The 54,434-nt window shown below is 64.6% G+C and carries 60 protein-coding genes, 2 tRNA genes and 2 pseudogenes (2 of these 64 running past the window's edge); 37 read left to right on the top strand and 27 right to left on the bottom strand.

What is annotated here, in order from left to right; genetic code table 11:
* The 4 genes from N826_RS19660 to N826_RS19645 all read left to right on the top strand — a co-directional run.
* Positions 1-920, top strand: partial view of a sialidase family protein gene (locus N826_RS19660; protein WP_044431607.1) — the 3' portion only. 163 nt of this gene lie to the left of the window's left edge; the window shows 920 of its 1,083 coding nt (coding positions 164-1,083); its start codon lies beyond the left edge, outside the window; its stop codon occupies positions 918-920.
* Positions 921-925: 5 nt separating this feature from the next.
* Complete coding sequence (locus N826_RS19655; protein WP_044431605.1) at positions 926-1,219, top strand: MoaD/ThiS family protein; 294 nt, start codon at positions 926-928, stop codon at positions 1,217-1,219.
* 92 nt (positions 1,220-1,311) lie between these two features.
* Positions 1,312-2,508: an MFS transporter gene (locus N826_RS19650; RefSeq protein ID WP_044431602.1), complete on the top strand. Its 1,197-nt coding sequence runs from the start codon at positions 1,312-1,314 to the stop codon at positions 2,506-2,508.
* A gap of 35 nt (positions 2,509-2,543) precedes the next feature.
* Positions 2,544-3,446: a DMT family transporter gene (locus N826_RS19645; RefSeq protein ID WP_244619665.1), complete on the top strand. Its 903-nt coding sequence runs from the start codon at positions 2,544-2,546 to the stop codon at positions 3,444-3,446.
* Here the strand turns inward: N826_RS19645 and N826_RS19640 are convergent.
* The gene (locus N826_RS19640) at positions 3,435-5,636 is read right to left on the bottom strand and encodes a helicase-related protein (RefSeq protein ID WP_084720913.1); all 2,202 of its coding nucleotides are present in this window, start codon (positions 5,634-5,636) and stop codon (positions 3,435-3,437) included. The genes N826_RS19645 and N826_RS19640 overlap by 12 nt on opposite strands.
* 212 nt (positions 5,637-5,848) lie before the next feature.
* Between N826_RS19640 and N826_RS40290 the strand changes: the two genes are divergently transcribed.
* Together N826_RS40290 and N826_RS43175 are read left to right on the top strand one after the other, a co-directional pair.
* Positions 5,849-6,859 carry a hypothetical protein gene (locus N826_RS40290; protein ID WP_052831619.1) on the top strand — a complete coding sequence of 337 codons (1,011 nt, stop codon included), beginning with the start codon at positions 5,849-5,851 and terminating at the stop codon, positions 6,857-6,859.
* Between the two features lie 468 nt (positions 6,860-7,327).
* Positions 7,328-7,876, top strand: coding sequence for a hypothetical protein (locus tag N826_RS43175; RefSeq protein WP_147040900.1), 549 nt, complete (start codon positions 7,328-7,330; stop codon positions 7,874-7,876).
* 59 nt (positions 7,877-7,935) lie between these two features.
* Here N826_RS43175 and N826_RS19625 read toward each other — a convergent pair whose 3' ends face one another.
* The 3 genes from N826_RS19625 to cynS are packed head-to-tail and all read right to left on the bottom strand — an operon-like array spanning position 7,936 to position 9,058.
* Positions 7,936-8,193 (bottom strand): hypothetical protein, encoded by a 258-nt coding sequence (locus N826_RS19625; protein WP_044431598.1) that lies wholly within the window; start codon positions 8,191-8,193, stop codon positions 7,936-7,938.
* 48 nt (positions 8,194-8,241) lie between these two features.
* A complete protein-coding gene (locus N826_RS19620) occupies positions 8,242-8,598 on the bottom strand; it encodes an HNH endonuclease (protein ID WP_044431595.1) in 357 nt (118 codons plus the stop codon).
* Between the two features lie 4 nt (positions 8,599-8,602).
* Positions 8,603-9,058, bottom strand: a complete 456-nt coding sequence (gene cynS, locus N826_RS19615) for a cyanase (RefSeq protein ID WP_244619664.1) — start codon at positions 9,056-9,058, stop codon at positions 8,603-8,605.
* Between the two features lie 165 nt (positions 9,059-9,223).
* On the opposite strand from cynS, the gene N826_RS19610 reads away from it, so the two are divergent.
* The 3 genes from N826_RS19610 (at position 9,224) to N826_RS40285 (ending at position 13,251) form a co-directional block, all read left to right on the top strand.
* Positions 9,224-10,627, top strand: a complete 1,404-nt coding sequence (locus tag N826_RS19610) for an ethanolamine ammonia-lyase subunit EutB (protein ID WP_044431593.1) — start codon at positions 9,224-9,226, stop codon at positions 10,625-10,627.
* The gene (gene eutC, locus N826_RS19605) at positions 10,620-11,429 is read left to right on the top strand and encodes an ethanolamine ammonia-lyase subunit EutC (RefSeq protein WP_044431722.1); all 810 of its coding nucleotides are present in this window, start codon (positions 10,620-10,622) and stop codon (positions 11,427-11,429) included. Before N826_RS19610 ends, eutC begins: the two co-directional genes overlap by 8 nt.
* 106 nt (positions 11,430-11,535) lie before the next feature.
* Positions 11,536-13,251, top strand: a complete 1,716-nt coding sequence (locus tag N826_RS40285) for an ATP-binding protein (RefSeq protein WP_280178485.1) — start codon at positions 11,536-11,538, stop codon at positions 13,249-13,251.
* A 25-nt stretch (positions 13,252-13,276) separates the two neighbouring features.
* Here the strand turns inward: N826_RS40285 and N826_RS19595 are convergent, their stop codons facing one another.
* The gene (locus N826_RS19595) at positions 13,277-14,059 is read right to left on the bottom strand and encodes an alpha/beta fold hydrolase (RefSeq protein WP_044431591.1); all 783 of its coding nucleotides are present in this window, start codon (positions 14,057-14,059) and stop codon (positions 13,277-13,279) included.
* A 73-nt stretch (positions 14,060-14,132) separates the two neighbouring features.
* Here N826_RS19595 and arfB point away from each other — a divergent pair, with 73 nt between their 5' ends.
* Together arfB and N826_RS19585 are read left to right on the top strand one after the other, a co-directional pair.
* Positions 14,133-14,552, top strand: a complete 420-nt coding sequence (gene arfB, locus N826_RS19590; protein WP_044431588.1) for an alternative ribosome rescue aminoacyl-tRNA hydrolase ArfB — start codon at positions 14,133-14,135, stop codon at positions 14,550-14,552.
* A gap of 14 nt (positions 14,553-14,566) precedes the next feature.
* Positions 14,567-14,821 carry a type II toxin-antitoxin system CcdA family antitoxin gene (locus N826_RS19585; protein ID WP_147040897.1) on the top strand — a complete coding sequence of 85 codons (255 nt, stop codon included), beginning with the start codon at positions 14,567-14,569 and terminating at the stop codon, positions 14,819-14,821.
* Between the two features lie 346 nt (positions 14,822-15,167).
* On the opposite strand, the gene N826_RS19580 is transcribed toward N826_RS19585, so the two are convergent.
* Positions 15,168-16,565 (bottom strand): AmpG family muropeptide MFS transporter, encoded by a 1,398-nt coding sequence (locus N826_RS19580; protein WP_044431584.1) that lies wholly within the window; start codon positions 16,563-16,565, stop codon positions 15,168-15,170.
* Between the two features lie 84 nt (positions 16,566-16,649).
* Positions 16,650-17,351, bottom strand: a complete 702-nt coding sequence (locus tag N826_RS19575) for a hypothetical protein (RefSeq protein ID WP_044431583.1) — start codon at positions 17,349-17,351, stop codon at positions 16,650-16,652.
* 83 nt (positions 17,352-17,434) lie between these two features.
* Here N826_RS19575 and N826_RS19570 point away from each other — a divergent pair, with 83 nt between their 5' ends.
* From N826_RS19570 to N826_RS19550, 5 genes are all read left to right on the top strand, one after another.
* Positions 17,435-18,253 (top strand): beta-keto acid cleavage family enzyme, encoded by an 819-nt coding sequence (locus tag N826_RS19570; RefSeq protein ID WP_044431581.1) that lies wholly within the window; start codon positions 17,435-17,437, stop codon positions 18,251-18,253.
* 76 nt (positions 18,254-18,329) lie between these two features.
* On the top strand, positions 18,330-19,817 hold the full coding sequence (locus N826_RS19565; RefSeq protein ID WP_044431580.1) for an ABC transporter substrate-binding protein: 1,488 nt from the start codon (positions 18,330-18,332) through the stop codon (positions 19,815-19,817).
* 37 nt (positions 19,818-19,854) lie between these two features.
* Positions 19,855-20,802 carry an ABC transporter permease gene (locus N826_RS19560; RefSeq protein WP_044431579.1) on the top strand — a complete coding sequence of 316 codons (948 nt, stop codon included), beginning with the start codon at positions 19,855-19,857 and terminating at the stop codon, positions 20,800-20,802.
* On the top strand, positions 20,802-21,650 hold the full coding sequence (locus tag N826_RS19555; RefSeq protein ID WP_044431577.1) for an ABC transporter permease: 849 nt from the start codon (positions 20,802-20,804) through the stop codon (positions 21,648-21,650). The genes N826_RS19560 and N826_RS19555 overlap by 1 nt, the downstream gene beginning before the upstream one ends.
* A gap of 261 nt (positions 21,651-21,911) precedes the next feature.
* Positions 21,912-23,600: a methyl-accepting chemotaxis protein gene (locus N826_RS19550; RefSeq protein ID WP_044431574.1), complete on the top strand. Its 1,689-nt coding sequence runs from the start codon at positions 21,912-21,914 to the stop codon at positions 23,598-23,600.
* 73 nt (positions 23,601-23,673) lie between these two features.
* Here N826_RS19550 and gpt read toward each other — a convergent pair whose 3' ends face one another.
* A complete protein-coding gene (gene gpt / locus N826_RS19545; RefSeq protein WP_044431573.1) occupies positions 23,674-24,159 on the bottom strand; it encodes a xanthine phosphoribosyltransferase in 486 nt (161 codons plus the stop codon).
* Positions 24,160-24,370: 211 nt separating this feature from the next.
* Here gpt and N826_RS19540 point away from each other — a divergent pair, with 211 nt between their 5' ends.
* Together N826_RS19540 and N826_RS19535 are read left to right on the top strand one after the other, a co-directional pair.
* Positions 24,371-25,975: a gamma-glutamyltransferase family protein gene (locus tag N826_RS19540; RefSeq protein ID WP_044431571.1), complete on the top strand. Its 1,605-nt coding sequence runs from the start codon at positions 24,371-24,373 to the stop codon at positions 25,973-25,975.
* A 130-nt stretch (positions 25,976-26,105) separates the two neighbouring features.
* Positions 26,106-26,182: transfer RNA gene (locus N826_RS19535), tRNA-Arg, on the top strand.
* A 48-nt stretch (positions 26,183-26,230) separates the two neighbouring features.
* Here the strand turns inward: N826_RS19535 and N826_RS19530 are convergent.
* The 4 genes from N826_RS19530 to N826_RS19515 form a co-directional block, all read right to left on the bottom strand.
* Positions 26,231-26,905 (bottom strand): Crp/Fnr family transcriptional regulator, encoded by a 675-nt coding sequence (locus N826_RS19530; RefSeq protein WP_244619663.1) that lies wholly within the window; start codon positions 26,903-26,905, stop codon positions 26,231-26,233.
* Between the two features lie 223 nt (positions 26,906-27,128).
* The gene (locus tag N826_RS19525; protein ID WP_044431566.1) at positions 27,129-27,314 is read right to left on the bottom strand and encodes a hypothetical protein; all 186 of its coding nucleotides are present in this window, start codon (positions 27,312-27,314) and stop codon (positions 27,129-27,131) included.
* Positions 27,315-27,425: 111 nt separating this feature from the next.
* Positions 27,426-27,914, bottom strand: coding sequence for a hypothetical protein (locus tag N826_RS19520; protein WP_044431564.1), 489 nt, complete (start codon positions 27,912-27,914; stop codon positions 27,426-27,428).
* Positions 27,915-28,097: 183 nt separating this feature from the next.
* On the bottom strand, positions 28,098-28,514 hold the full coding sequence (locus N826_RS19515) for a hypothetical protein (protein WP_044431562.1): 417 nt from the start codon (positions 28,512-28,514) through the stop codon (positions 28,098-28,100).
* Positions 28,515-28,780: 266 nt separating this feature from the next.
* On the opposite strand from N826_RS19515, the gene N826_RS19510 reads away from it, so the two are divergent.
* Positions 28,781-29,095 (top strand): hypothetical protein, encoded by a 315-nt coding sequence (locus N826_RS19510; protein WP_147040895.1) that lies wholly within the window; start codon positions 28,781-28,783, stop codon positions 29,093-29,095.
* 69 nt (positions 29,096-29,164) lie between these two features.
* On the top strand, positions 29,165-30,241 hold the full coding sequence (locus tag N826_RS19505) for a sensor histidine kinase (RefSeq protein WP_084720911.1): 1,077 nt from the start codon (positions 29,165-29,167) through the stop codon (positions 30,239-30,241).
* A gap of 66 nt (positions 30,242-30,307) precedes the next feature.
* On the opposite strand, the gene N826_RS19500 is transcribed toward N826_RS19505, so the two are convergent.
* Positions 30,308-30,667 carry an ArsR/SmtB family transcription factor gene (locus tag N826_RS19500; RefSeq protein ID WP_063772279.1) on the bottom strand — a complete coding sequence of 120 codons (360 nt, stop codon included), beginning with the start codon at positions 30,665-30,667 and terminating at the stop codon, positions 30,308-30,310.
* 135 nt (positions 30,668-30,802) lie between these two features.
* Positions 30,803-31,234 (bottom strand): hypothetical protein, encoded by a 432-nt coding sequence (locus N826_RS44845; RefSeq protein WP_044431555.1) that lies wholly within the window; start codon positions 31,232-31,234, stop codon positions 30,803-30,805.
* A 404-nt stretch (positions 31,235-31,638) separates the two neighbouring features.
* Between N826_RS44845 and N826_RS19490 the strand changes: the two genes are divergently transcribed.
* On the top strand, positions 31,639-32,811 hold the full coding sequence (locus N826_RS19490) for a sensor histidine kinase (RefSeq protein WP_044431553.1): 1,173 nt from the start codon (positions 31,639-31,641) through the stop codon (positions 32,809-32,811).
* A gap of 39 nt (positions 32,812-32,850) precedes the next feature.
* On the top strand, positions 32,851-33,003 hold the full coding sequence (locus N826_RS43170) for a hypothetical protein (RefSeq protein ID WP_157599353.1): 153 nt from the start codon (positions 32,851-32,853) through the stop codon (positions 33,001-33,003).
* 51 nt (positions 33,004-33,054) lie between these two features.
* Here N826_RS43170 and N826_RS19485 read toward each other — a convergent pair whose 3' ends face one another.
* The 7 genes from N826_RS19485 to N826_RS19455 form a co-directional block, all read right to left on the bottom strand.
* A complete protein-coding gene (locus tag N826_RS19485) occupies positions 33,055-33,333 on the bottom strand; it encodes a thioredoxin family protein (RefSeq protein ID WP_044431551.1) in 279 nt (92 codons plus the stop codon).
* Positions 33,334-33,384: 51 nt separating this feature from the next.
* Positions 33,385-34,845 (bottom strand): permease, encoded by a 1,461-nt coding sequence (locus N826_RS19480; RefSeq protein WP_044431549.1) that lies wholly within the window; start codon positions 34,843-34,845, stop codon positions 33,385-33,387.
* Between the two features lie 125 nt (positions 34,846-34,970).
* The gene (locus N826_RS19475) at positions 34,971-36,095 is read right to left on the bottom strand and encodes an ArsO family NAD(P)H-dependent flavin-containing monooxygenase (RefSeq protein WP_063772278.1); all 1,125 of its coding nucleotides are present in this window, start codon (positions 36,093-36,095) and stop codon (positions 34,971-34,973) included.
* Positions 36,092-37,189, bottom strand: coding sequence for an ACR3 family arsenite efflux transporter (arsB, locus tag N826_RS19470; RefSeq protein ID WP_044431547.1), 1,098 nt, complete (start codon positions 37,187-37,189; stop codon positions 36,092-36,094). Before arsB ends, N826_RS19475 begins: the two co-directional genes overlap by 4 nt.
* 49 nt (positions 37,190-37,238) lie before the next feature.
* On the bottom strand, positions 37,239-37,664 hold the full coding sequence (gene arsC / locus N826_RS19465) for an arsenate reductase (glutaredoxin) (RefSeq protein WP_044431545.1): 426 nt from the start codon (positions 37,662-37,664) through the stop codon (positions 37,239-37,241).
* Entirely contained in the window at positions 37,661-38,188 is a 528-nt protein-coding gene (locus N826_RS19460; protein ID WP_044431543.1) for an arsenate reductase ArsC, read from the bottom strand. Before N826_RS19460 ends, arsC begins: the two co-directional genes overlap by 4 nt.
* A 79-nt stretch (positions 38,189-38,267) precedes the next feature.
* Positions 38,268-38,645 carry an ArsR/SmtB family transcription factor gene (locus N826_RS19455; RefSeq protein WP_044431540.1) on the bottom strand — a complete coding sequence of 126 codons (378 nt, stop codon included), beginning with the start codon at positions 38,643-38,645 and terminating at the stop codon, positions 38,268-38,270.
* 423 nt (positions 38,646-39,068) lie between these two features.
* Here N826_RS19455 and N826_RS19450 point away from each other — a divergent pair, with 423 nt between their 5' ends.
* The 5 genes and pseudogenes from N826_RS19450 to N826_RS40280 form a co-directional block, all read left to right on the top strand.
* On the top strand, positions 39,069-39,389 hold the full coding sequence (locus tag N826_RS19450; RefSeq protein WP_044431539.1) for a hypothetical protein: 321 nt from the start codon (positions 39,069-39,071) through the stop codon (positions 39,387-39,389).
* A complete protein-coding gene (locus tag N826_RS19445; protein WP_084720905.1) occupies positions 39,382-39,981 on the top strand; it encodes a type II TA system antitoxin MqsA family protein in 600 nt (199 codons plus the stop codon). Before N826_RS19450 ends, N826_RS19445 begins: the two co-directional genes overlap by 8 nt.
* Before the next feature lie 86 nt (positions 39,982-40,067).
* Positions 40,068-40,208, top strand: a pseudogene (locus N826_RS43165) (IS630 family transposase); the annotation flags it as partial.
* 129 nt (positions 40,209-40,337) lie between these two features.
* Positions 40,338-40,526, top strand: coding sequence for a hypothetical protein (locus N826_RS19435; protein WP_044431535.1), 189 nt, complete (start codon positions 40,338-40,340; stop codon positions 40,524-40,526).
* Between the two features lie 408 nt (positions 40,527-40,934).
* A pseudogene (locus N826_RS40280) lies at positions 40,935-41,171 on the top strand (recombinase family protein); the annotation flags it as partial.
* Positions 41,172-41,300: 129 nt separating this feature from the next.
* Here N826_RS40280 and N826_RS19425 read toward each other — a convergent pair.
* A tRNA-Ser gene (locus tag N826_RS19425) sits at positions 41,301-41,390 on the bottom strand.
* A gap of 148 nt (positions 41,391-41,538) precedes the next feature.
* Here N826_RS19425 and N826_RS19420 point away from each other — a divergent pair.
* Positions 41,539-41,862, top strand: a complete 324-nt coding sequence (locus N826_RS19420; RefSeq protein WP_244619662.1) for a hypothetical protein — start codon at positions 41,539-41,541, stop codon at positions 41,860-41,862.
* Here the strand turns inward: N826_RS19420 and N826_RS19415 are convergent.
* A complete protein-coding gene (locus N826_RS19415) occupies positions 41,849-42,634 on the bottom strand; it encodes an alpha/beta hydrolase (protein WP_044431532.1) in 786 nt (261 codons plus the stop codon). The genes N826_RS19420 and N826_RS19415 overlap by 14 nt on opposite strands.
* Before the next feature lie 13 nt (positions 42,635-42,647).
* On the opposite strand from N826_RS19415, the gene N826_RS19410 reads away from it, so the two are divergent.
* From N826_RS19410 to infC, 3 genes are all read left to right on the top strand, one after another.
* On the top strand, positions 42,648-43,874 hold the full coding sequence (locus N826_RS19410) for a glycosyltransferase family 4 protein (protein ID WP_044431531.1): 1,227 nt from the start codon (positions 42,648-42,650) through the stop codon (positions 43,872-43,874).
* Between the two features lie 107 nt (positions 43,875-43,981).
* A complete protein-coding gene (thrS, locus tag N826_RS19405; protein ID WP_044431530.1) occupies positions 43,982-45,946 on the top strand; it encodes a threonine--tRNA ligase in 1,965 nt (654 codons plus the stop codon).
* A gap of 153 nt (positions 45,947-46,099) precedes the next feature.
* Positions 46,100-46,636 carry a translation initiation factor IF-3 gene (infC, locus tag N826_RS19400; RefSeq protein WP_044431717.1) on the top strand — a complete coding sequence of 179 codons (537 nt, stop codon included), beginning with the start codon at positions 46,100-46,102 and terminating at the stop codon, positions 46,634-46,636.
* A gap of 118 nt (positions 46,637-46,754) precedes the next feature.
* Here infC and N826_RS19395 read toward each other — a convergent pair whose 3' ends face one another.
* From N826_RS19395 to N826_RS19385, 3 genes are all read right to left on the bottom strand, one after another.
* Entirely contained in the window at positions 46,755-47,003 is a 249-nt protein-coding gene (locus N826_RS19395; protein WP_044431529.1) for a hypothetical protein, read from the bottom strand.
* 139 nt (positions 47,004-47,142) lie between these two features.
* Positions 47,143-48,750 carry a phosphoenolpyruvate carboxykinase gene (locus N826_RS19390; RefSeq protein WP_044431528.1) on the bottom strand — a complete coding sequence of 536 codons (1,608 nt, stop codon included), beginning with the start codon at positions 48,748-48,750 and terminating at the stop codon, positions 47,143-47,145.
* Between the two features lie 60 nt (positions 48,751-48,810).
* Complete coding sequence (locus tag N826_RS19385) at positions 48,811-49,605, bottom strand: HugZ family pyridoxamine 5'-phosphate oxidase (protein ID WP_044431527.1); 795 nt, start codon at positions 49,603-49,605, stop codon at positions 48,811-48,813.
* Positions 49,606-49,779: 174 nt separating this feature from the next.
* On the opposite strand from N826_RS19385, the gene N826_RS19380 reads away from it, so the two are divergent.
* The 6 genes from N826_RS19380 (at position 49,780) to N826_RS19355 (ending at position 54,343) form a co-directional block, all read left to right on the top strand.
* Positions 49,780-50,478: a response regulator transcription factor gene (locus N826_RS19380; protein ID WP_044431526.1), complete on the top strand. Its 699-nt coding sequence runs from the start codon at positions 49,780-49,782 to the stop codon at positions 50,476-50,478.
* Positions 50,471-52,219: a stimulus-sensing domain-containing protein gene (locus N826_RS19375; protein ID WP_044431524.1), complete on the top strand. Its 1,749-nt coding sequence runs from the start codon at positions 50,471-50,473 to the stop codon at positions 52,217-52,219. Before N826_RS19380 ends, N826_RS19375 begins: the two co-directional genes overlap by 8 nt.
* A 54-nt stretch (positions 52,220-52,273) precedes the next feature.
* Positions 52,274-52,705 carry a flagellar basal body rod protein FlgC gene (locus N826_RS19370; RefSeq protein WP_044431523.1) on the top strand — a complete coding sequence of 144 codons (432 nt, stop codon included), beginning with the start codon at positions 52,274-52,276 and terminating at the stop codon, positions 52,703-52,705.
* A gap of 176 nt (positions 52,706-52,881) precedes the next feature.
* Positions 52,882-53,154 (top strand): type II toxin-antitoxin system ParD family antitoxin, encoded by a 273-nt coding sequence (locus N826_RS19365; RefSeq protein ID WP_044431522.1) that lies wholly within the window; start codon positions 52,882-52,884, stop codon positions 53,152-53,154.
* 2 nt (positions 53,155-53,156) lie between these two features.
* Positions 53,157-53,471, top strand: a complete 315-nt coding sequence (locus N826_RS19360; protein ID WP_044431521.1) for a type II toxin-antitoxin system RelE/ParE family toxin — start codon at positions 53,157-53,159, stop codon at positions 53,469-53,471.
* 89 nt (positions 53,472-53,560) lie between these two features.
* Positions 53,561-54,343 (top strand): gamma-glutamyl-gamma-aminobutyrate hydrolase family protein, encoded by a 783-nt coding sequence (locus N826_RS19355; protein WP_044431520.1) that lies wholly within the window; start codon positions 53,561-53,563, stop codon positions 54,341-54,343.
* Here N826_RS19355 and N826_RS19350 read toward each other — a convergent pair.
* Positions 54,336-54,434: the 3' end of a MarR family winged helix-turn-helix transcriptional regulator gene (locus N826_RS19350; protein ID WP_052831613.1), read on the bottom strand. It continues 393 nt past the right edge of the window; the window shows 99 of its 492 coding nt (coding positions 394-492); its start codon lies off the right edge, out of view; its stop codon occupies positions 54,336-54,338. The genes N826_RS19355 and N826_RS19350 overlap by 8 nt on opposite strands.

Here is a 54,434-nt window from a genome sequence, read left to right as displayed (position 1 = left end):
GCGGCAGCGAGTGGTTCGGCCCCGCCGTCTGGAAATCGGGCGACCTTGGAGCGACATGGACGCATTCGAGCGCGGGCTTGGCCTATCCGGAAGGGGAAGCGCCGATCAAGGCGGTCTGGAGCCTGGCGAAAAGCGGAGCGAGCCTTTACGCCGGTGTCGATCCGGCGGGGCTGTTCCGCAGCGACGACGGCGGCGAAACCTGGAGCCATCTTGCCGGGCTGCGGAACCACCCGTCGCGGCCCCACTGGAATCCGGGGGGAGCCGGGCTCATCCTTCACTCGCTGCTGCCGCATCCCGATGACGACAGGCGTCTATGGGTCGGGATCTCCGCCGCCGGCGTGTTCCATACGGCTGACAGCGGCGAGACCTGGGAGACCCGCAACCGGGGAACCAGGGCCGATTTCATGCCGGAGGACCAGAGGTATCCCGAGTTCGGCCAGTGCGTTCACTGCCTTGTCATGGCTGCCGGCATGCCGGACCGGCTGTATCAGCAGAACCACTGCGGCATGTACCGCAGCGACGATGGCGGACGGCATTGGACAAGCATCGAAGCGGGCCTGCCCTCGAGCTTCGGCTTTCCGGCAGCGGCCCATCCGCGCGATCCGTCGACGCTCTACCTGCTGCCGCTCAACGGCGACTCGGCGGGCCGCTATGTCCCCGACGGCAAGGCGGCGGTCTGGAGGACACGGGACGGCGGCGAAACCTGGAAAGACCTACGCACCGGCCTGCCCCAGGGCAACACCTATTTCGGCGTCCTGCGTCAAGCCATGGCGACCGACCGGCTCGAACCCGCCGGGGTCTATTTCGGGACGAGCACAGGTTCGCTATACGCCAGCGCCGACGAGGGCGACAGTTGGACCTGCGTCGCCCAGCATCTGCCGACGGTGCTTTCGGTCGAGACAATGGTGGTCGAGGCCTGAGCGCCATGCAGGAAGACCCAGCATGCCTGCCGGTCATTGTGAAGCTTCCGGCCGCCTTGGTCAGGCTATTCCCGGAAGCATCCCGACAAGTCGAGATCCCGGCTTCGGTCGCCACGGTTGGCGACGCGATCGACGCCCTGGACAGGCGCTGGCCAGGCATGCGCGACCGTATCTGCGACACGACGCCGAGTATCCGGCGCCACATGAACGTCTTCGTGTCGGGCGAGCGGGCGACGCTGGAAACTCGGCTAGCGCCCGGCGCAGAGGTGGTCGTGCTGACCGCGATCAGCGGAGGGTGACATACTTACGGCATTGCTGCTGCCCGATTTCCAGGCATATGCAGCCGCTCCATCGATGATAAGGTCTTTGAGCCTTGCTCAGGACCGGTGACATGCATCCCGATACCCTCTCCCGGCGGACCGTCGCCTTCGTCAACATCGCCCATGCGCTCGATCATTTCGTGCTGCTGATATACCCGACGGCTGTTATCGCGATCGCGGCGGAGCGGGGTCTGGACTACGGCGCGCTGATCGGGCTGGCGACGGGTGCCTTCGTCGCCTTCGGGCTGTTCTCACTGCCGATGGGCTGGCTATCCAAGCGATTGGGCCGGCGCAATCTGCTGGCGGCGTTCTTCGGCGGTTGCGGAGTCGCGTGCCTGGGTATCTCGATGACGGCGACGGAGACCGGCTTCGCGGTCTGGCTTTTCATGCTTGGGGTGTTCTCGGCGATCTACCATCCGATCGGCGGCGCGATGCTGGTAACCCATGCCCGGCAGCTTGGGCGCGACCTCGGCTGGAACGGGGTTTGGGGCAATTTGGGGGCCGCGTCGGCGTCGGGCGTTACCGCCGTCGTTGCGGCGACGCTGGGCTGGCAAGCCGCCTTCGCGGTTCCGGGATTGGTCTGCCTTGCAGTGGGAGCGGCATTCCTAGCGCTGGTTCCGGAGGATGGCGAAGGGAATGCCCAGCGGAAGGGCTCCGCCGGAGTTATCCCGGTGTCGCGGCCGATGGTGCTGATGGGCATCTTCGCTCTCGCGATCATCGCGGGCGGCATGACCTTCAACGTAACGACGATCTCGCTGCCCAAGGTCATCGACGAACGGCTCGGGCTGGCGCTGCCGCTGGCCCTGACGGGATCGCTGGCCACGGTGGTCTTCGTGTTCGGCGCGCTGATGCAGCTTGCCATGGGGCGAATGGTCGATCGCTTCAGCCTGCCGTCGATCTTCGTCGGCATCTCGATCCTTCAGCCGATGGGGCTGGGGTTGGCGGCGATGACGACGGGGGTGCCGATGCTGGCCGGGCTGGTCATGGCGATGGCCGCGATCTACGGGCAGGTGGTGGTCAACGACGCCATGGTGGCCCGGTATGTGCCGGCGGAACACCGGGCGACCGCCTTCAGCGTCCGCTACTTCCTGGGCTTCACCACCAGCGGCTTCGCGGTGCCGCTGATAGCGCTCCTGCATGGGCAGGGCGGCTTCGCGGTGGTGCTGGCCGCGACGGCGGCGTTCGGTGCCGCGATCTTTCTGTGCTCCATCAGTTTCCTGATGGTGGCACAGCCGCGCCTGAACGCCGGCAATGTGGCGGCCGAGTAGAACGAACTTCCCGATACGGTAAAGTGTCTGCGATCTTGTCTTCGAACCGTCGTTTCTTTGATCAGGTCTGGCTGCTGCTGATGCTGCCGCCGCTGTTCTGGGCCAGCAACGCCATCGTCGGACGGACGGTGGCGGGAGCGGTGCCTCCCGTCGGTCTGGCGTTCTGGCGCTGGACCCTGGGCGCGCTGCTGATACTGCCCTTCGCGTGGAAATATCTCAGGGCCGATGCGGACGTGTTGCGACGTAACTGGGCGATCATCGTCGTTCTGGCGATGCTGGGCATCGGCGTGTTCAACACCTTCGTCTATATCGGGTTGAACACGACGTCGGTCCTGAACTCGGTCATGATCCAGTCGGGCATACCGCCGCTGATCGTGCTGATGACGTTCCTGCTGTTCCGCGACAGGATCTCATGGGTGCAGGGCGGCGGAATCGCCCTGTCGCTGGTCGGGGCGATGACGCTGATCTCCAAAGGCGATCCAGGCGCGCTGGCCCGGTTCGAATTCAACCCCGGCGACCTGTGGATCTTCGCCGCGGTCGTCTGCTACGCCGGCTACACGGCGCTGATGCGGCGGCGGCCGTCCGTCCACCCCTTCAGCTTCCTGTTCGTGACCTTCGCGCTCGGCGCGTCGATGATCCTGCCGTTCTATCTGGCCGAGACGTGGAACGGCCACCCGTTCAAGCCAACCGCGATGGCGCTGGGTGCTACGGTCTATGTGGCGCTGTTCCCGTCGATTCTGGCCTATCTGTGCTTCAACCGGCTGGTCGCGGTGGCGGGGCCGAACCGGGCCGGGCTGTGCATCCACCTAGTACCGGTGTTCGGCAGCCTGGCCGCCATCCTGTTTTTGGGAGAAACGCTGCACCTGTTCCATGTCGCCGGCATCGCCCTGATCGCGACGGGGGTCTGGCTGGCGACCCGAACCGCCTCAGCGCGGTGACGGCGCCGGCTTGGCAGGCCGTGCCTTGCCTCCGCGTTTGGAGGGCGGCGGGCCGCGCCGGGCCTGATGGAAGCGGTGGGGCGGACGGCTGGGGTTGGCGCCGTTGGCGCGCTCCTCCTTCCGGACCGTGTGGCACGCGTCGCATATCTTGAAGCGGTGGTTGGCCTTCAATGTGGCGCCGCAGGACGGGCAGGCGCGCGGCAGGCTGCGGGCGGACAGCGTCCGCTCGATGAAGGCGTTCAGCTCCTGCCGGCGCTCCAGGCAGAGGTCCATCTCCGGATAGGCTTCGGGGAAGCGGTAGGCCAGCCACGCATAGGCGGTCAGGTCCTTGACCGCCTTTTCCGAGGCTTCGAGCTCCACGTCGGTACCGGTCTCGTGGGTGAAGCGCCCGGCGGTGCCGGGGCTGGGGTTGGGCAGGCCCTTGCCCTGGTTGACCGCCCACATGCGCAGTAGCCGCAACTGGTTGGGATCGCGGACGTCGATCGGGCAGCGCGAGAGCAGGTCACGGGTCTCCAGCGGCAGCTTGGCGTGATCGACCGCCAGGGCCGCCTGGATGCGGCCTTCCAGATCGGTCATGCGGAAGGTCTGGTGGGCGCGCAGCAGTTCCTGACCCGCCGTCCGCAGGACGCGGGCGAGACTGTTGGTGCCAAGCTCCTGCGCGATGGCCTTGACGTGCGAGGTCGCCGGCGAAATCCACGGACGGGGATCTTCCGGATCGACCGGCTTGGACGTCAGCGCGCGCCGGACGGGGTTGATGTTCTCCCCTTCCAGCACGGCGACCCGGCCTTCCTCGTGCATGCCGAAGCGCCCTGCCCGGCCGCCGATCTGGCGGACTTCCGGCGGCAGAAGCTCACGCTCTTCCCGGCCGTCGAACTTGCGGGTGGTGGACAGGACGATGCGGGCGATCGGCAGGTTGAGGCCCATGCCGATGGCGTCGGTCGCGACCAGCACGTCGGCCTGCCCCTCGCGGAAGCGGCGGGCTTCCGCCCGGCGCACTTCGGGCGACAGGGCGCCGTAGATCACCGCGACCGAGTGGCCCTGCTGGAGAAGCTGGGCGCGAAGCCCCAGCACGTCGCGGCGGGAGAACGCGATCAGCGCGTCGGCCCGGCGGATCTCGCTCATCGCGACGCCGCCCTCCTGGACGCGGAGCGGCGACTTGCGGGTGAACTCGACGATCTCGAGCTCCTCCCCGGTCGCGGCGGCGAGGCGCTGGACATAGGGGATCGCGTCGGCCGAGCCGGTCATGATGATCTCGGACGCGGCCATGCCGGCGACGGCGGCCGTCCAAGCCCAGCCCCGGTCGTGGTCGCCGATCATCTGGATCTCGTCGATTACGCAGGCGTCCATCACGCGGTTGGTGTTCGCCATCTCGATGGTCGAGGAAACGAAGGCGGCGCCCGGCCGCACGTCGCGCTCCTCGCCCGTGATCAGGCTGCACATCTGGCCACGGGTTTCTACCGCTTCCTGGCCTTCCAGCGCCAGCAGCCGCAGCGGGGCCAGATAGGCGCCGCTGCGGCCTTCCGCCAGACGGTCCATCGCGGCGTGGGTCTTGCCCGAATTGGTCGGGCCGACGAACAGCCGCAGCTTGCGGATCATCGCTCGGGCGGCGGCGAAGCTGTCGAGATAGACGCCGAGGCCGGACGCCGTTTCCAGCAGGTTGCGGCGAACGCGGACGCCGATGCGGGCCGCCGCCGTGCGGAACGCTTCCTCGACGGCGTCGAGCAGCGTTTCCAGGCGTGGGGTACGTCCGCCGAAGCCCAGCACGCGGGCGAGGTCGTCCGAGAAGGCCTGGGGACGCCAGCTCTGACCGAAGGCCGCCGCGCGCTCGGCAACCGACTCGACCCAGATGTCGATCCGGTCGATGGCCTCCTGAATCTGGTCTGATCCTTTGACGGCGGCCTTCACCCGCTTGGCGAAAGCCTTGATCTCGTTCCGTCCGATGCCTTCCGGAGTTTCCAGCAGGTCGGCCAGTTCCTGCTCGACATCCTCGACCGGACCGGTCGTGACGCGGAAGCGGGCCTTGAGCCGGCGTTTTGGGTCTGCGCCGGGGATGACGAATTCATGCGCGCCGGCAATCGACCAGCGGGCCGGCACGATGTCGAACTCCACCTCGATCCCATCGCCGCGCAGAGTGGCGGCAATTGCCCGCAGGGCATCACGCCGTTCCAGAGTGTCCGTTACTTCCGCCATCTCGCGACCATGTTTCCTGTAATACGCCCGTAATAATGGGCAACCCGCACGGGGGTTCCCCTCGTATTGTATGCGGCGCACCCGGTATCAACCATCGCGAATGCGCGAAGCGCCGCCGGCGGACCTGTTTATTCCATGCCGCCTGCTGGTAAAGTAGGGATGCAGGATCGCAATTGCACCGCAACACTGCCGGAAACGAAGAAGATGGCGGGATGATGAGACGTTTTGGCCTGGAGCTGGCTGCGGTTGCGGCGATTGCGGCCTGTCTAGCGCTCGCCCTCTTCGCGATCATACCGGACGATCTGCGCGATCCAACCGACGAGGAGATCTGGACCGGCATCCTGGCATCGGTCCGTCCGCTGGCTCCGCCGGAGGAGCTGGAACGCTGGATTTCCGAAAGCCTCGACGCCGACGATCCGGAAGAAGCCGGGGATCTGTTCGAACTGGCTGATCTGCTCGGCATCGCGATCGATCCGGCCCTGCGGCGTCGGTACGACGAAAAGCTGCAATGGCTGCCGACCCTGGTGCGCTCCGCCAGCGCCGGAACGCACGGCTTCGTGACCGGCGAGGGCGAAGGCACGGCGGGAGCGGTCGGTGCCGTGATTTCCGACCTGACGGTGATCGGCGATGTGCGGGACGCCACGGCTCAGGCCGGACACTACCTGAACGACGAACCGGTGGACGAAACCCTACTGACCCTTTCCACGGCCGGCATCGGCCTGAGCGGGGCGGTGCTTGCCACGGGCGGCGGGGCGATCGCGCTGAAAACCGGCGTATCGCTGGCCAAGCTGGCTCATCGGACCGGCAAGATGACCAAGGGATTTTCCCGCTCTCTCGCCGAACTCGTAAGGCTGGGAGATACCGCGAAAATTCAGGATGCCCTGAAGTCGGTCGGCGCCATCGCCAAGGCGGCGTCGCCGCGCGGCGTCCTGACCGTGATGCGGAATTTGGATCACGTGGACGAACTGCCGCGCGCCGAGAAGGTCGCGGCGATGGTGGGAAAGCCGACGGCCGGGTTGTTCAAGGTGGCGGGCCGGCGGGTTTTCGACGGATTCGCCAAGATCGCCGTTCGCTCGGCGGCGGCGGTCTGGGCGCTTGGCGCGATGATCGTTTCAGCGCTGGTTGGATTGCTGGGCCTGCTCCTGTCCGCCATCACCGCTTCGGCAGCGGCGATGGCGGTACTCCGGCGCCTGTTGCCCAGTGGCGCTTCATCCGCCGGGTAAAGGCAGGAACGTTCCGGATGCGTCTGCTTCGTCGTCGGATAGGTGTTGAGGAGGGGTGTAGTGTCAGACCGCTAATCTCATGGCGATCATGAAGGCTCCGGAGAGGGCACCGAGGCCGACGAGGAAGATGGCTGTTCGACGGACTGTCTCAGTCACGGATTCCATGCTTTTGTCTCCCCCAATTACGTTTTTGATGGCGAATTCGATGTGCGCCTGATGCGGACTGTTTAACAGTCTCGTGTGTCAATCGTCGCGGATATTTCCTACTACGTCAATAGGGATAACGTGCCTGCCGCTGTCTGGGCGGTGAGAGCAGCATCGGCGGGAAGTGAGGCCGGGAGCAACGGACAAAGCGGGGACATCGGATAGGAGGCGACGACGCCCCAACCGCATTCTCTGGCTTTAGGTGTAATGCTATCGTATTAGCCTGCAGCAGCACCACGTAAAAATTATAAGTATTTTCTTCAAATGGTAACCGAATTTCCGCCTATTATCCTGGGCGATCTCGCTGTCGATATGATTAATCGCACCATCGGCACCGAGCTTCAGCCTGGACTTGCCCGCCTCAGCAGCAAGGCGCATAGGCACGTTAAACTTGATCATCCTGAAGACTATGCACTTTGCATGCTCTTTATCGACGCCGTGGTAAAGGAACCCAGCTTTATCGGCCAAGCTCCAAAACATGGTCGCAACTTCGAACTTTTGCGACGTATACCGGGACGTAATGGAGACGCAACACCTGTCGCCGTCAAAATGGAGCCAGATGAAAAAGGAGACTACAGCATCGTATCTTTTTACAGGATTACTGCGAGCGAACTGCACTCCAAGCGCACCAGGGGCCACATTCTGCCTACAATAAAACAAAAAACGCCGCGTAAAGCGGCGTCTTTTATGTCTGAGCGGGATGCAATCCCCGATCTCTTGGCCAGAGCGAACCACGTTAGAACGCCATCCACTCCGGTTAGTTGCCTTTGCAGGCGCGTGAGTCAGCCCTTCTCACCTCAGCAGACGCAATAAGTATAAACCTTTGCAGCTTGACGGTCAACGTCTGGACGAAACATTCCACACCAATCAGTTCATGCCTTTTCAAGACGCATCGGCGTGCCCAGGAATTCCTCAGGCGCTCGCTCAGGGAAGTCAGGGAGCGGCGTCGCTTCCGGAAGCTCCTCCTTCTCCTCAATCCTCAAGATGATGGCATCCGCCAGGCAAGCAGCGGCAGCGTCTACCGGGTCTTCCTGATCCAGTAAGCCCTGATGTGTAATCTCCGGGAAATCAGGCAGTTCGATCCAGAACTGACCATCCTCACGATGCACGACTGCGCGATACTGAAGCATCGGATGACTGACCCCTTAAAAATGCCAGCGCGCTCACGCCGCCAAGGCCTACCCCTTCCACCCGCCCTCGGCAGCCACTGCCCTCGCCACCACGATCCACTCCTCGCCTTCCTCGGCATCGGCCAGCGCCAGGATCGGCGGCCAGACCGGCAGGCGGGCGTTTCGGCGGAGCGTCAGGAAGCTGTCGATCTCGTCGGGCGTCGGCAGGCGGTCGCCTTTCAGGATGTTGCAGCGGCGGTGGGACAGGACGATGTTGGCTATGTCGTCGATGCCGCCGTAGCATTGCGGTATGAAGTGGTCGTAGGTCGCTTTCGCGCCGACCGGTTCGCCGCAGTAGAAGCACCGTCCCTGCTGGCTGATCGCCAGCAGTTTCGGATCGCCGGGTTTGAGTTTGCGCTCATCCATGCGGTCAATATTGTTTGTACTTCAGGAATTTGCCACTCATCGTAATCGAGACCCGGTCGCCGTTGGGATCGGGCTTGCGCTGGATGTCCATGTCGAAGTCGATGGCGCTCATGATGCCGTCGCCGAACTCCTCCTCGATCAATGCCTTGAAGGTGGTGCCGTAGACCTGCACCAGCTCGTAGAAGCGGTACATAAGCGGATCGGTAGGGACGGCCTCGCCCAGCGAGCCCCGGTTGGGGATCTGCTGGAGAAGCTTGACCTCGTGGCTGTTGAGATCGAGCGCCGCCCCGACCTTGCGGGCGGACTCGGCGGGCAGCGCCATCTGGCCCAGGACGGCGGCGGTCGTGAATTCCTTGGAAAGTCCGGATTGCTCGGCGATCCACTTCCAGGTCAGGTCGCGGTCGATCCGGATCTGGAGGATCTTCTCGGTCAATTCGGCGCGGGTCATGGCGTGGTTCATGATGGATCGTCTCCTCCAATGGGACATGCTTTCCGGCAAGTCTAACAGGAGTACACGTTTCGGGTAATAGGCCAATCCCTGCCGAACACTCGATCCCTTGCCAGACGGGCGAATTGTTGCGACGCTTTCTTCCCGGCACCCCTGGCGCGAGGAACGACGGCCGGCATGACATTCCATCAGGACATCGGCGGCACCCGCCACACATTCGCGGATCTGAAGACGCTGCTGGCGAAGGCTTCGCCGGAGCGCTCGGGCGACCATCTCGCCGGACTGGCGGCATCCAGCGCCGAGGAACGGGTGGCGGCGCGTCTGGCGCTGGCCGATTTGCCGCTCACGACCTTCCTCCGCGAAGCGGTGGTCCCCTATGAGGAGGACGAGGTCACCCGGCTGATTGCCGATACCCATGACGCTCAAGCCTTCCAGCCCGTGGCCTCGCTGACGGTCGGGGAATTCCGCGATTGGCTGCTATCCGATGCCGCCGACTCCGCAGCACTGAAGAACCTGGCGCCCGGCGTCACGCCGGAGATGGCGGCGGCGGTATCGAAGCTGATGCGCAACCAGGACCTGATCGCGGTCGCGCGCAAGGCGCGGGTGGTCAGCGCGTTCCGGACGACGCTCGGCTTGCCGGGGCGGCTCGGCATCCGAGTCCAGCCGAACCATCCCTACGACGACGCCAAGGGCATCGCGGCGTCGCTGCTGGACGGCCTGCTCTATGGCTGCGGCGACGCGGTGATCGGCATCAATCCCGCCAGCGACAGCATCCCGACGACGATCCGGCTGCTCGACATGCTGGAGGAGTTCCGCACCCGCTACGACATCCCCGTGCAGTCCTGCATCCTGGCCCACGTCACCAACACGATGGAGGCGATCCGGCGCGGCGCTCCGGTCGATCTCACCTTCCAGTCCGTCGCCGGGACCGAGGCCGCCAACCGCAGCTTCGGCATCGACCTGGAGATGCTGGCGGAAGCGCACGCCGCCACGCTGGCGCTGAAGCGCGGTACGGTGGGTGACAACTGCATGTATTTCGAGACCGGCCAGGGGAGCGCGCTGTCGGCGGACGCCCATCACGGCGTCGATCAGCAGACGATCGAGGCGCGCGCCTATGCGGTGGCCCGGCAATTCAAGCCGCTGCTGGTCAATACCGTCGTCGGCTTCATCGGCCCGGAATACCTGTATGACGGCAAGCAGATCCTGCGCGCCGGGCTGGAGGACCATTTCTGCGGCAAGCTGCTGGGCCTGCCGATGGGCGTGGACGTCTGCTACACCAACCATGCCGAAGCCGACCAGGACGACATGGACACCCTGCTGACCCTGCTTGGAGTCGCGGGGGTGAACTTCGTGATGGGGGTGCCCGGCGCCGACGACATCATGCTGAACTACCAGAGCACGTCATACCATGACGCGCTCTATATCCGGAGCGTGCTGGGCCTGCGCCCGGCGCCGGAGTTCGAGCAGTGGCTGCACAAGATGTCGATCCTCGACGAAGCCGGAAGGGTCCGTCCGGCCCTGGAGAATGCCGGAGGGGCCGGCGCCCTCCTCACCTATGCGGAGGGCGCGCATCATGGCTGACGACCTGGAAGCCAAGGCGCCGTCCGGCCCGCCGTCCGATCCGTGGCGGAGCTTGCGCCGCCACACAGCCGCTCGGATAGCGCTGGGCCGAAGCGGCGACGCCCTGCCGACCCGGCACCTGCTGGACTTTCAACTGGCCCACGCGCGGGCGCGCGATGCCGTCCACCTGGACTTCGACTCGGCCGCCATGGCGGCCAGCCTGCCCGGCATGGCTTGCGTGACGGTCCGAAGCGCCGCCTCGGACCGGTCGACCTACTTGCAATATCCCGACCTCGGCCGGCGGCTGAACCCGGACGACCTGCCCCTGCTGCGCAAGGGCGATTACGACGCCGTGTTCGTGCTGGCCGATGGCCTGTCGGCGCGGGCGGTCCACGACCATGCGGCCGCCCTGCTGACCGCCACGGTCGAGTTGCTGCCGGGCTGGAAGATCGCTCCGGTGGTGCTGGCGCATCAGGCGCGGGTGGCGCTGGGGGACGGGATCGCATCGGCGCTGGGGGCCGCCCTGGCCGTCATGCTGATCGGCGAGCGGCCGGGCTTGAGTGCGGCAGACAGCCTGGGCGCGTACCTGACCTTTGGTCCGCGTCCGGGCCTTCAGAACGCCGACCGCAACTGCATCTCGAACATCCGGCCGGACGGGCTGGCGATCCCGCTCGCCGCGCGCAAGCTGGCTTTCCTGATGGCGGAGGCCCGGAGGCTGAAGCTGTCCGGCGTCGGCCTGAAAGACGACGTACCGGCGGAACTGCTGGGGCCGGAGCCGGTGAAAGCTATGCCGGAGAATACCGCCATGCGGAAAGAATCATGATTAACTTGGCGTAAAGCATATTGTCGCTACAGTGGCGGTTCCCGGCCCCACCGCGGCAGATGTAATAAAGCAAGTGCTGGTCAATTCGCCTCCCCTGCATGACATCATGATCGAACTGGCGCAGCATACCGGGCTATTTGCTCTGCTGGTGCTTGCCTTTTCCCATATTATCCATGCTTCCCATCTTTACCGGAGCCGGTGGCGGTCGGTACTTATGGGGACTGTTTTCGGCATCTTCTCGGTCGCCTGCATGATGATCCCCATCACCGTCGGCGGCGGCCTGATCCTTGACGGCCGCAACGTCATGATGGCGCTTTCCGGACTGCTGGGCGGCCCCGTTTCCGCCGCCGTATCGGCCGTTCCGGCACTGGCTTACAGGATCTCGATCGGGGGACCGGCGGTACTGGCGGGCTGCGGATCGATCCTGTTGAGCGCCGTGCTGGGGTCGCTGGTCTGGTGGCAGGCGTCACGATCCGGCCGGCGGTCCTGCTTTCGCGATCTGGTCCTGCTGGGCGCCTTGGCGGGAGGACTTGGCCAGTTGCCTATCTTCCTGCTGCCGACGCGGGAAATAGCCTGGCACTTCGTCACGGTCGCGGCGCTGCCGCTGGCGCTGTCCACGGCGGGCGGGATCATCCTGCTGGGCTCGCTTCTGCTGATCGAGTTGCGGCGGCTGGTCGAGGAAGACAAGCTCCGCCTGCTGGCGGGCCATACGACCGACATCATCGTGCGCTCGACCCTGTCGGGCCGGCAGCTTTACGTATCCCCCGCGTGCCGGGAGATTTTGGGCTTCGACGCGGACGAACTGGTCGGCACGTCGTTGACCGCGGTCATCCACCCGGACGACATGACTACGGTCCAGGACGTCATGCGGTCCCTGACGCCGGAACATCCGCGCCAGATGTTCACCTGCCGGTCCAGGCGGGCCGACGGCAGCTATGTCTGGCTCGAGGTGACGCTGCGGCTGGTGCCGGCGACCTCGTCCAATACCCTTTACAACGGGCCGGCGGAAATCGTCAGCGTCGCCCGCGACATCAGCAAGCGGAAGGCGGTGGAGGCGCAGCTCGCTGCGGCCAAGGCGCAGGCGGAGGCGGCGAGCCGGGCTAAGTCGGGCTTCCTGGCGAACATGAGCCACGAGTTGCGAACCCCGCTGAACGCCATCATCGGCTTCGCCGAGTTGATCCGGACCGAAACCATGGGTCCCGTCGGCAACCGGACATATTGCGACTATGCCAAGGACATCCACGACAGCGGACACCACCTGCTGAGCCTGATCAACGACGTGCTCGACCTTTCCAAGATCGAAGCCGACCGCATGGTATTGGACGAAGAGACGGTCGATCTGAACACCGTGGTCGCCACCTGCATCCGCATGTCGCGGACCCAGGCGACGCGGGGCGGCGTTTCACTGGTTGCGGATATCGATCCCAGCGCCACCCTGGTGCGCGGAGAACAGCGCCGGCTGATGCAGGTGGTCCTTAACCTGATATCAAATGCGGTCAAGTATACCAGGCAGGGCGGATCGGTGACCATCGCGACGCGGATGAACGCCGACGGCGCACTGGAACTGAGCGTCCGCGACACCGGCTGCGGCATCGCCGAACGCGACCTGGCCGTCGTCATGCAGCCGTTCGGGCAGATCGACAACCCCTATAACCGGATCAACCAGGGCACGGGGCTGGGACTGCCCCTGGCCCGCCGGCTGGTCGAGCTGCATGACGGCGTCCTGCTGCTGGAAAGCAAGGTCGGGGTCGGCACCACGGCAACCGTCAAGCTTCCGGCGGATCGGGTGATCGACACGGTCGCCCTGGGTTCGATTGCCTGAGCCTTGGCCGCCTGAGCGGCGGGTCCTAGGGCTCGCCGTTCAGGAAACCCAGCACGATATCGACGAAGCGGTCCGGCTGTTCGGCGTGGAGCCAGTGGCCGGCGCCCGCGATGGTTTCGATCCGCGCGTTCGGGAACAGGCGATGGATCTCGTCGTGATGGCTCGCCCGGACATAGTCCGACCGCTCGCCGGCCACGAACAGCGTCGGCTTGTCGAACCGCCCGGCCGCGAAGTCGGCTGTCGGAAAGCCGGTGATCTCGTCCATCCGGTCCGCCAGCGCCGCCAGATTGATCCGCCAGGAGAAGACGCCGTTCTCGGCGACGAGGTTCTGGAGAAGGAAGCTGCGGATCGGCGCTTCGGGGACGGCAGAGGCCAGTTGGGTATCGACCTCGCCGCGCCGTGTCACGGTGGACAAGTCCACCGAGCGCATCGCGTCGACATAGGAGATCATCGTGTGCCGGTACGCGACCGGTGCGATATCGGCGACGATCAGCTTTTCCACCAGTTCGGGGTGCAGCAGGGCCAGCACCATGGCGGCCTTGCCGCCCATGCTGTGCCCCAGCACGGATGCCTGCCCCAGCCCGTTGTCCTCGATGTAGCTCCTGATGTCGTCGGCCATGCCGGCATAGGACATGTCGTCGGACCAAGGCGAGGCGCCGTGGTTGCGCATGTCCAAGGCGTGGACATGATATTGGGCGCCCAGCCGCTTGGCGACCGTGTTCCAGTTGCGAGCCGATCCGAACAGCCCGTGCAGCACCACCAGATGCTTGCCTTCTCCGGCCTCGAACCCGGTCAGCTTGATACTCATCGATCAAATCCCTTGTTTATGCCGGTGCCTGCCCCCACTAAATTGGCGCGTAGCAGGGAAACCCGAAATGCCAATGATCCGTATAACCAATCGTCTCGCCATCGACGAGCGTGAGATCGAAGAAACGTTCCAGCGCGCCAGCGGTCCAGGCGGGCAGAACGTGAACAAGGTCGAAACCGCCGTCCAGATCCGCTTCGACGCCAGGAACTCTCCCTCGCTGGATGACGAGACGCGAACCCGGCTGACTACCCTTGCCGGCAACCGGATGACGAACGACGGGGTTCTGGTCATAACAGCCCAACGTTTCCGAAGCCAGGAGCGCAACCGCGAAGACGCGCTAGAACGCTTGGTCGAGCTGCTGCGCGAAGCGACGATCCGCCCCCGCACCCGCCGGCCGACCCGCCCGACGCTGGGATCGAAGAAGCGCCGCCTGGATTCGAAGTCCCAGCGCAGCCAGACCAAGCAGATGCGCGGGCGGCCGACATCGGATTGAGGGAAGGCCCGAAGGTGACGATGGGATCTCCCATATCGGTGCACTTGGACGACAGCACTCAGGAGGTGCTTGAGGCCGCTGCCAGGGAGCGGGGCATCGGCCTCTCGGCCTATCTTCGGGAAATGGCCGAGCGAGAAGCCAGGAAGATATCCAAGGAAAAGATCCGGGCCGAAAGCAGGGCGGTGGCGGAGTATGTGGCCACCTTGCCGGAGGCGCAGGCATTCTATGCCGATTGGGGCACGCCGGCGGTCGAGGACGGTAAGCGATGAGCATGACTGCCGGTGACATCGTGATCGTGGACTGGCGCGATGCGCTTCCTAAGGAAGCGAACAAGATGCGGGCCGACGCGGGAAAATAGGTGCTCCAAAGCATCGTGGGCCATTGCCCACCATGTCACCGCAACGTCGAAGCAGCGGATACAGGTTACCGACTCCAGGATTACCGGGGCTAATTGGCCGAGATACGGCGGCGCATCGCTTTGTCGATCGGGATCGATGGCGATTGACGCCAGCGGCATTGAAGCTTGTCCGGTCATGAGCGTCAGGTGTCGGGCTTGATACCACGGGCCGAAGACATTGACCTGTTTGGACAGTGTTTGTTGGGCCACAGCCCAACCTACGGGCTCCTGCTTCGTAGGTTGGGCTGTGGCCCAACACTTGCCGGCCGCCGGTCAAACTCTTCGGATTGACGGCGCATCAGCCACAGCAGCAGGAGCAGGCCCGGCAGCGCCGCCGAGGTCGAGAGCAAGTAGTAGGAAGCCCAGTCCATCCTGTCCGCCAGCCAGCCGCTCGACGCCGCGAGGAAGTCGCGTCCCACGGCGGAGAAGGACGACAGCAGGGCGTATTGGGTAGCGGTATAGGCGACGTTGCACAGGCTGGACAGATAGGCGACGAAGGCCCCCGTCCCCATGCCGCCGGTGACGTTCTCGACCGCGATGACGACCGTCAGCATGCCGATATCGTGGCCGGAGCGAGCCAGCAGGACGAACATCAGGTTCGACACCATCTGGAGCAGGCCGCAGACCAGCAGGCTACGCATCACGCCGAACCGGCTGACAACGACGCCGCCCAGCAGCCCGCCGATTATGGAGGCGCCGAGGCCGAACGCCTTGGTGACGTTGGCGATCTCGATCTTGCTGAAGCCGAGTTCCAGGTAGAACGGCGTCGCCATGGCCCCGGCATAGACGTCGCCCAGCTTGTAGATCGCGATGAACAGCAGGATCGCGACCCAGGCGCGCCGGGTCATGAAATCGGCGAAGGGAGCGACGACGGCGCCGAACAGCCACGCCAGCAGTTCCGCCCGCCAGCCGGCCAGACCGGGCCGACGCTCCAGGAAGGCCGCCACGTCGGCCTCCCGCCGCGCCGATTCGGGCGAGACGCGGATCTCCGGCTCCCGGTTCAGAAGCATGGTGACCAGACCGACGCCGACCAGCGCCGCCATGATCGTGTAGACCAGCGACCACGGCAGGACGCTCGCCAGATACAGCGCCCCGGCCCCCGAGGTCAGCATGCCGATGCGGTAGCCCAGCACGACGGCCGCGGCGCCTGCGCCGTACTGGCGTTCGTCCAGGATCTCGACCCGCCAAGCGTCCAGCACGATGTCCTGGCTGGCCGAGAAGAACGACACGACCAGCGCCAGCAGCGCCATCCGCCACAGATCGACGGCAGGGTCGGTCGAGCCGAGGCCGAGCAGCGCCAGCATCAGGCCCAGTTGGGTCAGAACCGCCCAGCCGCGCCGGCGGCCGAGCAGCCGGGTCAAGACCGGCAGGCGCAGGCGGTCGATCAGGGGCGCCCAGGCGAACTTCAGCGTATAAGGCAGCCCGACCAGGGCGAACATCCCGATCGCGGTCTTGGCGATCCCCCCCTCGACCAGCCAGACGCTGAGCGTGGCGCCGGTCAGCGCCAGCGGCAGGCCGCTGGAGAATCCAAGGAACAGGATCGCTATGATCCGGCGGTCGAGATAGACCGAAGCCGCCTTGGCCCATGAAGACGAAGCCTGGGGGGACGATGACACTGAGCCGGATACTCCGCTGGGAACAGGGACCGCCTTAACGCGGCCTGTATAGTCTAATCATGGTTAACAAGGTCGAAATCGACCTCAGCCGCCTTCCGCCGGCGGCTTGCGGCCGCTCAGATGTTCGGCGAAGGCCCTGATGGTCTCCGCGCCGCCGTCGCGCTCCGGCTGACCGGCCAGCCACTGACGGTAGTCATCGACGGAGGCCGTTACCTGGGACACCGGAATTCCCCGGATACGCGCTTCCTCGATGATTTCGTCCATGACGGCGCGGTGGTGCTGGAAATCCCCTTCGTCCAGCTCTTCGCCAAGGATGCCCTGGAAATCTTCGATCGTCGCGAAGTCCAACAAGGCAAGCTCGGTGATTTCGCCGTTGTTGACCCGGTCGATGAAATCCTCGACCGGATCGTAGGCGGCCTCCTCTTCCCCATCGTCGCCGGCGCTCTTATCCAGCTTGGCATCGATTTCGGCGGCGACGCCTTCCAGCTCCGCCATCAGGTCTTCGGTCATCTCAAGATGGTATTCGACGGCTTCGGCGGCGCCCTCGATCAGGCTGAACAGGACGCGGCCCTGGGCACGCTTCGGCGTCAGCCAGGCCAGTTCGGTCAGGAAACTGTCGTCGGACAGCGTGACCATCGGTTCGCGCCCGTCGCCGGGTGCCGCTACCGCCATGACGAAGGGCGGATCGCCGAGGTGGACGACGGCCAGTTCGTGTTCGACCACGATTTCGTCCGGCTTCAGACCGATCCCGGTCCCAACGACATAGGTGCGGCGTTTCACCGTCATCGTTCGATCCCTTTCCATTTGCCGTCCCTGTTGTTCAGGGTGTTTAGCATGGCGTGAGCCGTTGAAACCATGGAGCCTTCGCCATGACCGAGCAATTTCGACCCGTCATTCTCGCCGTTGCGCCCAACGGCGCCCGGCTGACCAAGGCCGACCACCCGAACCTGCCGATGTCGCCGGCCGAACTGGCCGATACCGCCGCCGAGTGCCTGGAAGCGGGCGCTTCGATGATCCATCTGCATGTGCGCGACGCGGAGGGCCGGCATATACTGGACGCCGACCTGTTCCGGGCCGCGACCGAGGCCGTGCGCCGGGCCGTCGGCGACCGCATGGTGATCCAGGCGACGACCGAGGCGGTCGGGCGCTACACGGCGGCGGAACAGATGGCCCTGGTCCGCGACCTGCGTCCGGAAGCCGCCTCCATGGCGCTCCGCGAACTGGTGCCGGACACGGCGGCCGAACCGGGTGCCGCGTCGTTCTATGCCTGGTGTGCCCGCGAACGGATCATGGTCCAGCATATCCTGTACGACGATGCCGACGCGGTGCGGCTGAAGCACCTGCACGCCACGGGGGTCATCCCGGACGACATGAGGTCGGTGCTGTTCGTGCTGGGGCGATACCGGGCGGACCAGCAGTCCACCCCCGCCGACCTGATCCCCTTCCTGGCCGCGAAGGACCCGGCCTGGGACTGGATGATGTGCGCCTTCGGACGGCAGGAGCACGACTGCGCCGTGGCGGCGGCCCTGCTGGGAGGCGATTCCCGCATCGGATTCGAGAACAACCGCACTGCCCGGAACGGCGGCACCGCCGCCGGAAATGCCGGCCAGATCGCCGAACTGGCCGCCACGCTGCGCGGCTTCGGCAGGAGGACAGCCAAGGTGGAAGACTGGCGGCCGGCGGCCTGAACTCGCCTCCGCGCTTGATCCGTCCCCGCCCGCCCGCCATCATGCCTGACAAAAATGGCCAGTGGAGACGCGCCGCATGAAATTCCTTTCCGTGCTTCTGGCGGCCGGCATCGTGGCGACGGCCATGGCTCCCGGCGAGGCAGCCGCTCAGGACCGAGGCCGCATCGTGATCGGCATGCAACTGGAGCCGCCGCACCTGGATCCGACGGCGGGTGCCGCGGCGGCGATCGACGAGGTGACCTACGCCAACCTGTTCGAAAGCCTGACCCGGATCGACGAGCGCGGCGACGTGGTCCCCGGACTGGCGGAGCGGTGGGAGGTTTCCGGCGACGGCCTGACCTATACGTTCCACCTGCGCGGCGGCGTCAAGTACCACGACGGCACGGCGTTCGATGCCGCCGACGTCAGGTTCGCGCTGGACCGGGCGCGCGGCGATGGGTCGGTCAATGCCCAGAAAGGCTATTTCGCGGCGATCAAGACGGTCGAGACGCCCGATCCGCTGACGGTCAAGGTCACTTTGGCTCGGCCGGACGGCCAGTTCCTGTTCAACATGGGCTCGAACGACGCCGCCATCGTGGCACCGGAGTCGGCGGAGACCAACAAGCAGCGCCCGGTCGGCACCGGGCCGTTCAAGTTCGACCGCTGGGTGTCGGGCGACCGCGTCGTGCTGATGCGCAATCCGGATTTCCGCGATCCGGGCACGCCGAAACTGAAGGAGGTGGTGTTCCGCTTCATCAGCGACCCGGCGGCGCAGCTCAATGCCGTCAGGTCGGGCGACGTGGACGCCTTCCCCAACCTGGGTGCGACCGAATCCCTGCCCATCCTGGAGGCGGACAAGACCTTCGTCGTGAAGGTCGGAACGACCGAGGGCGAGACCGTACTGGCGCTGAACAATGGCCGGAAGCCGTTCAGCGATGTCCGTATCCGCCGGGCGCTGGCCCATGCGGTCAACCGCCAGGACGTCATCGACGGCGCGCTGTTCGGCTACGGCACGCCGATCGGCAGCCATTTCGCGCCGCATCGCGCCGGCTACGTCGATCTGACCGGGCTCTATCCCCATGATCCGGCCAGGGCGAAGGACCTGCTGGCCCAGGCCGGCTACCCCAATGGCTTCGACGCCGTGATCCGGCTGCCGCCGCCGGTCTATGCCCGGCGCGGCGGCGAGATCATCGCCGCCCAGCTTGCCGAAGTCGGTGTTCGCCTGCGGATCGAGCCGATGGAATGGGCGCCGTGGCTAGAGCAGGTGTTCAAGGGCCGCGACTACGACATGACGATCATCTCCCATGTCGAGCCGCTGGACATCGACATCTACAACCGATCCGATTACTACTTCAACTATCACAGCGACCGCTTCGCCGCCGTGATGGACGAGCTGAGCCGCACGGTCGAGCCGGAGCGGCGGGCGGTGCTGTACGGCGATGCGCAGCAGGTGATCGCGGAGGACGGCGTCAACGTCTTCTTGTTCCAACTTCCCAAGGCAGGCGTCTGGCGCGCCGGCCTGACCGGGTTGTGGGAGAACAGCCCCGTCCCCGCAAACGACGTGACGGCGGTTTCGTGGAAGTGAGCCTGCCCATCCCGGCCGGAGCGTCTCCGGGGCCGGCATGACCGCTTTCCTTGGCCGGCGCCTGCTGACCCTGGGGCTGACCTTGTGGCTGGCGTCGGTCGTCGTGTTCGTGGTGCTGGAAGTGCTGCCCGGCGATCCTGCCCTGCTGATGCTGGGGGTCGATGCGCGGCCCGACACGCTGGCGGCGCTGCGTGCCCGGATGGGCCTGGACCAGCCGGCTCCGGTCCGCTACCTCGCCTGGACCGGTGGCCTGCTGACGGGCGATCTCGGCACCAGCCACACCTATGGCGTCCCGGTGGCGGAGCTGATCCGGGACAGGCTGGCGGTGACCGCTCCGCTGACCGGGCTGGCGATGCTGGTTTCCATGGCGACGGCCCTGCCGCTGGGCCTGCTGGCGGCGTCGAGGCGTGGCCGCCCGGCCGATTACGGCGTCATGGCCTTCAGCCAGCTGGGTGTCGCCGTTCCCAATTTCTGGTTCGGCATCCTGCTGGTGCTGTGGTTCTCGATCGGCCTCGGCTGGTTCGACGCGGGGGGCTTCCCCGGCTGGTCGGCCGGGATCGGCCCGGCGCTGAAATCGCTTACCCTACCCGCCCTGACGCTGGGCCTGACCGAAGCCGCCATCCTGGCGCGGGTGACGCGGTCGGCCGTGCTGGACATCCTGGGAGAGGACTATGTGCGCACCGCCCGCGCCAAGGGCCTGAGCCGGAGCGCCGTGATGCGGCGGCACGTGCTGCGCAACGCCCTGATCCCGATCACCACCATCGTCGGCCTTCAGTTCGCCTTCCTGCTGGGCGGGGCCATCGTGGTCGAGAACGTCTTCTTCCTGCCGGGTCTTGGCAAACTGCTGTTCCAGGCGATCAGCCAGCGCGACCTGATCGTGGTGAAGGATGCCGTCATGGCGCTGGCGGCGATGGTCGTGGCGGTGAACCTGATCGTCGATGTCCTCTATGCCCTGATCGACCCCCGGCCGAAGGCGGCGTCCTGATGCGCCGGCCCGGTCGTCGCCCCCTCCCCGTCAACCTGATCGCCGGCGCCGTGCTGACGCTGCTGCTGGCCGGCATGGCGCTGGTCTCACTGGTCTGGACCCCCTACCCGCCCGAGGCGATGCGGATCGCGATCCGGCTTCAGCCGCCGAGCGCCGCGCACTGGCTGGGCACCGACCATTTCGGACGCGACATCCTGTCGATGATCATGACCGGCGCCCGCAACTCGCTGGCCGTGGGAGCGGTCGCCGTGGGAACCGGGATGGCGGTGGGAGTGCCCCTTGGGCTGGCGGCAACATCGTTCGGCGGCTGGACCGACGAGACGGTGGGACGGCTGACCGACCTGACCTTCGCCTTCCCGGCTGTCCTGTCGGCGATCCTGATCACCGCTCTGCTGGGGCCGGGAGCGGTCAACGCCATCCTCGCCATCGGCATCTTCAACGTCGCGGTGTTCGCGAGGGTCACGCGCGGAGCTGCCCGTCAGGTGGCCGCGCGGGAATTCGTCCGCGCTGCGGCGGCGCTGGGGCGTGGGCCGGCAGCCGTGACGCTGGTCCATGTTCTGCCTAACATCTCCGGCACCCTGATCGTCCAGGCCACGATCTCCTTCGCGGTGGCGATCCTGGCGGAGGCGGGATTGAGCTACCTGGGCCTGGGCATCCAGCCGCCGGCGCCCAGCTGGGGCAAGATGCTGAACGAAGCGCAGACCTTCATGCTGCTGCGGCCGACCCTTGCCATCTTCCCCGGCCTGACCATCGCGCTGTCCGTGCTGGGGCTGAACCTGCTGGGCGACGGCCTGCGCGACCTGCTGGACCCAAGGCTGAGGGCTGGTGTCCGTCATCGCTCGTCTTGAAAGCGGCGGCGAGCGAACTCGGCCGCGCCAAAATTTCATATGCAAAAAGGCATAATATCACCACAAATAATAATATCTCATAGGGCTAAAATTCAGCTTTTTACTTTCAGAAGTATTTGAATTCCTTTGTAGTTCCTTAAAGATTTAGCCGAATACTGTCACTTCGCGGGTGCATCGGTTTGTTGTTTGTAAGAACAAAAACCAAGTCCGAACAACTTTTTGTCCGATGCGCCAAGAAAAGCAGGTGAAGGAGGGTGGCCTATGAAGTGGCTTCACAAACTGAAGATCTCGACGAAGATTTATCTGCTGGTAGGCTTCCTCGGGATCATAGCCGGACTGGTCGGAACGGCCGGCATTACCGCCATGCGCACCTACGATACCCATGTCGAAGCCATGACCGCCGCATCCACCCGCGCCTTGCTGGGTGAGAAGATGAACGGGCTCGTCAATGCGATCGTCATGGATTCGCGCGGCGTCTACATGGCCGAAAACAAGGAAAGGGTGGAGCAGTTCGGCAAGCCGCTGCTGGAAAACCTGAAGCGCATGGATGCTCTGCTCGCCCAATGGCGCCCTCTGGTCCTGTCCGGCAACTCGGAACAGTTTCAGCGCCTGGAACAGCGCACGGCGGAGTTCATCGCGTTCCGCACGAAGCTGGTCGAGCTCGGCAAGACGGAAGGAGCGCCGGCAGCCCGCGAATGGGGCGACAACGACGCCAACCGCACCAACCGGCAGGCCTTGAACAAGGAACTGCAGGGTATCTCTGCCCAGAATGCCGACCTGATCACGACGGGCTCGGCGGAGCTTCAGGACTTCTACGGGACGATGCTGACGACGCTCGTGGCGCTGACCGTACTGGGTGTCGGCATCGCCGCCGCCTTTGCCTTCATCATGGTCCGCATGACGGTCACGCGTCCGATCGGCGACATCACCAGCACCATGCTGCGGCTGGCCGAAGGGAATTTCGGCGTTACCGTCAAGGGCCTGGACCGGGGCGACGAGATCGGCGAAATGGCCCGGACCATCGGCGTGTTCCGGGACAACATGGAGCGTGCGGCTTCGCTGGAACAGCAGCGCCGGGCCGACGAGGAGGCGCGGGAAAGGCGGCGGCTGAATCTGGAACGCCTGACCCACGACTTCGGCGTCGGGATCGACAAGGTGGTGGAGGCGGTATCGGCCCAGGCGGTCGAGATGCGGGATTCGTCTTCCTCGATGTCGGCCATCGCGGAGGAAACCTCGCGCCAGTCGGGTGCGGCGGCGGCGGCCTCCGACGAAGCGCGGGTGAACGTGCAGACCGTGGCGTCGGCGGCGGAGGAACTGGCCAGTTCGATCAGCGAGATCGGCCGGCAGGTCGCCGAGTCGTCCCGCGTCGCGACGCTGGCCGTGGCCGAGGTCGAACGGACCAACGAGAGCGTGACCAGCCTTGCGGTGGCGGCGGAGAAGATCGGCGAGGTCGTCAACCTGATCAACGACATCGCCGGGCAGACCAACCTGCTGGCGCTGAACGCCACGATCGAGGCGGCGCGCGCCGGCGAGGCCGGCAAGGGCTTCGCCATCGTGGCGTCGGAGGTCAAGAACCTCGCGAACCAGACGGCCCGCGCCACCGAGGAAATCTCCGGCCAGATCACCGGCATCCAGAACGCCACCACCGGCGCTGTCGGCGCCATCCAGAAGATCGGCGGCACGATCACGCGGATCGACGGCATCGTTTCCGAGATCACCACGTCGGTCGAGCAGCAGGACATGGCGACCCGGGAGATCGCCCGGAGCATCCAGGAAGCGGCGCGCGGTACCGACGAGGTCAGCGCCAATGTCATCGGGGTCAACGGCGCCGCCGGGGAGACGGGCCGCACCGCCGCCCGTGTCCTGGAGTCGGCGGGCGGCCTGACGCGTCAGGCCGAGATGCTGCGGCGCGAGGTCGACGACTTCATCACCAGGATCAAGAGCGCCTGAGTCCCGGCATCGGTCCGAAGCGAAAGGATATCGGCCGGCGGGGTGCTCCCGCCGGCCGATATCCTTTCAGCCGTCATTTGCCGTTGCGCTGCTGGGCGATCGGCTGGGTGAACTGAAGCTCGACGTCCCAGGGGAAGTAGATCCAGGTGTCCTGGCTGACTTCCGTGATGAAGGTATCGACCAGGGGACGCCCGGCGGGCTTGGCGTAGATCGTCGCGAAGTGGGCCTTGGGGATCATCTTCCGCAGGACGGTCGCGGTCTTGCCGGTATCGACGAGATCGTCGATGATCAGCCAGCCCTCGCCGTCGCCGTCGAAGCCCTTGAGGACGCGGGCCTCGCGCTGGTTTTGGTGGTCGTAGCTGGAGATGCAGACCGTGTCGATCAGCCGGATATCCAGTTCGCGCGCGATGATCGCGGCCGGGACGAGGCCGCCCCGGGTGACCGCGACGATGCCCTGCCACGGCCCCTTCTCGGCCATGCGCCAGGCCAGCGCCTTGGCATGACGATGCAACTCTTCCCACGATACTGGGAAATGCTTGGCGTTGTCTTTTTCCGGCACGGCCCTTCTCCACACACGACTGCACACCACAATGGATCGGCGGCTTATAACTTACCAGATGTCGCGCGGCAATCGGGTGCTCGTTTCTCCGTATGCGGCGTTGAAGGATTGCGCGAAAAGCCTTCTCATTCTAAGCGTTACCGTCCCAGGCGTTATCGTCACCTGATGGGGGCTGGCGACAGGGTTCGGCCCCGCAACCGGAACAACTGACATGCTGAATACACCCTCATCCCGCCGTGGCATGGTCGTGGCTCCCCATCACCTCGCGGCGCAGGCCGGTCTGTCGGTCCTGCGGGAAGGCGGCAACGCTGTTGAGGCCATGGTCGCGGCGGCGGCGGCCATCGCGGTGGTCTATCCCCACATGAACGGGATCGGCGGCGACGGCTTCTGGCTGATCGCCGAACCGGGACGGCCGCCGATCGGGATCGACGCCTGCGGAGCCGCGGCGGCGGCCGCCACGTCCGATATGTACAGGACCCAGGGCCATGCGGTCATCCCGAGCCGGGGTCCGCTGGCGGCCAATACAGTGGCGGGGACGGTTTCCGGCTGGGGAGCGGCGCTCGACGCGGCAAAGGGCTGGAGCGGCCGGAAGCTGCCGCTGTCGCGCCTGCTGGAAGACGCGGTCCACTACGCCCGCGACGGCGCATCCGCGACCGGCAGCCAGTCGCGCTTCACGGCGGAGAAGCGGAGCGAGCTGGAAGGCGTCCCGGGCTTCGCCCGGATCTTCCTGCCGGACGGCAAGACGCCCGCCCCCGGCAGCCTGTTCCGCCAGACCGATCTGGCATCGACGCTGGAACGGATCGGGACGGCCGGCACGGAGGACTTCTACCGGGGCGAACTGGCGCGGGCACTGGCGGAGGGTTTGCAGCGGGCGGGCAGCCCCGTGGCGCTCGGCGACCTGGAAGCGCACCACGCCCGACGGGTCGAACCGCTGAGCGTCCGGCTGCGGAACGCCGAGCTCTACAACATGACGCCGCCGACCCAAGGGTTGGCGTCGCTGATGATCCTGGGGTTGTTCGACCGGCTTGCCGACCGGCAGGGCATCACGGAGGCCGACGGTTTCGCCCATATCCACGGGCTGGTCGAAGCGACCAAGCGCGCCTTCCTGGTGCGCGACCGCTACGTCACCGACCCGGCCCGGATGACAGTGGACCCGCGCGGGTTCCTGACCGGCGCGGCCCTGGCCGACCTCGCGGCGAAGATCGATCCTGCCCGCGCCTTGCCCTGGCCGCAGTCCGGTCCGCCGGCGGACACGATCTGGATGGGAGCGATCGACGGCGCCGGCCGCGCGGTCAGCTTCATCCAAAGCGTCTATTGGGAGTTCGGCTCCGGCGTGGTCGCGGGCGATACCGGCGTCCTGTGGCAGAACCGGGGCAGCAGCTTCTCGCTGGACGAGAAAGCCGTCAACGCGCTGGCCCCCGGCATGCGCCCGTTCCACACGCTGAACCCGGCACTGGCCCGGTTCGACGACGGGCGCGTCATGCCCTATGGCACGATGGGCGGCGAAGGCCAGCCGCAGACCCAGGCCGCCGTCTTCAGCCGCTACGGCCTGCTGGGTCAGGAGCTTCAGACGGCGGTGACGGCGCCCCGCTGGCTGCTGGGCCGCACCTGGGGCGCCGGCACCACTAACCTGAAGATCGAAAGCCGCATAGGCGACGACGTGATCGAGGCCCTGCGCGCCGCCGGCCACGATGTCGAGGTGGTCACCCCCTTCAACGACATGATGGGCCATGCCGGCGCCCTGGTGCTGCACCCGGACGGCACGATCCAGGGGGCATCGGACTGCCGCTCCGACGGCGCGGTAGCCGCCTTCTGAAGCTGCTGGAAACGCTTTGCAAAAAAACTTTCAGAATGGGGTTGCGCAGGTCAAACTCATTGGCTAGTTTCCGGCCCACGACGAACCGCACGGTTCAACGCTTCGCAAGAAGCGGTCGAGAAGATGGCAAGCGCCCGTAGCTCAACTGGATAGAGCATCTGACTACGGATCAGAAGGCTAGGAGTTCGAATCTCTTCGGGCGCGCCACTTTCCCCCTGTTGAAATGAGTTGGTACTAAACGATCCCTCCGCTTTCTCAGAAGCGGCATTTCGGTTGCGCACTTTTCACCGCATCATCCCCGAACAACTGCTCAAAATGATGCTGAACAGTGCCGTAGCATTCGCACGCGGTAGCCTCCATGCCTGAACGGTCAAGTATGGCCATCTGGCCGTTCCCGTAGGCGATCAAGCCGGCCTGCTTCAGGGTGCCGGCAGTGACCGTTACGCCGGACCGGCGGACGCCCAGCATCATCGCCATGAACTCGTGGGTCATCGGAAACTGATCGCGTCCGGCGCGGTCGTGCGCCATGAGCATCCAGCGGGCCAGACGCTCCTCGATCGAGTGATGGCCGTTGCACACCGCAGTTTGCGAGACTTGAGTGTAAAGCGCTTGCATGTAGCGCAGCAGCTGGAAGCGCAACGTGTCGCTCTCGCCGAAAACCTGTCTCAGAGCCGCTGGGGCAATCGACAGTGCCGTACCTTGCATCTGGACGATCGCCCCGGCGGGACCACTGTCGACGCCCAGGATCAACGGCATCCCGACCATGCCCTCGGAGCCGATGATGCCGACCTCGATGGCTTCGCCGCCCTTCAGGTAGGCCAGATACGACACCATGCCCGTTTCGACGAAGTAGGCGGTCTCTATCGGCTCATTCGCCTCAAGGAGAACCTGCCTGAGGGACAGGTCGGTTGGTGTCAGGAAAACCGCCAAACGCGCGAATTCGGTGGGTGGAAGAGACGCGAGGAGCCGGTTACGGACGGCGGACTGGTCTATTTGAGACACTTGTGCCCCCTTCGGTTCGGCGGGAGCACTCGTCTCTCTCAGTCACCCACAGCCGGAGTAGTGATGGGCAATGGCGTTCAATTAGGAACTTCTAATCTATGCGCAAGGCGGCAATTTGGCAAACAAACGCCATTCGTCATTCCTCTGTCTTTTACGAAACTTTATCGACATCTTTCATTCCATCATCCGCGACGCATGACAGAAGTTTCGCCTCTGCCTCGGACCTTGTCTTTCTTGCTTCCTCGACCAGACGACGGGACCGTTCGAAAACTTCTTCGGCACGTTCCATCAGTGCTGCAAGCCGGACATTCCGGGCTTCAGGGCCAAGTTCCACCATCAGGCATTCTCCTTATTGATGGCAGGTATCTAGCAACGGTCAGAGCAGACTGGTCTGTACGTTTCCGAACATAATATGCGGATAATCGGACAGCCGGGAATACCCTCGGCATTATCCGTCAATGACGGCTGTTATGGGACGGTTGTCATGGGCAGGCAGTCTCTCGCGAGCTTGCAAGCCGGTGTCGACCTCGGCCAGATGCGCGGGTGCTATGTCATAGGAGTCATAGGAAAACGAAGCGAGGCTGCCACTTTCGTCGGCGGAAACGCCGACCCATGCACAACCGCCGAACTCGATGATTTCCAGGAAGAAATCCTGCGCCGCCTGAGCATCCGGGGGCCGGTGGAACACGACCCACAAAGCGGCGAGGCAGACGGTCCTGACATCCTTGCCGGCGGCAGCCGAACGGAGCAGATCGATCACCGGCATTGCTGCCGTGACGAAGCCTCGCGCTTGGTCGACATGGCGGGCTCCGTTGAGGCCATGTGTCAACCGCCCCATCTCGCTCCTCAACTGGGAAACCGGAAGATCGGCGGCAAACCATCGGCTGCCAAACTTGACACTGACGCGGACATGACCGTCCGGAATCGAGCGCTGCATGAAATCTACACCTGACCGCGGCATGGCCTGACACCGGGTGATCCCGGAAAAGCTTTGGCGAACATCCTTGCAACCATCGTCTATCCGGCAGGCCAGGCGGCGTCATGAAGATCGTTCAAGGAACACCCCGCGTTGCGACGTGGCGGAAAGCTCCGGAAGCTTGGCCTCCCGGAACAGGAAACGTCACCGGGCGACCTCCTCGACCAGCCTCCGGTCGTCCGCGGCAAAAAACTGCGGTACGGGAACGAAGGATTTCCTGGAACTCCAGACCAACTCGGCTTCCGATCCCCTTATCTTCAAGATGACTTCAATCGGTTTTTTCGGCTTGGCCAGCAGTTTGGCCGCTTCGACCGCATCGGCGATGGCGTCGTGCCGGCTTAGATACGGACCATGCGATTCCGTCCCTTCATCGACATACCATTTCTCGACCCGGCAGGTTACGTAGAATTGCCTCAGCACACTGACCCCCTTCCGTCTCAGACGACGATGACACGGCCTGCCGCCAGCCTTCTTCTGGAGGACCTTCGGCGATTCGGCGATTCGGCGAGCGGGCAACCCGTCTCCGCCGGTGAACAGCCGTCCGGACTCCCGCGCTGCCATTCGTCAGATCCATCACACAGGGATCAACAACCCAGCATCGAACCCATCACGTTTCTCTAATGAATTAATTCGGCTCCCATGTCGGTACTCAGCGCCCCCTCCACGGCGCAGTCTCTGGAAAGAGTTGTCGAAAGGACTTGTTCGCCGGCGTTCATATGACCTTCGCCGCGGCACGACCTACACTTTTGCATCTGGTCGATCATCAGTACAGGAGGATGGATCTGCGATCCGGGCTGTTGCAAATGGTAAAGACGGAGTGGGATCTCATGAAGAACCTGACAGCGCTTACCGCCGCCTTTATCATGACAGCGGCTTGTACACAGCAGACTGAAAGCCGGCAGAGCAGCCTTACGGCAGGGGAAGAGCCACCCAGCCGGTTTCAGTCGATCGGCTCCTGCGAGCCGACGGCATGGGTCGGGCTTCAAAATGACGCCGAGCGGTTGCCGCCCAATCAGAAGCTACAGGTGAAGATGATGCTCGACAATGCACAGAGTTTCTATGCAGACGACAACCGCGGTCAATGCATCCTCGTCCTCCAGAATGCCGAGAGGATCGTGCGTCAACACGATCTCCCATCCTGAAAATTCCTGTATCCCGAACAATTCCGTATCCTGATCTTCGCAACGGCGCGCCGACATCTTAGGTTCGATATGGCCAGTAACCAAACTTGTTCCGAGTTCTCAATCCATGGGCAGGAATACGAGCAACTCCAAGCCGCCCTGGAGACTGCCGACGGCGAAATCCAGGCATTGGTCCAGGAGAACCGCCAACTCCAGATGGAGAATTCCAAGGCGCTGGCCGAAAACGCACATCTTCGCCATCTACTGGCCCAATCCCATGCCCGGCTGCTCGAAGCCCAGGTTGCGGCCGCTAAATCTTCGGCCCGTCTGGTCACCGGCCTGGAGGGTGAGCTCAGCATCGTCAACGAGGAACTTCAGGTCTCCCTGGAGGAGTTGCAGATCACTGCGGAAGAGCTTGAGCAAACCAACGCCGCCCTGATCCTGTCGAATACTATGCTTGAACAGCAGGTCGCCGAACGGACGCGGCATCTCGAACAGGCGCTTGCGGAACGGAACGAACTGCTGCGCTGCAAGGAGGATCTGTTCCACGAGATCGGATGTCGGGTACGGGACAGCTTGCAGGTCGTCATGAGTCTTGTCCGCGTCCAGGCCGGGAGGTCCGAAGATCCGCAGGTGCGGCAGGCGCTCCAGTCCATCGTCGCCCGTATCCACGCCGTCGCGCGGGTCCATGACCGGCTGTCTTCGGGCGACGGGTCGGGACGGGTGAGAATGGACCGGTATCTCGGCGAGATCTGCCAGCAGATCGTCGACGCCCATGACGTCGCTCCGCCTCGGCACACGATCGAGGTCGAGGCGGAGTCCATCGAGCTGTCCGCCGACCTAGCCTTTCCCCTGGGCCTAATCGCCACAGAACTCATCGACAACGCCCTGCGCCATGCTTTCGACAGGTCGGGAACAGGGACGGTTTGGGTGCAGTTCGGACATCTGTCCGACGGCCGGATGAAACTCGTGGTCGCGGATGACGGCAGGGGGATCGCGAAGGAGGTCCAGTTCCCCAAGGCCGTGGGGCTGGGCATGCATATCGTGGCGATGATGGTGCAGCGGGTCCGCGCAGGTCTTTCCGTCGCGCATGTCCATGGCACATGCTTCACGCTGACGCTTGCGGACGGCACGTCCCACACTGTCGCCGTCGATCGGAACCGATAGCTGTCGAAACGGCATCCGGCCGGACGCCACTTGCCCGGTCGCCGGCTGCCCGGTGCAGGTGTCTGGTCAGTCCGCCGGATCGGCCTCCACCGGCCCCCCCACGGGGCTGCCCGCCACCATCGAAGGACCGATTGCGGCCCCGCCTTGGTCCCTGCCATAAAGAAGGTGGAGCGTCATCAGGATGCTCCGGACCTCGTCGCCATCCAGCGCATAGAACGTCATCTGCCCATCGCGCCGGAAACGGACCAGTTTGATCTGACGCAACCGCGCAAGATGCTGCGACACCGCTGACTGGCTGAGGCCGACCAGCGCCTCCAGTTCGATGACCGAGCGCTCGTGTTCCGCCAGGAGCAGCAGGATGCGCAGGCGTTGCGGGTTTCCCATCGCGCGGAGCAAAGAGCTTGCCTGCTCGGTATGGAACTGCATGAAGTCCAAGTTCATCTACTGTAGCTAGGGTTGGACAGCCGGACGGCAACACCCGGACCGATAAATGGTTCACGGGACGGCGTCATAGGATCGCTCGCACGCCGTCCCGCAGCCATCCAGGATGCCGTCGGCCCGTTACCTGTTGGGTCCCGCATCCTTGATGGGCGTACCGCCCACATTCCCCTTGCCGCCCGTTTCGGCGGGCATCGGTGTCATGGACCCGTTGGTGCGGTGCTGTGAATCGTCCCCTCCGTGAGGAAGATTGCCTGTGCTCATGTGGCCGGCGGCGCGCGGGGTGCGATCAGCCTCCTCGGAGGCCTTGGAGCCCGTCGCGTCCGGCAATTCCGCAGCGGTCTCGTCCTTCGCCTTGTCGATGATGTCCGCCATGGGCGCGCCATCGCCCTGCTTCCCGCCGGTGGCGCCCGCCGGTTCCGTCGTAGCCTGCTGGGTGACGCCAGCCGCGTTGCCGGGAAAGGCGCTGTTGGGGTCGATTCCGGCACTGTCCTGCCGTCCGCCGCTCGACCGCGAACCCTGGGCCCGGTTGTCGTTCTGGTTCTGATTAGCCATCGGCTTCTCCTTCTTCCGATCGGTCCGCGCACATGTGCGCGGCGGAACCGTGCCTTGTCGCCGGCTTGCAGCGTCAGCGCCGGCTCCTTGGGGCGATAACCGGACAGGGAGAGCAAAGGCCCATGCGATTAAGTGACTGGCCTTCCGACATTGGTTCAAGGCGCCTAGCCCGAACGAGTCGCCTGCGAACTTGGAAAATTTCATCCGAACTTTCCCGGCCCGACTTCCAGTCGCCCGTAAAGGCGCAGGACCGGCGCCGCGCCGGCGAACGATGGAAGGGCAGAAGGCCCGGAGATGTCGGTTTGGGCGGGAACGTTGGGCCAGCGGGCAAGTTGTCGTGGCAAAGCCGGGTCAAGGTCTCGGCAAGCCATCGGGAACCGCTCGTTCAGGAGGCTCGACTTACCATGCACAGCCAACAGCAGGGGTGGGCCGAACAACAGGATGCGCTCGCCGAGTTCGGCCAATTCGCATTGTCGTGCATCGACCTGGATCTCATCCTCCAAAGGGCGTGCGAACTGGTCGCCCGCGGACTTCAGACGCCGATCGCCAAGATCATGCAGACCATCCCCGAAAGCGACGAACTCCTGATCCGGGCGGCTGTCGGGCTGCCGCGCGACATCGCCACAACTGGGGTCACGAAGGTTCCGGGAGGTCATGGGTCCGCTGCCGGTTATACCCTGGTCGAGGGCGAACCCATCGTCTCGCACATACCGACGGAAACGAGGTTCCAGGTATCCGAGGTCGTGCGCCGTGCCGATGTCGTCGTATCGGCCAATGTCGTGATCGGTGCGACCGGCGAGGCGTTCGGAACGCTGGAGGTGGACAGTCTCGCCGAGCGGACCTTCACCCAGGCGGATATCAGTTTCCTCCAGAACTATGCCAACCTGCTGGCCGCGGCCCTGGACCGCCACAAAGCGCATCGCGAACGTGTCGCCAATGCCGAGGAGCGCTCCATCCTGCTGCGTGAATTGCAGCACCGCACCCAGAACGATCTGGCGATCATTACGTCGATGCTCAGGATGGAGGCCAGGAGGGCGAAACGGAGCGAGACGCGCCGCCGCCTCGAGAGCGTCGGCCACAGGGTCGAAGCGCTCTCGCTGGTCTACCGGCGCCTCTACGTGACGGGGGTCACCGATGCCGTGAACCTTTCCGCCTATCTCGACGAACTCGTCAAGCGGCGCTTTCTCATGCACGGCCTGGAACACGACGACGCGGTCAAGCTGGACCTGCACCTTACCCCCGTGGAAGTCGATCACAGCCAAGCCGTCGCGGTCGGACTGATCGTCAACGAACTGGTCACGAACTGCCTGAAATACGCCTTCCCCCTGCGCCAGGGGACGGTGACCGTCACCCTGGAGCGGGTCGAGCCGGGCAAAGCGCGCCTGACGGTCGCCGACGACGGGATCGGCATGCCGGACGATCAAGTCAGAGGGCACGGCATCGGTCTGGAACTGACCCCCGTGCTGGCGAAAATGGCATCCGGCGATTTCACCCTGGAACAGCGGGACGCCGGTACCGCCGGTCACTTGGTCTTTTACATTCCCGACCTTAGGGGCGGTGGCAGCAAGCCGCTTTGAACTGTTGAAGGGAGTAACCGAATGCCTGGAGGTGTAGCCATGCCGAAGCAAAGCGACGACCGTACCGACAAACCGTCCATCGTGGACATCGTCACGCATCCCGAAAAGTTCGACACGTGGCAACGTCAGCGCGAGCGGGAAGAAGGAAAGGACCGGCAGCGGAAGGATTTCCCGGACCGTCCTTCGGAATAGCGCCGCTCCCGTCGGACCGCCGGAACTGGCGGATCGAGCAGTGGAGCGCGCTTAGCCGGTCGTGGAGGCACCCTTGGCCGCTTCTGCCTGTCCGGCGGTTTCCCTCAGCCACGCGACGATCTCTTCCCGTCGCGGCAGCCGGCCGGACATCCTGACCTTCTCCTCGATGACGAGGCCCGGCGTGCTGACGATGGGATAGTCGAGAATCCGGTCGGTATCGGTGACGTGTTCGATCTCGACGGAGACGCCGGCTTCCAGTGCCGCCTCCCGTGTCAGTTCCTCCAGGCGTTTGCAGCGGGCGCAGCCCGGTCCCAGGACTTTGACGTGCATGGTTCGATCCTCCTTCGATAAACGGTTGCCGATGGCAAGCGAGCCGGCTGGTCAGGCCGCCTTCGCCATCGTGCCGGTCCGGCGGTGGATGACGTAAAGGACGGCGGCAAGGACCAGCAGGAACAAGGCGAGTTCTCCGCCAAGCAGCCAAGGGCTGGCTCCATCCTTCCAGGCGCCGAAGGTCAGGCCGGCACCGGTGCTGAACAATGCCACCAGCCCGACATAGGTCCATGCCTTGGGTCGTCCTATGATGCTGGCCGTGATCAGGATGCTTTGCAGGCTCAGTTCGGGGTCCGCCATCAGATAGGCCAGCAGCGGTCCCGGATGCATGCCGAGCGAGAGGAACATCCTGGCTACCGGAACCTCGACCAGGGTCGGGAAGTACATGAACACGCCGAAGACGACGCCGACCAGATTGGCGAGCACCGTGTTGGCGCCCGCCATGGTCTCCACCCACTCCGGCCGGAGGAACACCCGCAACACGCCCACCATGAAGACGCCGACGACCAGCAGCGGAAAGATCTGGCGGACGAAACGCCAGCTTTCCCACAGCCATTGCTGCACCTCGAACCGGTCGATGTGGCGGTGGGCGACCCAGGCGATCGCAGCCATCGCCGCCACGACGCCGAGCATCCTGCCGGTCATGTGCAGCGTGACGCCTCCGCCCTGGGGCTGCATGCCCATCGCCGCAACCGCCAGGGTCAGGACGACCAGCCCCAGCGCCGCCCAGGTCCAGCGGTTGAAGCCCTCGTCCACCCGCCCCAGCCCGCGCGGCGCCACCGCCGCGATAATGCCCAGCAGCAGGACGAGGATCGCACCCTGGGCGCCGATGCCCTCCTCACCCTTCGCGGGATCAAAGGGCAGCAGCCGGTGCAGCGCCGTCTCGACCGCGTCCATGCCGTGGATCGGGACAGTGACGCTGGCATAGCTGTCGAGCAGGAAGCCGACCTTCAGCGTGCCGGCGATGAGCAGCGTCACCATCAGCAGCATCAGGATGACAGCGGCGGGTTGCAGGCGCTCTCCGCCGGTGAAGCCGCCATCGGCCTCCTTGGCGTGGACACGGTCGTCCGCGCTGAAGACCAGCGCCATGATCATCCCGATACCGATGCCGAAAACCAGCGAGAGCACGAACCGCGCTACGGCGAACTCGACGCCCAGGGCGGCGCCGGTATAGGTCAGCGCCAGGATATTGGCCGCCGGCGCGAAGAACAGGAAAGTGATGGCCGGCCCCAGTCCCGCGCCCTTCCGGTAGATACCGGCGAACAGCGGGACGATGGTGCACGAACAAACGGCCAGCAGGCTCCCCGCGGCGGCGGCGGCCGGGTAGGCGACGGCCTTCGGGGCGCTGCGCCCGAGAAAGCGGGTGATCGCCGACTTCGGCAGCAGTGCGGACAGGCCGCCCGCGATGAAGAAGGCAGGGACGAGGCACAGCAGCACATGGGCGGCCAGATAGGACGCAAGGCTGCCGAACCCGCTCCGCAGGATTTCAACGGGAAGGGCGGCTGTTTCCATGGCGCGTACCCCCACTCTGCCCCCCGCTTTGCCGGCGGGGCGCTTGGGAGAAGGATGCCGGGCACTCCGTCGCGGCGCACTGATGCAGGTCAATCGCGGCGCTGAGCCGGGGTGGAAATTCCGGACTATGCCGATCCGCTTCGCTGCGATGCCGCGTGACCGGCCGGTGCTGCGCCGCCGTCGCGCCGATCGTCGCCCGACAGGCTCTCGGCGATGCGGCGAGCCGTCTCGCGGGCGCTGCGGCCGACCCCGATCAGGGTCGCGGAAGCCGGTCCGGTCCAGCCGCCGTAGCCGACGAACCAAAGCCCCGGTTCCCTTATCGACCGGGTGCCGTCGAGTTCGACCGTGCCGTCCGGACCGACGATGCCGAGTTCGGTTACGTGGTCAAGCGCCGGGCGGAAGCCCGTGCACCAGATGACGGCATCCACCCCGGTTTCCGTTCCGTCCCGCCAGACCACCCCGGTCTCGGTAAAGCGGGCGAAGGGGCGGACGGAGCGCAGCACGCCGCGTTCCCGCGCCTCTACCACGGGCGGGACCATGACGATGTCGCCGAGGCCCCCTGCCGGAATGTCCGGTTCGCGTCCTTCCTGGAGCGCCTTGAGCCGGGCGGTGGCCCGATGGAACAGCACGCGGCCATCGACATCGTCCGGCAGGAAGACCGGCGGCTTCTCCGTCACCCATGTCGTCGCGGCTGTCTTGGACACCTCGGCGAGGATCTGGGCGCCGGAGTTGCCGCCGCCGACGATCAGGACGCGCCGGCCGGCGAACGGTTCAGGGGTTTCGTAGGCGGCGGAATGGATCTGGACACCGCCGAAGACATCCCGGCCCGGATAGTCCGGAATGTGGGTCCGCCGCCAAGTCCCCGTTGCGCTGACCACCATGCGGGCTGTCCAGTCGCCCCGATCGGTGACCACCCGCAGATGGCCGTTGCCTGCGTGCTCGACCGAGCGCACCGATACCGGCCTGCGGACCGGCAAATCGTAGCGGGTTTCATAGCGGGCGAGGTAGTCGAGCACTTCGTCCCGGCCGGGATATGTCGTCTCTCCCCCGGCCATCGGCCAGCCGGGCAGCGACGACCAGGGGGCGGGCGAGAACGGGCGCAGCGACTGCCAAGTATGCCGCCAAGCTCCGCCGGGGCTGGTCCCGGCGTCGAGGATGACGAAGCTCAGCCCTGTCCGCCGGAGATGGTAGCCGACGGCCAGCCCCGCCTGCCCGCCGCCGATGACCACGACATCGGCATGTCCGGTCATGGGCGCGTCGCCGTTCCACCTGATGTCGCGGCGGCCAGAACCGCACCGGGCGGGAAGAAGCGCTGGCCCAGCCGCAACGCGACGTGAACCAGCAGGATCAGCACCGGCACCTCCACCAGCGGGCCGATGACGGCGGCGAAGGCGACCGGCGACGCCAGTCCATAGGCGGCGATGGCGACGGCGATAGCCAGTTCGAAGTTGTTGCCGGCCGCCGTGAAAGCGATGGCGGTCGTGCGCGGGTAGTCCGCCTCGATCAGCCGGCCCATCGCGAAGCTGATGACGAACTGGACCAGGAAGTAGATCGAGAGCGGAACCGCGATCAAGAGCGCGTCGAACGGCAGCCGCACGACGTCGGCGCCCTTCAGGCTGAACATGGCGACGATGGTGAACAGGAGAGCAGCCAGCGTTATCGGTCCGATGCGCGGCAGGAACTCGCCCTCGTACCATGCCCGTCCCTTCCTCGCCGTCAGGATTCTGCGGGTCAGGAAGCCCGCGAGGAACGGAATGCCCAGGTAGATCAGCACGGCGTTGGCGATGGTCCAGAAACTGACGTTGACCACGCTGCCTTCCAAGCCGAACAGGGGTGGCAGGACGCTCAGGAAGATCCAGGCGTAGACGCTGAAGAACAGGATCTGGAAGATCGAATTGAACGCGACCAGACCGGCCACGTACTGGTTGTCGCCGCGCGCGAGCTGGTTCCAGACCAAGACCATGGCGATGCAGCGGGCAAGGCCGATCAGGATCAGGCCGGTCATGTATTCCGGATGATCGCGCAGGAAGAGGACCGCCAGCCCGAACATCAGGCAGGGGCCGATCAGCCAGTTCTGCACCAGGGAAAGGACCAGCACCCGCTTGTCGGCGAAGACGCGATGCAGTTCCTCGTACTTCACCTTGGCCAGCGGCGGGTACATCATCAGGATCAGCCCGATGGCGATCGGAATGTTGGTGGTCCCGACCGACAACCTGTCGAGCGCCGCCGGCAGACCTTCGAACACGGTGCCGAGCACGACGCCCAGCGCCATGGCCAGGAAGATCCATAGTGTCAGGTAGCGGTCGAGGAACGACAACCGCGAGGCTGGAGCGGTGGAGGACATGAGGATACTCGTTTCAGCTTCAGGCAAAGCGAAGTCAAGTGACGCGGCGTCAGGCGATGCGGCGGCCCTGCTCGTCGACGACGCGCTCGCCGTCTTCCTTGGCGAAGGCGCCCCGCTGAGGATCGGGGAGGATGTCGAGCACCGCTTCGGACGGACGGCACAGGCGGACGCCGAGCGGCGTCTCGACGATGGGCCGGTTGATCAGGATCGGATGCGCGATCATGGCGTCCAGCAGCCGGTCGTCGGACAGCGACGCGTCATCCAGGCCGAGTTCGGCATAGGGCGTGCCCTTCTCGCGCAGCACGCTACGAACCGGCACGCCCATGCGGCGGATCAGGTCGGCCAGCCGGTCGCGGCTGGGCGGCGTCTTCAGGTACTCGACGATTTCAGGTTCGACGCCGGAGTTGCGGATCAACGCCAGCGTGTTGCGGGAGGTGCCGCAGGCGGGATTGTGATAGATGGTGACGCCGGTCATGACGCCGCTCCCTGCACAGCTTCCGCCCGCATCCTGCCGATGTCGCGTAGCCTGTTCTGGAGCGACAGCTTGTCGAGCCCCTCCAGCCGGAGGCTGGTGAAGACCTTGATGCGAGCTTCCAGTTCCAGATAGACGCGCTTGAAAAGCTTGAGGCCCTGATCGTCCGGTCCGACGAAGGCGGCTGGGTCCTCGACGCCCCAGTGGGCCGTCATCGGCTGGCCCGGCCATGCAGGGCAGGCCTCGCCCGCAGCGTTGTCGCAGACCGTGAACACGAAATCGAGCGGTTCCGCACCCGGCCCGGCGAACTCGTCCCACGACTTCGAGCGGAAGCCCTTGATGTCGTAGTTCAGGTTGCTCAGCAGCTTCAGCGTCAGCGGATGCACCGTGCCCTTGGGTTGGCTGCCCGCGCTGAACCCCCGGAACCTGCCCGCTCCCCACCGGCTGACCGCCGCTTCGGCCAGAATGCTGCGGGCGCTGTTGCCGGTGCAGAGGAACAAGACGTTATAGGTCTTCTTCGATTCCATGGATGCCTCCTGAGGCTATCTGGCCGCGATAGGCGGCGGTCGTACTGGTGTCGGGGACTTTCGGGGACTGGAACGGAGATCAGACGCGGCGGCGCGGCGAACTCGCGGTGGACTCGCCGTTGGCCGCCTCGGGAGCCGTGGCGCAGATGGGACCGCAAGCAGCGGCGTTGGCCGGCAGGCCGCAGCAGTTCTCCATCAGAAAGCCCATCAGGGCGTTCATGTGGCTGTATTCGGCGCTGTAGATCAACGACCGGCTCTCGCGTCGCTGCGCGATCAGCCCCGCATGGTTCAACTGAGCCAGATGGAAAGACAGGGTATTGGGCGCCACGCCGAGAGCCTCCGCGATGGCTCCGGCCGGCAGTCCGTCGGGACCGGCTTGCACCAGCAGCCGGAAAACATCCAGCCGCGTCTCCTGCGACAGCGCCGACAGCGCCGACAGAACCGCCTTCTTATCCATGGGACCCACCAACCTCCGCCTCTTGGCTACGAAGCTTCACTTCCATAATTCAATGTAAGTGGAATTATGCCGTGGATTGCGGCGCGTCAAGTTACAATCACGTGACGGCGCGGAGCGCTGCCGGAGCGCTGACGCTGAGGAACAAGTGCCGTGGAAATAGATTGCGGAAAGGAGCACTGAACTGCCGGTGAGGAAGAGGACTGGCGAAAGCCAGCCTCCAGGGTGCGGGTCACGGAATGAATTAAGGCTCCGGCTTCGCCAGCCGGGGTTCGGAAATCCACTGGCACGTAGGAGCCGGGTTGCGGCAAACAGGCACAGTTTCATCTATTTAGCAGAATTTTTAGATAATGGGCATCTATTCCATTATATCGCGTCAAACGGCCTTGAAGGCATGGTAGCATCGTGCTACCTTTTGCGGAGGTGATGATGAAGCCGACTCACCCCCTGGAAGTGGTGCGGTGCCTTGCTGAGGACGAGGGGACCTGTGAGTTTTTCAAGCCGGTGCTTCAAATGCTCAGGGAAAACAAAATGGACTCTGATGATCTCCGTGAGATCATCATGACTGAACTCGGCGAGCACCACTGTTTCGATACGCAACCAACGAGAAAGTACTATCCGTCTACCGTGTCGGATTACTTCTCGATTTGGGTAGATGATTGTGGCACTCAGATGTTTCTTAAATACCTGATCGCCAATAACCGTTTGGTTGTGACTTCATTCAAGAAGGACGCAAGATATGCCTGAGCGTTGCCTTAAGTGCGGCGAGAATACGATGCATGAGCGCATTGCTCAAATGCAACACGTCCAAGGTAGCCGTACGGTCCTGATTGAGAATGATCGCCATATGTTTTGTGAATCCTGTGGCAACGTGAGCTATTTGGGAGATCAAATCTCCCAAATCGAATTGACGGTTGCACGCAAGATCCGCGAGGAGGACGGCTTGTTGCCTCCACAGGATTTGAAGGCCATTCGTTTGAAGTACAATCTAACGCAGGCAGAGATGGAACAGCTCATTTCTGCGGGGCCGAAGACCTGGGTGCGATGGGAGCGTGGTAAGGTGGTGCAGAGCAAAGTCGCTGATACGCTCATCCGCCAGATCGCGGAGCAGCCTGATCTGGTCCGTAGCCTGTTGAGCCGCTCAGGTGTGGCTAGTGCTGCTGCTCAGCAGGTGCTTGCGGCCATCGATGAAGACGTCGAGAGACAGGTCGCTGAAATGATGCGCCAACGTCTTGGCCCGAACCCTGCGGTTGATATCGAGATGCTGGTGCGAGACACCGCAGAGGCAATCCGCCGCTCCCAGCGCGAAGTCACGGCCCGGATCGTACGGGCGGCATGAGCAGCGATGATAAGATTGTGCATCTCGCAGATCATCGTGAGCAGCCTATCGGCTCGACGACAGAGGAGTTCCAGCGAGTCGTCGAGCGGGGTCTGGCCAAGGCCGTCGGCCTGAGCCTGCGCACGATCCAGCGCGTCTGGGAAGTGCACCGACTCCAACCGCACCGTATCCGCACTTTCAAGCATTCCAACGATCCGGCCTCCGCGGCCAAGATCAGGCGAATTCTCGAAACAGGCACGACTTCGCTAGACGGGCAGGCACTACAAAGCGGAAGTTAGTGGCGTCATTAACGTCAGATAAACAAACCCCACCTATTGGATGAATTGCTGACCGTCGCTTTTTCCTAGGATAGGAATATGACGATGACCCTGCGAGACAGGTTCAATATCTTCGTCCAGGAATCTCTGGATGAATTCCGGGAGGCTGAGCACTCCTTGACGGCTGCCGTCCAGTTAGGTGATGCCCTCGTGCTTGAGGCGGCCAGGAGTAAGGCGCTGAGGTTCGGTATGAATTCCGCCCTCCCGACCTTCCATATGGCGGACTGAGCCTACGCTACACACGCTGAAAGCAATCCGGCAAAGGTTCTCCATTGCACGTTTGAAAGACACGGAGCGACAAATTACACCAATGAACTGATTAAACAAAAATGCCGAGACTTAGGTATTCTTCGGGATGTCGCTAATGGGCACAAGCATCTCATCCTGGACGAACCCAAGAATAAGACCAAAACCAAGCACATTAAGGGAGCCGAGGACATTCGTGTCCGTGGGACGGGATGGGGTGAACTGCCCTATGGTGTAGGAAAGTGGGGCGGGGTAGAGACGGTCTGCGTCGAACTTCAGGCCGGAGGGACCGTACAGCTTTTGACCTTGGTCGGTACTGTCGCTGCGATGTGGGATCAACTGATCCGCGATATGGATCTTTAACGCCTTTATATTTTATTTCATTTAGGCGTGATCCAATTCCTTTACCCTGAGGATACGCTGGTAGTAACGCGGGTGGACCGGCTTGCCCGCTCCATCGTTGACCTCCAGGATATCGTGCGGGAACTGAAGGCCAAGGGCGTGAGCCTAAAGGCGACCGAACAGCCGATTGATACGGGCACGGCGGCGGGCAAGGCGTTCCTCAATATGCTGGGCCTGTTCGCGGAATTCGAGACGAACTTGCGGAAGGAGCGCCGGCTTGAGGGGATTGCCAAGCGCATCGGGATCAGGCGAACCAGCGTGTACCGAGTGCTGGAGAACGCCAACGAACGGCTGGTGGGTTGCAAGTCCAGCAATATCGAAAAATTCATGTACCCCCTGGATTTAGGGCAACTATGGCGGAGGGAGCGGGATTCGAACCCGCGATACCATTTCTGGTATACACACTTTCCAGGCGTGCGCCTTCAACCACTCGGCCACCCCTCCATCAAGGCCGCGGAAAATAGGGGAGAGCGGAGGAGGATTCAAGTGCTTCGTTCACGTCGGCTCCCAGGAAAGTGATAAAGGCGTGCATTGCGCGGATCGGGGGGCCGCAGCATGTTCCTGGAGAGAGCCGATTTCCCGTGAGGTGTTCGTGGTTTTTCTGAGAGTTACCGGCGCTATCCTGCTGTTGGCGGGCATGGCGGCGCTGGGGTTCGACCTGTGGCAATACGTCCAATCCAGCGGTCAGGGAATGGGCCAATCCACCGGCCAGGGCTTCCATCTGGCCGCCGCCGGGGAGCTTTGGTACCGCCTCAGCCCCGGCACGCTCAACCTGACCCAGGCGGTGACGCAGCGCTATGTCCTGCCGGAGCTGTGGGACCCCGTGCTGCTCACCGTCCTGCTGTGGCCTGCCTTCCTGGTGCTGGCGGTGCCAGGGCTGGTTCTCTTCGCGCTGGGATCGCTCAGGCGGCGCTGATATCGGCGGCTCCGGCGCCGTCCAGCAGTTCGCTGACGGTGCGGCAAAGCAGCGCTATGTCCTGCTCGCGTGACAGGCGGTGGTCGCCGTCCTTGACCAGGGTGATCCGCACGTCCTCTCCCGCCAGACGCTCCGCTATGCGCTGGCTGGTCCGCCAGGGCACGTCGGCGTCGCGCATCCCGTGCAGCAGGCGGACCGGGCAGGTCAGCGGGATGGTCTGGCGCAGCAGCAGGTGCTTGCGGCCGTCCTCGATCAGGTGGCGGGTGTAGGGATAGGGCTCGCCGTAGTCGGACGGCTGCATCAGGACGCCGGTTTCCATCAAGGTATTGCGGTCGGCCTCGTCCAGGGTGGACCAGATCAGGTCCTCGGTAAAGTCGGGGGCCGCCGCGATGCCGACCAGTCCCGCCACGCGGCCGGGGCGGGCCAGCGCCGTCAAAAGCATCATCCAGCCGCCCATGGAGGAGCCGACGACGATCTGCGGCCCGGATGTGGTCCGGTCGAAAACCGCCAGCGCGTCCTGCGACCACAGGCCGATGCCGCCATCCTCGAACCGGCCGCTGGACACGCCATGGCCCTGGTAGTCGAAGCGGACGAAGGCAGCACCGCGCGCCCGGCAGAGTTCTTCCAGCGCCACCGCCTTGGTGCCGGTCATATCCGATTTGAACCCACCCATGAAGATGACGCCGGGAGTACTTCCTTCCGTGCGCCGATAGGCTATGGTGGCGCCATCGCGCACCAGGGTATTTTCCTGTGAATTCGTCTGATTGAACATGTCGAAAGATTCCATGAACGGGGCACAGAACACTACCACGGCTGACCACGTCGGCAACCCGCAGGCAGATGGGGAACCGGCAGGCGCCACCGCAACAGGCCGCCCCGTCGTCCTCCAGGTGCTGCCGGCCCTGCTCACCGGCGGCGCGGAGCGCGGCGCCATAGACATGGCCGCAGCATTGCACCAGGCGGGCGGAACGCCCCTGGTGGCATCGGCCGGCGGTCCGATGGCGCGGGAGCTGGAGCGCTGGCGCGTCCCCCACTTCACGCTGCCGCTGGAAAGCAAGAACCCGGCGGTCATGCTCCGCAACGTCGACCGTCTCAGCCGGATCATCCGGGAGCATGACGTCGATATCGTCCATGCCCGCAGCCGGGCGCCGGCCTGGAGCGCCCTCGGCGCCGCCCGCCGCACCGGCGTTCCGTTCATGACCACCTTCCACGCGCCGTATAACTTCGACGGCAAGCTGAAGCGGTTCTACAACTCCGTCATGGCGAAGGGCGACCGGGTGATCGCGATCTCGGAGTTCATCCGCGACCATATCCTCGGCAGCTACGAGATCGACCCGGCGCGCATCCGCGTCATCCATCGCGGCATCGACATCAACAACTTCTCGCCCGACCGGGTCAGCCCGGAACGGGTGATCCAGCTTGCCAAAGCATGGCGGCTGCCCGATGACCACAAAGTCGTCATGCTGCCGGGCCGGCTGACGCGCTGGAAGGGCCAGACCGTGCTGATCGATGCGCTTGCCAAGCTGGGCCGCCGCGACATCCTGTGCCTGATGGTCGGCTCCGACCAGGGCCGCACCGGCTACCGCCAGGAGTTGGAGGAACAGACCAGGCGGCTGGGACTGGAAGGCGTCGTCCGTCTGGTCGACCATTGCAACGACATGCCGGCCGCCTACATGCTGGCCGACGTCGTGGTCTCGGCGTCGAGCGATCCCGAAGCCTTCGGCCGGGTCATCGTCGAGGCTCAGGCCATGGGCCGGCCGGTGATCGTGACCAACCACGGCGCCGTCCGCGAAACGGTGATCGCGGGGGAAACGGCCTGGGCCGTTCCGCCCAACGACGCCGACGCGCTGGCGGAAGCGCTGGCCGACGCGCTGTCGCTGGATGCCGGCCAGCGCGCCGTCCTGGGCGACCGCGCCATGGCTTACGTCAACGCGCGCTTCACCAAGGACCGCATGTGCGCCGATACGCTGGCGGTTTACGACGAGCTGATGGCGGCGAAAAAGCGCACATGAGGGTCGAATCCTGGATAACGCCGGGACACGCCCCTTGCCCTGAGCTTGACTCGACCGGCAATGGGCATAGAGTGCGCCTTCTTCCTTGGGATGATTGCTTTTAGACGATGCAAACGGCTGAACAGATCCAAAAAGTCGCGGTTACGCTGCCGGATGGCAGTGTGCGCGACTACGATGCCCCGGTGACGGGCTTGCAGATTGCCGAGTCGATCGGCAAGCGGCTGGCCAAAGACGCGCTTGCCGTCAAGATCGACGGTACCCTGCGCGACCTCACTACCAGCATCACTACGGATGCAGCCGTCGAGATCGTCACCCGCGACCACGCGGATACGCTCGGCCTGATCCGTCACGATGCGGCGCATGTGATGGCGGAAGCCGTCCAGTCGCTTTATCCCGGCACGCAGGTCACGATCGGCCCGGCGATCGCCAACGGATTCTATTACGACTTCGCGCGGTCCGAGCCGTTCACGCCCGACGACCTGGAAAAGATCGAAGCGAAGATGCGGGAGATCATCTCCCGCGATGCCCGCTTCGAACGCGAGGTCTGGGACCGCGACGAGGCGATCCGCTTCTTCGAGGAGCGGGGCGAGAAGTACAAGGCCGAACTGATCCGCGACCTGCCCGGAACGGAGGACATCTCCGTCTACCGTCAGGGCGAATGGCTCGACCTGTGCCGTGGTCCGCATATGCCGTCCACTGGCAGGATCGGCCAGGGCTTCAAGCTGACGAAGGTCGCCGGCGCCTATTGGCGCGGCGATCACCGAAACGCCATGCTCCAGCGCATCTACGGCACGGCATGGCGCGACGAGAAGGAGCTGAAGGCCTACCTGCACCAATTGGAAGAGGCGGAGAAGCGTGACCACCGGCGGCTTGGCCGGGAGATGGACCTGTTCCATCTTCAGGAAGAGGCTGTCGGCGCCGTGTTCTGGCACGACAAGGGCTATACCCTGTGGCGGACGCTGGAAAATTACATCCGTGCCCGGCTCGAGCGGACCGGCTACCTCGAGGTCAAAACGCCGCAGCTGATCGACCGCGCGCTCTGGGTGGCTTCCGGTCACTGGGAGAAGTTCCGCGAGGCAATGTTCACGACCAATTCCGATGAGGAAAAGGTCCTGGCGCTGAAGCCGATGAACTGCCCGGCCCATGTCCAGATCTACCGTCAGGGCATCAAGAGCTACCGCGACCTGCCGCTCCGCATGGCCGAGTTCGGATCGTGCCACCGCAACGAGCCGTCGGGCAGCCTGCACGGCATCATGCGGGTTCGGGCGTTCACCCAGGACGACGCCCATATCTTCTGCACGCCGGAGCAGATCACGTCGGAGAGCATCGCGTTCTGCGACCTGCTGCTCAGCGTCTACAAGGATCTGGGTTTCATCGACGTCTCGGTGAAGTTCTCGGACCGTCCGGCCACCCGTGCCGGCACCGACGAGGTGTGGGACCGGGCGGAAGGCGCGCTGCGCGAAGCGATCGAGGCTGCCGGCTTGCCCTATACCATGAACCCCGGCGAGGGCGCCTTCTACGGTCCCAAGCTGGAGTTCGTGCTGCGGGACGCCATCGGCCGCGACTGGCAGTGCGGCACCTTGCAGGTCGATTTCGTGCTGCCGGAGCGGCTGGACGCGGAATATGTCGGCGAGGACGGTGCGCGTCACCGGCCGGTGATGCTCCACCGGGCCATCCTGGGCTCGATGGAACGCTTCATCGGCATGCTGATAGAGCACTACGCCGGCAAGTTCCCGCTCTGGCTGGCGCCGCTTCAGGTCGTGGTCGCGACCATCACCAACGATGCCGACGAGTACGGCGCCGAGGTGCTGAAGCAGTTGCGTCAGGCCGGTATCCGGGCGGTGCTTGACACACGGAACGAGAAGATCAACTTCAAGGTCCGCGAACACAGCCTTGCCAAGGTACCCCTGATGGTGGTGGTGGGACGCCGCGAGTCGGACGAGCGGACTGTGGCATTACGTCGTCTGGGCGGCAAGGATCAGGAAGTCCTTGCTCTTGACGCCGCTGTCAATACAATTGTGGCCGAAGCGGGGTCGCCCCTTGGCAATCTCGTGCCGGAATCACCATTCTAACACTGGGCGGCCTGACTCCGGCGCGTTTGGGGTTAGGCCGTTCAAGCCTGGATCGAATACCATTCCGGGCGCCTGGGCACCGGCGGGTTGGAACACCCGGCGGTAAAAAATCAAACGCATCAGGCGCTTGGACCAATTGAGGGAGACTATTCCATAGCCAGACCAAATGCCGACGCCACACCGTCCCGTGATGGGCCGCGGGTCAATCGGGAAATCAATGTCCGTTCCGTCCGCCTGGTGGATGCCGCCGGCGAGATGGTCGGTGTCGTTTCGATTCGCGACGCGCTGATCGCCGCGGAAGAAGCGGGGCTCGACCTTGTCGAGGTTTCCCCGAATGCGGACCCGCCGGTGTGCAAGATCCTCGACTATGGCAAGTTCAAGTACGAGGCGCAGAAACGTGCCAACGAGGCACGCAAGAAGCAAAAGATCATCGAGGTCAAGGAGATCAAGATGAGGCCGAACATCGACGACAACGATTACGACGTCAAGATGCGCAGCGCCCGTCGGTTCCTTGAAGAAGGCGACAAGGTGAAGGTCACCATGCGCTTCCGCGGCCGTGAGATGGCTCACCAGGATCTTGGCATGAACGTGCTGATCAAGGTGCGCGACGATCTCGTGGAACTGGCCAAGGTCGAGCAGATGCCCAAGCTTGAAGGCCGCCAGATGATCATGGTCCTGGCTCCCAAATGACGCGTTGACCGAATCGTTGCCGTGGGCCCTGCTCCCCCACGGCACAACGCAAAAAGCCCGCCGTTCGGCGGGCTTTTCGTGTTTCCAGGGTCCTGAGTTCAGGGTCTTGAGAAACCGCTCAGTTCGCCGGTTTCTTGTCGTCCATCGCGTCGCTCGCTTCGCGGCTCTTCTGCTGGATCGCGTTGCCGACATTCTCCAGCGCCTCGCCGGTCTGCTTGGCGACGTTGCTGGCGGTGTTGTCGATGGCTTCGCCTGCGCGTTCGGCCGGGCCTTCACTGTCGTCACATGCCGCGAGCAGCGGCATGCCGAGCACCAGAACAGCACCAAACACCGCGCGTCTCAGGCCGGAACCGGTCGTGGAAGACATGGAGCAACTCTTCGAATTGTTGAGGTTGCTCCGTCAACACGCGTCAAGTGTGTTTTGTTCCGCAAAAGCGAAAGGGCCGCGCAATGCGGCCCTTCCACCCTGTCGAAAACCCAAGACGCCGAAGCGTCAGGCCGAAGCGTTACGCCGCCGCCTTGATGCCGGCCTCGATCACGCTCGGCTCCACCTGATCGGCAAACTGCTTGAAGTTCGCCTCGAACCGCTTGGCGACCTCCTGGGCGGTCTCGTCGTAGGCGCGCTTGTCGTTCCAGGTGTTCTTCGGCTGAAGGACGTCCGCCGGCACGTCCGGGCAGGCTTCCGGAACGAACAGGCCGAAGTTGGGGTCGGGCTGGTGCGGGGCATCAGCCAGACCGCCTTCAAGCGCCGCGCGGATCAGCGAGCGGGTATGGCCGATCGACATCCGCTTGCCGGTGCCATAGGCGCCGCCGGTCCAGCCGGTGTTGACCAGCCATACGTTGGAGCCATGCTTGGCGATCTTCTCGCCGAGCAGCTTGGCGTAGACCGCCGGGTGGCGCGGCATGAACGGAGCGCCGAAGCAGGTCGAGAACGTCGCCTGCGGCTCGGTGACACCCTTTTCTGTGCCGGCGACGCGCGCGGTGTAGCCGGACAGGAAGTGATACATCGCCTGATCGGGCGTCAGCTTGCTGATCGGGGGCAGCACGCCGAAGGCGTCGGCCGTCAGCATGACGATGTTCTGCGGAATGCCGCCGATGCCGGTCTCGCTGACGTTCGGGATGAAGTCGAGCGGATACGAGGCGCGGGTGTTCTCGGTATAGTGCGCGTCGTCAAGGTCGAGAACGCGGGTATCCGGGTCCATCACGACGTTCTCGAGGATGGTGCCGAAGCGCCGGGTGGTCGCATAGATCTCCGGCTCGGCCTTCTCGCTCAGCTTGATGACCTTGGCGTAGCAGCCGCCCTCGAAGTTGAAGACCGAGGTGTTCGACCAGCCGTGCTCGTCGTCGCCGATAAGGGTGCGGCTGCCATCGGCGGACAGCGTCGTCTTGCCGGTGCCGGACAGGCCGAAGAACACGGCGGTATCGCCGCGCGGCCCGATATTGGCGGAGCAGTGCATCGGCAGCACGCCCTGGGCCGGCAGCAGGTAGTTCATAACGCTGAAGATGCTCTTCTTGATCTCGCCGGCATAGGACGAGCCGCCGATCAGGATCAGGCGCTTCGCGAAGTTGCACAGGACGAAGACGTCGGACCGGGTGCCGTCACGCGCCGGATCGGCCTTGAACTCGGGCACCTGGAGGACGGTGAACTGGGGCTGGAACTCGGCCCGGTCGCGCGCCGCCGGGCGGATGAACATGTTCTGGGCGAACAGGTTGTGCCAGGCGTTATGGGTCACGATACGGACCGGCAGGCGGAATTCCGGGTCGGCGCCGGCATACAGATCCTGGACGAAGACCTCGCGGCCATGGAGATACTCGGCCATCCGGGCGTGCAGTCGGTCGAAGGCCTCTTCGGTGATCGGCTTGTTGACGTTGCCCCACCAGATGTCGCCGCTGGTCGACGCTTCCTGGACGATGAACTTGTCGTTGGGCGAACGGCCCGTGTGCTGACCAGTAATGGCCACCAGCGGCCCGCCGGCTGCGACCGTCGCTTCACCCCGGATCAGCGCCTGCTCATAAAGCGCCGCGGCACTGTAGTTCCAGTGCGCCGCTTTGAGATTGGTCAAACCCAGATAATCGAGGCCGATGCTGCTGATGGTCGGTCCGAATTGCTTCACGGTGTTTCTCTCCAGTTCTTTTATGTCCGGTACGCCGGGTCAGCTTCGGACCCGGCGAAATCAGGCCTTGGTTTCGTTCGAACCGGTCCGCGCCTTGCGGACCAGCCTGACAAGTTCCATCCGCGCCGCTTCCGCATCGGCCACGGGACGCTCGAAATCCAGCCGGGCGGTCCGCCCCCCAAGACGCAGGTCGCATCCTTCTGGGTCGACGCCCGTCAGCTTCCAGCCTCCACCGGGTTGACCGAGCAATACCGTTGCGTACAGCTCGACCGCGTCGGCATGGTCCTCGTTCATATGCTCTACGACATCGGGTTCCCGCAATGCCAGTGTCTCGGTATCTGAGAGTTGGTACAGCAGGTCCCCGGCCGTGATCCAGTGGATGCGGCCGAAGCCGGCCACCAGATGGGCGCGTTCCACGACCATACGCCAGACTGTGAAGTCGGCGAATCCCGCATAGAAGCCTGCGCTCTCATGACGCGCCAGGAAACGCGCGCGATGCCGCGGGTCTTCCGTGACCTCCATCCGCCCCAGCACCGACACGCGCGGGCCAGTCAGCGGCTCCGCGAGTCCGCCAGTCCCGTCGAACAGCAGGCCGGCACGCGGATCGGCCTTGATGTTGGCGGTATGGTCCGCCAGATCTGAGATGAGCAGGAGGGGAGACGCGTCGTGATCGAGGGCCGTCAGCACCAGCGACGGATAAGGCCAGCCGCCCGCGTCGCGCTGGGCCGTCGCCAGCGCGGCACGGTCGGCCTGCCTCATGACACGCCGCGCAATCGCCGCCGGACCTTGGCCAGGCTGGGGGCCGGCCTTAGAACCGGCCGGTGGATCGGCCTCTGGCTTGATGGTAGGATTCATCTGTCGGACCGCCGTTTTCCTGGGCTCAGCATGCCCGATTTTGCGCCGCAATGGTGCCATATTGGCAAACCACAGTGCCGGTGCGGAAGAGGGATTTTCCGCACCCGGACGGATGCTTCATTTCGCGCATCCGAACGGGTGCATCACGTCGAACGTGCATGAAGGAGAGGCGCGTTGCCGCAAACGATCGCGCTGGTTGATGACGACCGCAATATTCTGACGTCGGTATCGATCGCGCTGGAAGCCGAGGGCTTCGAAGTCCGGACATACACCGACGGCGACGAGGCCCTGCGCGGCCTGACGGCCAAGCCGGTCGATCTGGCCGTGCTGGACATCAAGATGCCGCGCATGGACGGCATGGAGCTGCTGTCGCGCCTGCGCCAGACCAGCGGCATGCCCGTGATTTTCCTGACGTCGAAGGACGATGAGGTGGACGAAGTGCTCGGGCTCCGCATGGGGGCCGACGATTACATCAAGAAGCCGTTCAGCCAGCGCCTGCTGATCGAGCGCATCCGGGCGCTGCTGCGGCGCGAGCAGATGCGCCAGGACAAGGGGACCGCCGATCCGGCCAGCGTGATCGTGCGCGGCGACCTGCTGCTCGACCCCGCCCGCCATGCCTGCGCCTGGAAAGGGCAGCCGATCGAGCTGACGGTGACCGAGTTCCTGCTGGTCAAGGCGCTCGCCGTCCGTCCCGGCCACGTCAAGAGCCGCGACCAACTGATGGATGCCGCCTATGGCGAGCACATCTACGTGGACGACAGGACGATCGACAGCCACATCAAGCGCCTGCGCAAGAAGTTCAAGGCGATCGACACCGAGTTCGGCCAGATCGAGACGCTGTACGGCGTCGGCTACCGCTATCGCGATGCTTGAACGGACCCTGGCGCCGACGGCGAGTCCGCCAAGGGCGTCTAAAGGCAAGATGGCGCCGCCGGCGCGAGGAAAGAGGGCCGAATCGGCACCGCCGGAACGGAACCATGACCGGAATTCGGCGTCCCAACGCTACCGCCGCGCTTTCTCGCCGCTGACTCTCCGGATCCTGGCGGTCAACGTCCTGGCCCTGGCGATCCTGGTCGGGGGGCTGCTCTATCTCGGCCGCTACCAGGACCGCTTGATCGAAAGCGAGCTTGAGGCGCTCCTGACGGAAGCCCGCATCTTCGCCGGGGCCATCGGCGAGGCCGCGGTCACCCGCGACGGCGACGAGACCAACGACCTCTCCCATGACCTGGCGCGGCAGATGGTCCGCCGGCTGGTTGAGACGACCGACACCCGGACCCGGCTGTTCGATCCCTTCGGCCGGCTGATAGCCGACAGCCGCGTGCTGATCGGCCCCGGCGGCGTGGTCCAGATCGAGGAACTGCCGCCACCGGTCCAGGGCGGCTGGCCGACCCGCCTCGCCATCGACATCTACGACCGGATCGTCAACGCCCTGCCGTCGCGCGACAAGTTCCCGGTGTTCCGCGAAGGCCCCGATCAGGTCGCCAACCATTACGAGGACGTGGTCCGCGCGCTGACCGGCGACCTGAGCGCCAGCGTCTGGACGACATCCGACCATGGCATGATCCTGACCGTGGCGGTACCGGTCCAGCGCTTCAAGCAGGTGCTGGGCGCGGTCATGCTGTCACGGGGCGGCGCCCAGATCGACGCCGCGATCCGCTCGGTCAGGCTCGACATCCTGAAGGTCTTCGCGGTCGCGCTGGCCGTGACGGTGCTGCTGTCGTTCTATCTGGCCGGCACCATAGCGCGGCCGATCCGCAAGCTGGCGGCGGCGGCGGACCATGTCCGGCGCGGCCATGGCCGGCACCACGAGATCCCCGACTTCAGCCGGCGCGGCGACGAGATCGGCGACCTGTCCGGCGCGCTGCGCGACATGACGGCGGCGCTGTGGCTGCGGATGGACGCGATCGAAAGCTTCGCCGCCGATGTCGCCCACGAGATCAAGAACCCGCTGACCAGCCTGCGCAGTGCCGTGGAAACCGTGGCGCGGGTCCGCGACCCGGACCAGCAGCGCCGGCTGATGTCGATCATCGAGGACGACATCCAGCGGATGGACCGCCTGATCAGCGATATCTCCAACGCGTCGCGCCTGGACGCCGAATTGAGCCGCGCGGAAACGGAGCCGGTCGATATCGGCCGCATGCTCCGCATGCTGACCGACATCCACGAGACCACGGCGGCCGAGCGCGCCGCTCCGCGCGTCCTGCTCGACCTGCCGACCGGGGCCGACCTGACGGTACCGGGCCTGGAAGGACGGCTGGTACAGGTCTTCCAGAACATCATCGCCAATGCGCTGTCGTTCTCGCCGCCGGACGGTACCGTCGCCGTCAGCGCCAGGGCCACGGGCGAATTCGTCGAGGTGACCGTCGCCGACCAAGGGCCGGGCATGCCGGAAGGCAAGCTGGAAGCGATCTTCGACCGCTTCTACACCGAACGGCCGGCGGGCGAGAAGTTCGGCACCCATTCCGGCCTGGGGCTCAGCATCTCCAAGCAGATTGTCGATGCCCATGGCGGCGAGATCTTCGCCCGCAACCGCCACGCGGATAGCGAGCCGGATGCGGCTGAAGTGCGCGGTGCGGTCTTCACGGTACGCCTGCCGCGCCACCGCAACGATTGAACGGCGCCGCCGGTTCGGCATATGATGTGTCCGGGTTGAAGGGGACTCGGAACCATGAGCGACATTCTCGGCATCGCCCTGTCGGGCGCCTCGGCGGCCACCAGGCGGATCGACGCGTCGGCGTCCAACCTCGCCAACCAGCGCACCACCGGCCGGCTACCCGATGCCGGAAGTTCTGCTGCGACCGGCACCGATAGCCGCGCACCCTACACGCCGCTGACGACCACCCAAAGCGACCTGCGTACCGGCAACGGTCAGGGCGCCGGAACCCAAGCCTCACTGAAGCCTCTGTCGCAGCCCATCGTCGCCGAGTACGACCCTTCGTCGCCGGACGCCGACGCGGAAGGCATGGTCGGTGCTCCAAACGTCGATACCGGCGAGGAGATTGGCCAGCAGATCCTGGGCTCCCGCGCCTATTCCGCCAGCCTGTCGATGGCCCGCACCTCCAGCGACATGATGAAGGACCTGCTCGACATGACGGCCTGACCGGATGTCGACTTGGCCGGATGCAGACAGGCCGTTCATTCTGCTTTAGTTCCCGATTCGGACCGCTTGACGGCGACGTTCCGCATTTGATCCCATATTGTACCAGCCCGAGTCGAATTGGCATTGGGTTGCCTGAGTAACAGACTTTGCTATAGTTCGTTACCAGGAGGTGGTTCATGAACGTATCCCTTACTCCCGAACTCGAGCGGCTGATCGAGCAGCGTGTCGCCAGTGGGCATTATACGTCCGCAAGCGAGGTCATGCGCGAAGCACTGCGGCTGTTCTTTCAATTCGACGAGTCACGCGCCCGTGAGATAGACCTGTTCAACCGGAAAATCGCCGACGGGTTGGCCCAGTTGGATCGGGGCGAAGCCATACCCGGCGATGAGGCGCGGCGTTTGACCAAAGAGCGGATCACAGCACGGCGCAACGCAAAGCGAACAGGATAAGCATGAACTACTCGGTCGCGCCGCTCGTCCTTGATGACCTTGACGAGATCTATGCTTACGTCGAGGACATCGAAGACGAAAACGGCGCCGATGTCGTGATTGATGACCTCTATAACGCCTTTGCAAAGATCAGCTCCAGCCCAGGCATGGGGCATAGAAGGCAAGACCTTACGGACCACGACGTCTTTTTCTGGACCGCCCTGAAACGTTACGCCGTGGTTTATCGCAAAACATCTCCGATCGCCATCGTTCGGGTCATCCCGTGGCGGCGGATGGAACCTGTTCTTTTGACTGCCGCCGGCGGCTTCCGGATCTGATAGGCGGGCGTCTTGGCAACGGTGTCCGGCCGCCACATCTTGAAGCCTAGCAATCCAATCTCGAATCCACTTCCGGAGTCCTCCCGTCCATGGCCGCGTCGCCTCTCCCGCTCGTCGGAGTTCCCGCCTGTGCCCGGCAGTTGGGGCATCATCCGTTCCATATCGCGGGCGACAAGTATATCCGCGCGGTATCCGACGGCGCCGGCGCCCTGCCGCTGGTCATCCCAGCGCTGGGCGATACGCTGGACCTTGCCGGGCTGGTCGGGCGGCTTGACGGATTGCTGGTTACCGGCAGCCCTTCCAACGTGGAGCCGGCGCGCTATGGCGGCCCATCCAGCGTTCCGGGCACCCTGCACGATCCCGAACGCGACGCCACCACCCTGCCCCTGATACGGGCGGCGCTGGCGGCCGGGGTGCCGGTCCTCGCGATCTGCCGGGGCATCCAGGAGCTGAACGTGGCGCTTGGCGGGTCGCTCCATCAGCGGGTCCAGGAGCTGCCGGGCAAGTTGGATCACCGGGCCGACGACAACCGCCCGGTGGAGGAGCAGTATGCCAAGGTGCATTCCGTCGGTCTGACGCCCGGCGGTATGCTGGAAAGGATCACCGGCAAGCGGGAAATCCGGGTCAACTCGATCCACGCCCAGGCGATCGACCGGCTGGCCGACGGTCTGACCGCCGAAGCGATGGCTCCCGACGGCCTGATCGAAGCGGTGAGCGTCACCGGCGCGCCCGCCTTCGCGCTGGCGGTGCAGTGGCACCCCGAATGGCGTTTCTGGGAGTGCCCGGACAGCACGGCCCTGTTCAAGGCGTTCGGCCAAGCCTGCGGCGCCCGTGCGGCAACGCGGACGAACCAGGGCGAAACCGTCAGCTAGCGCGGGAGACCCGGTTCAGCAGGTCGATCAGGATCGCTTGCTCCTGCTTGTTCAGGTCCTTCGCCATCGTGCGTTCATGAGCCCGCACGCG

It is taken from the genome of Skermanella aerolata KACC 11604 (assembly GCF_000936425.1).
Lineage (GTDB): Bacteria > Pseudomonadota > Alphaproteobacteria > Azospirillales > Azospirillaceae > Skermanella > Skermanella aerolata.
Note: the sequence above shows the minus strand (reverse complement) of the source record. Positions and strands in the feature narration are given on the sequence as shown.

Excerpts from the sequence above, each read along its gene's own strand:
- N826_RS19455 (WP_044431540.1), bottom strand. The coding sequence starts at position 38,645 with ATGGATAAGAAGGCGGTTCTGTCGGCGCTGTCGGCGCTGTCGCAGGAG.
- N826_RS19525 (WP_044431566.1), bottom strand. The coding sequence starts at position 27,314 with ATGGTGGAACTTGGCCCTGAAGCCCGGAATGTCCGGCTTGCAGCACTG.
- N826_RS19565 (WP_044431580.1), top strand. The coding sequence starts at position 18,330 with ATGAAATTCCTTTCCGTGCTTCTGGCGGCCGGCATCGTGGCGACGGCC.
- N826_RS19620 (WP_044431595.1), bottom strand. The coding sequence starts at position 8,598 with ATGGATGAGCGCAAACTCAAACCCGGCGATCCGAAACTGCTGGCGATC.
- N826_RS19640 (WP_084720913.1), bottom strand. The coding sequence starts at position 5,636 with ATGGCGGAAGTAACGGACACTCTGGAACGGCGTGATGCCCTGCGGGCA.
- N826_RS19435 (WP_044431535.1), top strand. The coding sequence starts at position 40,338 with ATGACGATGACCCTGCGAGACAGGTTCAATATCTTCGTCCAGGAATCT.
- N826_RS19510 (WP_147040895.1), top strand. The coding sequence starts at position 28,781 with ATGAAGAACCTGACAGCGCTTACCGCCGCCTTTATCATGACAGCGGCT.
- N826_RS19415 (WP_044431532.1), bottom strand. The coding sequence starts at position 42,634 with ATGTTCAATCAGACGAATTCACAGGAAAATACCCTGGTGCGCGATGGC.
- N826_RS19505 (WP_084720911.1), top strand. The coding sequence starts at position 29,165 with ATGGCCAGTAACCAAACTTGTTCCGAGTTCTCAATCCATGGGCAGGAA.
- N826_RS19460 (WP_044431543.1), bottom strand. The coding sequence starts at position 38,188 with ATGGAATCGAAGAAGACCTATAACGTCTTGTTCCTCTGCACCGGCAAC.
- N826_RS40285 (WP_280178485.1), top strand. The coding sequence starts at position 11,536 with ATGATCGAACTGGCGCAGCATACCGGGCTATTTGCTCTGCTGGTGCTT.
- N826_RS44845 (WP_044431555.1), bottom strand. The coding sequence starts at position 31,234 with ATGGCTAATCAGAACCAGAACGACAACCGGGCCCAGGGTTCGCGGTCG.
- N826_RS19445 (WP_084720905.1), top strand. The coding sequence starts at position 39,382 with ATGCCTGAGCGTTGCCTTAAGTGCGGCGAGAATACGATGCATGAGCGC.
- N826_RS19410 (WP_044431531.1), top strand. The coding sequence starts at position 42,648 with ATGAACGGGGCACAGAACACTACCACGGCTGACCACGTCGGCAACCCG.
- N826_RS19570 (WP_044431581.1), top strand. The coding sequence starts at position 17,435 with ATGACCGAGCAATTTCGACCCGTCATTCTCGCCGTTGCGCCCAACGGC.
- N826_RS43175 (WP_147040900.1), top strand. The coding sequence starts at position 7,328 with ATGGTAACCGAATTTCCGCCTATTATCCTGGGCGATCTCGCTGTCGAT.
- eutC (WP_044431722.1), top strand. The coding sequence starts at position 10,620 with ATGGCTGACGACCTGGAAGCCAAGGCGCCGTCCGGCCCGCCGTCCGAT.
- N826_RS19560 (WP_044431579.1), top strand. The coding sequence starts at position 19,855 with ATGACCGCTTTCCTTGGCCGGCGCCTGCTGACCCTGGGGCTGACCTTG.
- N826_RS19490 (WP_044431553.1), top strand. The coding sequence starts at position 31,639 with ATGCACAGCCAACAGCAGGGGTGGGCCGAACAACAGGATGCGCTCGCC.
- arsC (WP_044431545.1), bottom strand. The coding sequence starts at position 37,664 with ATGACCGGCGTCACCATCTATCACAATCCCGCCTGCGGCACCTCCCGC.
- N826_RS19395 (WP_044431529.1), bottom strand. The coding sequence starts at position 47,003 with ATGTCTTCCACGACCGGTTCCGGCCTGAGACGCGCGGTGTTTGGTGCT.
- N826_RS19650 (WP_044431602.1), top strand. The coding sequence starts at position 1,312 with ATGCATCCCGATACCCTCTCCCGGCGGACCGTCGCCTTCGTCAACATC.
- N826_RS43170 (WP_157599353.1), top strand. The coding sequence starts at position 32,851 with ATGCCGAAGCAAAGCGACGACCGTACCGACAAACCGTCCATCGTGGAC.
- N826_RS19480 (WP_044431549.1), bottom strand. The coding sequence starts at position 34,845 with ATGGAAACAGCCGCCCTTCCCGTTGAAATCCTGCGGAGCGGGTTCGGC.
- N826_RS19550 (WP_044431574.1), top strand. The coding sequence starts at position 21,912 with ATGAAGTGGCTTCACAAACTGAAGATCTCGACGAAGATTTATCTGCTG.
- N826_RS19610 (WP_044431593.1), top strand. The coding sequence starts at position 9,224 with ATGACATTCCATCAGGACATCGGCGGCACCCGCCACACATTCGCGGAT.
- arsB (WP_044431547.1), bottom strand. The coding sequence starts at position 37,189 with ATGTCCTCCACCGCTCCAGCCTCGCGGTTGTCGTTCCTCGACCGCTAC.
- N826_RS19355 (WP_044431520.1), top strand. The coding sequence starts at position 53,561 with ATGGCCGCGTCGCCTCTCCCGCTCGTCGGAGTTCCCGCCTGTGCCCGG.
- N826_RS19520 (WP_044431564.1), bottom strand. The coding sequence starts at position 27,914 with ATGCAGCGCTCGATTCCGGACGGTCATGTCCGCGTCAGTGTCAAGTTT.
- thrS (WP_044431530.1), top strand. The coding sequence starts at position 43,982 with ATGCAAACGGCTGAACAGATCCAAAAAGTCGCGGTTACGCTGCCGGAT.
- N826_RS19485 (WP_044431551.1), bottom strand. The coding sequence starts at position 33,333 with ATGCACGTCAAAGTCCTGGGACCGGGCTGCGCCCGCTGCAAACGCCTG.
- N826_RS19540 (WP_044431571.1), top strand. The coding sequence starts at position 24,371 with ATGCTGAATACACCCTCATCCCGCCGTGGCATGGTCGTGGCTCCCCAT.
- N826_RS19360 (WP_044431521.1), top strand. The coding sequence starts at position 53,157 with ATGAACTACTCGGTCGCGCCGCTCGTCCTTGATGACCTTGACGAGATC.
- N826_RS19555 (WP_044431577.1), top strand. The coding sequence starts at position 20,802 with ATGCGCCGGCCCGGTCGTCGCCCCCTCCCCGTCAACCTGATCGCCGGC.
- arfB (WP_044431588.1), top strand. The coding sequence starts at position 14,133 with ATGATCCGTATAACCAATCGTCTCGCCATCGACGAGCGTGAGATCGAA.
- cynS (WP_244619664.1), bottom strand. The coding sequence starts at position 9,058 with ATGAACCACGCCATGACCCGCGCCGAATTGACCGAGAAGATCCTCCAG.
- N826_RS19450 (WP_044431539.1), top strand. The coding sequence starts at position 39,069 with ATGATGAAGCCGACTCACCCCCTGGAAGTGGTGCGGTGCCTTGCTGAG.
- N826_RS19370 (WP_044431523.1), top strand. The coding sequence starts at position 52,274 with ATGAGCGACATTCTCGGCATCGCCCTGTCGGGCGCCTCGGCGGCCACC.
- N826_RS19365 (WP_044431522.1), top strand. The coding sequence starts at position 52,882 with ATGAACGTATCCCTTACTCCCGAACTCGAGCGGCTGATCGAGCAGCGT.
- N826_RS19625 (WP_044431598.1), bottom strand. The coding sequence starts at position 8,193 with ATGCTTCAGTATCGCGCAGTCGTGCATCGTGAGGATGGTCAGTTCTGG.
- N826_RS40290 (WP_052831619.1), top strand. The coding sequence starts at position 5,849 with ATGATGAGACGTTTTGGCCTGGAGCTGGCTGCGGTTGCGGCGATTGCG.
- N826_RS19595 (WP_044431591.1), bottom strand. The coding sequence starts at position 14,059 with ATGAGTATCAAGCTGACCGGGTTCGAGGCCGGAGAAGGCAAGCATCTG.
- N826_RS19475 (WP_063772278.1), bottom strand. The coding sequence starts at position 36,095 with ATGACCGGACATGCCGATGTCGTGGTCATCGGCGGCGGGCAGGCGGGG.
- N826_RS19500 (WP_063772279.1), bottom strand. The coding sequence starts at position 30,667 with ATGCAGTTCCATACCGAGCAGGCAAGCTCTTTGCTCCGCGCGATGGGA.
- N826_RS19385 (WP_044431527.1), bottom strand. The coding sequence starts at position 49,605 with ATGAATCCTACCATCAAGCCAGAGGCCGATCCACCGGCCGGTTCTAAG.
- N826_RS19515 (WP_044431562.1), bottom strand. The coding sequence starts at position 28,514 with ATGGCAGCGCGGGAGTCCGGACGGCTGTTCACCGGCGGAGACGGGTTG.
- N826_RS19575 (WP_044431583.1), bottom strand. The coding sequence starts at position 17,351 with ATGACGGTGAAACGCCGCACCTATGTCGTTGGGACCGGGATCGGTCTG.
- N826_RS19375 (WP_044431524.1), top strand. The coding sequence starts at position 50,471 with ATGCTTGAACGGACCCTGGCGCCGACGGCGAGTCCGCCAAGGGCGTCT.
- N826_RS19655 (WP_044431605.1), top strand. The coding sequence starts at position 926 with ATGCAGGAAGACCCAGCATGCCTGCCGGTCATTGTGAAGCTTCCGGCC.